Source organism: Streptomyces sp. NPDC048504 (assembly GCF_043200035.1).
In the GTDB taxonomy this organism is placed as follows: domain Bacteria; phylum Actinomycetota; class Actinomycetes; order Streptomycetales; family Streptomycetaceae; genus Streptomyces.
Genome location: NZ_JBICXA010000011.1, coordinates 79,361 through 136,139 on the forward strand (window position 1 = coordinate 79,361; position 56,779 = coordinate 136,139).

General features: G+C 70.9%; 46 protein-coding genes (1 of these 46 only partly in view). 12 read left to right on the plus strand and 34 right to left on the minus strand.

The window, feature by feature from the left end:
• Window positions 1–107: 107 nt before the first annotated feature.
• Complete coding sequence (locus ACGFY9_RS26580) at window positions 108–263, minus strand: hypothetical protein (protein WP_393758118.1); 156 nt, start codon at window positions 261–263, stop codon at window positions 108–110.
• Window positions 264–516: 253 nt separating this feature from the next.
• Here ACGFY9_RS26580 and ACGFY9_RS26585 point away from each other — a divergent pair, with 253 nt between their 5' ends.
• From ACGFY9_RS26585 to ACGFY9_RS26600, 4 genes are all read left to right on the plus strand, one after another.
• Window positions 517–1,302, plus strand: coding sequence for an IclR family transcriptional regulator (locus ACGFY9_RS26585; RefSeq protein WP_393758120.1), 786 nt, complete (start codon window positions 517–519; stop codon window positions 1,300–1,302).
• A 133-nt stretch (window positions 1,303–1,435) separates the two neighbouring features.
• A complete protein-coding gene (locus ACGFY9_RS26590; protein WP_393758122.1) occupies window positions 1,436–3,517 on the plus strand; it encodes an FAD-dependent oxidoreductase in 2,082 nt (693 codons plus the stop codon).
• A 50-nt stretch (window positions 3,518–3,567) separates the two neighbouring features.
• Window positions 3,568–4,821: an aromatic ring-hydroxylating dioxygenase subunit alpha gene (locus ACGFY9_RS26595; protein ID WP_393758124.1), complete on the plus strand. Its 1,254-nt coding sequence runs from the start codon at window positions 3,568–3,570 to the stop codon at window positions 4,819–4,821.
• Entirely contained in the window at window positions 4,818–5,852 is a 1,035-nt protein-coding gene (locus ACGFY9_RS26600) for a 2Fe-2S iron-sulfur cluster-binding protein (protein ID WP_393758126.1), read from the plus strand. The genes ACGFY9_RS26595 and ACGFY9_RS26600 overlap by 4 nt, the downstream gene beginning before the upstream one ends.
• A 60-nt stretch (window positions 5,853–5,912) precedes the next feature.
• On the opposite strand, the gene ACGFY9_RS26605 is transcribed toward ACGFY9_RS26600, so the two are convergent.
• The 8 genes from ACGFY9_RS26605 to ACGFY9_RS26640 form a co-directional block, all read right to left on the minus strand.
• Entirely contained in the window at window positions 5,913–6,422 is a 510-nt protein-coding gene (locus tag ACGFY9_RS26605; protein ID WP_393758128.1) for an O-acetyl-ADP-ribose deacetylase, read from the minus strand.
• Window positions 6,419–7,828: a phytoene desaturase family protein gene (locus ACGFY9_RS26610; RefSeq protein WP_393758130.1), complete on the minus strand. Its 1,410-nt coding sequence runs from the start codon at window positions 7,826–7,828 to the stop codon at window positions 6,419–6,421. The genes ACGFY9_RS26605 and ACGFY9_RS26610 overlap by 4 nt, the downstream gene beginning before the upstream one ends.
• A 109-nt stretch (window positions 7,829–7,937) precedes the next feature.
• Window positions 7,938–8,780, minus strand: a complete 843-nt coding sequence (locus tag ACGFY9_RS26615) for an inositol monophosphatase family protein (RefSeq protein ID WP_393758131.1) — start codon at window positions 8,778–8,780, stop codon at window positions 7,938–7,940.
• A gap of 118 nt (window positions 8,781–8,898) precedes the next feature.
• Entirely contained in the window at window positions 8,899–10,698 is a 1,800-nt protein-coding gene (locus ACGFY9_RS26620) for a gamma-glutamyltransferase family protein (protein ID WP_393758133.1), read from the minus strand.
• A gap of 35 nt (window positions 10,699–10,733) precedes the next feature.
• Window positions 10,734–12,740, minus strand: coding sequence for a LamG-like jellyroll fold domain-containing protein (locus tag ACGFY9_RS26625; protein ID WP_393758135.1), 2,007 nt, complete (start codon window positions 12,738–12,740; stop codon window positions 10,734–10,736).
• A gap of 366 nt (window positions 12,741–13,106) precedes the next feature.
• Window positions 13,107–13,934 (minus strand): class I SAM-dependent methyltransferase, encoded by an 828-nt coding sequence (locus tag ACGFY9_RS26630; protein WP_393758137.1) that lies wholly within the window; start codon window positions 13,932–13,934, stop codon window positions 13,107–13,109.
• On the minus strand, window positions 13,931–14,638 hold the full coding sequence (locus ACGFY9_RS26635) for a response regulator (RefSeq protein ID WP_393758139.1): 708 nt from the start codon (window positions 14,636–14,638) through the stop codon (window positions 13,931–13,933). The genes ACGFY9_RS26630 and ACGFY9_RS26635 overlap by 4 nt, the downstream gene beginning before the upstream one ends.
• Window positions 14,635–15,750, minus strand: coding sequence for a sensor histidine kinase (locus tag ACGFY9_RS26640; protein WP_393758141.1), 1,116 nt, complete (start codon window positions 15,748–15,750; stop codon window positions 14,635–14,637). Before ACGFY9_RS26640 ends, ACGFY9_RS26635 begins: the two co-directional genes overlap by 4 nt.
• A 165-nt stretch (window positions 15,751–15,915) precedes the next feature.
• Here ACGFY9_RS26640 and ACGFY9_RS26645 point away from each other — a divergent pair, with 165 nt between their 5' ends.
• Window positions 15,916–16,911 carry a carboxymuconolactone decarboxylase family protein gene (locus ACGFY9_RS26645; protein WP_393758142.1) on the plus strand — a complete coding sequence of 332 codons (996 nt, stop codon included), beginning with the start codon at window positions 15,916–15,918 and terminating at the stop codon, window positions 16,909–16,911.
• 187 nt (window positions 16,912–17,098) lie between these two features.
• On the plus strand, window positions 17,099–17,770 hold the full coding sequence (locus ACGFY9_RS26650; RefSeq protein ID WP_393758144.1) for a hypothetical protein: 672 nt from the start codon (window positions 17,099–17,101) through the stop codon (window positions 17,768–17,770).
• 29 nt (window positions 17,771–17,799) lie between these two features.
• Here ACGFY9_RS26650 and ACGFY9_RS26655 read toward each other — a convergent pair whose 3' ends face one another.
• The 9 genes from ACGFY9_RS26655 to ACGFY9_RS26695 all read right to left on the minus strand — a co-directional run bounded on the left by ACGFY9_RS26655 (window position 17,800) and on the right by ACGFY9_RS26695 (window position 29,373).
• A complete protein-coding gene (locus tag ACGFY9_RS26655; protein WP_393758146.1) occupies window positions 17,800–19,356 on the minus strand; it encodes an NCS1 family nucleobase:cation symporter-1 in 1,557 nt (518 codons plus the stop codon).
• 284 nt (window positions 19,357–19,640) lie between these two features.
• On the minus strand, window positions 19,641–20,660 hold the full coding sequence (locus ACGFY9_RS26660; RefSeq protein ID WP_393758147.1) for a TIGR03842 family LLM class F420-dependent oxidoreductase: 1,020 nt from the start codon (window positions 20,658–20,660) through the stop codon (window positions 19,641–19,643).
• A gap of 11 nt (window positions 20,661–20,671) precedes the next feature.
• Entirely contained in the window at window positions 20,672–22,075 is a 1,404-nt protein-coding gene (hydA, locus tag ACGFY9_RS26665) for a dihydropyrimidinase (protein ID WP_393758149.1), read from the minus strand.
• 160 nt (window positions 22,076–22,235) lie between these two features.
• Window positions 22,236–23,078, minus strand: a complete 843-nt coding sequence (locus ACGFY9_RS26670) for a nitrilase-related carbon-nitrogen hydrolase (RefSeq protein WP_019071248.1) — start codon at window positions 23,076–23,078, stop codon at window positions 22,236–22,238.
• Window positions 23,079–23,233: 155 nt separating this feature from the next.
• Window positions 23,234–24,814: a PucR family transcriptional regulator gene (locus ACGFY9_RS26675; protein ID WP_393758152.1), complete on the minus strand. Its 1,581-nt coding sequence runs from the start codon at window positions 24,812–24,814 to the stop codon at window positions 23,234–23,236.
• A gap of 28 nt (window positions 24,815–24,842) precedes the next feature.
• Window positions 24,843–26,129 (minus strand): aspartate aminotransferase family protein, encoded by a 1,287-nt coding sequence (locus tag ACGFY9_RS26680; RefSeq protein WP_393758153.1) that lies wholly within the window; start codon window positions 26,127–26,129, stop codon window positions 24,843–24,845.
• The gene (locus tag ACGFY9_RS26685) at window positions 26,126–26,968 is read right to left on the minus strand and encodes a nitrilase-related carbon-nitrogen hydrolase (protein ID WP_393758155.1); all 843 of its coding nucleotides are present in this window, start codon (window positions 26,966–26,968) and stop codon (window positions 26,126–26,128) included. Before ACGFY9_RS26685 ends, ACGFY9_RS26680 begins: the two co-directional genes overlap by 4 nt.
• Window positions 26,969–27,268: 300 nt before the next feature.
• Window positions 27,269–28,873: a hypothetical protein gene (locus tag ACGFY9_RS26690; protein WP_393758157.1), complete on the minus strand. Its 1,605-nt coding sequence runs from the start codon at window positions 28,871–28,873 to the stop codon at window positions 27,269–27,271.
• Between the two features lie 248 nt (window positions 28,874–29,121).
• Window positions 29,122–29,373, minus strand: a complete 252-nt coding sequence (locus ACGFY9_RS26695; RefSeq protein ID WP_393758158.1) for a helix-turn-helix domain-containing protein — start codon at window positions 29,371–29,373, stop codon at window positions 29,122–29,124.
• A 32-nt stretch (window positions 29,374–29,405) separates the two neighbouring features.
• Here ACGFY9_RS26695 and map point away from each other — a divergent pair, with 32 nt between their 5' ends.
• Complete coding sequence (gene map / locus ACGFY9_RS26700) at window positions 29,406–30,176, plus strand: type I methionyl aminopeptidase (RefSeq protein ID WP_393758160.1); 771 nt, start codon at window positions 29,406–29,408, stop codon at window positions 30,174–30,176.
• A gap of 130 nt (window positions 30,177–30,306) precedes the next feature.
• On the plus strand, window positions 30,307–32,853 hold the full coding sequence (locus ACGFY9_RS26705; protein WP_393758162.1) for an ATP-dependent Clp protease ATP-binding subunit: 2,547 nt from the start codon (window positions 30,307–30,309) through the stop codon (window positions 32,851–32,853).
• An 87-nt stretch (window positions 32,854–32,940) separates the two neighbouring features.
• On the opposite strand, the gene ggt is transcribed toward ACGFY9_RS26705, so the two are convergent.
• Window positions 32,941–34,740: a gamma-glutamyltransferase gene (gene ggt / locus ACGFY9_RS26710; protein ID WP_393758164.1), complete on the minus strand. Its 1,800-nt coding sequence runs from the start codon at window positions 34,738–34,740 to the stop codon at window positions 32,941–32,943.
• A gap of 142 nt (window positions 34,741–34,882) precedes the next feature.
• Between ggt and ACGFY9_RS26715 the strand changes: the two genes are divergently transcribed.
• Window positions 34,883–35,638: a hypothetical protein gene (locus ACGFY9_RS26715; RefSeq protein ID WP_393758166.1), complete on the plus strand. Its 756-nt coding sequence runs from the start codon at window positions 34,883–34,885 to the stop codon at window positions 35,636–35,638.
• 116 nt (window positions 35,639–35,754) lie between these two features.
• Window positions 35,755–37,323, plus strand: a complete 1,569-nt coding sequence (locus tag ACGFY9_RS26720) for an alpha/beta fold hydrolase (RefSeq protein ID WP_393758168.1) — start codon at window positions 35,755–35,757, stop codon at window positions 37,321–37,323.
• Between the two features lie 37 nt (window positions 37,324–37,360).
• Here ACGFY9_RS26720 and ACGFY9_RS26725 read toward each other — a convergent pair whose 3' ends face one another.
• From ACGFY9_RS26725 to ACGFY9_RS26745, 5 genes are all read right to left on the minus strand, one after another.
• Window positions 37,361–38,218 carry an amino acid ABC transporter permease gene (locus ACGFY9_RS26725; protein ID WP_369190832.1) on the minus strand — a complete coding sequence of 286 codons (858 nt, stop codon included), beginning with the start codon at window positions 38,216–38,218 and terminating at the stop codon, window positions 37,361–37,363.
• A complete protein-coding gene (locus ACGFY9_RS26730) occupies window positions 38,215–38,859 on the minus strand; it encodes an amino acid ABC transporter permease (protein WP_393758170.1) in 645 nt (214 codons plus the stop codon). Before ACGFY9_RS26730 ends, ACGFY9_RS26725 begins: the two co-directional genes overlap by 4 nt.
• A gap of 11 nt (window positions 38,860–38,870) precedes the next feature.
• Window positions 38,871–39,776 (minus strand): glutamate ABC transporter substrate-binding protein, encoded by a 906-nt coding sequence (locus ACGFY9_RS26735; RefSeq protein WP_393758172.1) that lies wholly within the window; start codon window positions 39,774–39,776, stop codon window positions 38,871–38,873.
• A gap of 17 nt (window positions 39,777–39,793) precedes the next feature.
• Window positions 39,794–40,537 carry an amino acid ABC transporter ATP-binding protein gene (locus tag ACGFY9_RS26740; RefSeq protein ID WP_393758174.1) on the minus strand — a complete coding sequence of 248 codons (744 nt, stop codon included), beginning with the start codon at window positions 40,535–40,537 and terminating at the stop codon, window positions 39,794–39,796.
• A gap of 113 nt (window positions 40,538–40,650) precedes the next feature.
• Complete coding sequence (locus ACGFY9_RS26745) at window positions 40,651–41,058, minus strand: DUF6278 family protein (RefSeq protein WP_318019694.1); 408 nt, start codon at window positions 41,056–41,058, stop codon at window positions 40,651–40,653.
• A gap of 147 nt (window positions 41,059–41,205) precedes the next feature.
• Here ACGFY9_RS26745 and ACGFY9_RS26750 point away from each other — a divergent pair, with 147 nt between their 5' ends.
• The gene (locus tag ACGFY9_RS26750; protein WP_393758176.1) at window positions 41,206–42,471 is read left to right on the plus strand and encodes a lipase; all 1,266 of its coding nucleotides are present in this window, start codon (window positions 41,206–41,208) and stop codon (window positions 42,469–42,471) included.
• Between the two features lie 19 nt (window positions 42,472–42,490).
• On the opposite strand, the gene ACGFY9_RS26755 is transcribed toward ACGFY9_RS26750, so the two are convergent.
• From ACGFY9_RS26755 to ACGFY9_RS26790, 8 genes are all read right to left on the minus strand, one after another.
• Complete coding sequence (locus ACGFY9_RS26755) at window positions 42,491–43,270, minus strand: exodeoxyribonuclease III (protein ID WP_393758178.1); 780 nt, start codon at window positions 43,268–43,270, stop codon at window positions 42,491–42,493.
• A 30-nt stretch (window positions 43,271–43,300) separates the two neighbouring features.
• The gene (locus ACGFY9_RS26760; RefSeq protein ID WP_393758180.1) at window positions 43,301–43,936 is read right to left on the minus strand and encodes an MBL fold metallo-hydrolase; all 636 of its coding nucleotides are present in this window, start codon (window positions 43,934–43,936) and stop codon (window positions 43,301–43,303) included.
• 82 nt (window positions 43,937–44,018) lie between these two features.
• Window positions 44,019–45,308 (minus strand): 4-carboxymuconolactone decarboxylase, encoded by a 1,290-nt coding sequence (gene pcaC / locus ACGFY9_RS26765; protein WP_393758495.1) that lies wholly within the window; start codon window positions 45,306–45,308, stop codon window positions 44,019–44,021.
• Between the two features lie 213 nt (window positions 45,309–45,521).
• Window positions 45,522–47,138, minus strand: a complete 1,617-nt coding sequence (locus ACGFY9_RS26770; protein WP_393758182.1) for an SWIM zinc finger family protein — start codon at window positions 47,136–47,138, stop codon at window positions 45,522–45,524.
• A gap of 1,421 nt (window positions 47,139–48,559) precedes the next feature.
• On the minus strand, window positions 48,560–51,394 hold the full coding sequence (locus ACGFY9_RS26775) for a DEAD/DEAH box helicase (protein ID WP_393758184.1): 2,835 nt from the start codon (window positions 51,392–51,394) through the stop codon (window positions 48,560–48,562).
• 101 nt (window positions 51,395–51,495) lie between these two features.
• The gene (locus ACGFY9_RS26780) at window positions 51,496–52,077 is read right to left on the minus strand and encodes a sugar kinase (RefSeq protein ID WP_393758186.1); all 582 of its coding nucleotides are present in this window, start codon (window positions 52,075–52,077) and stop codon (window positions 51,496–51,498) included.
• On the minus strand, window positions 52,074–53,222 hold the full coding sequence (locus ACGFY9_RS26785; protein WP_393758188.1) for an ROK family glucokinase: 1,149 nt from the start codon (window positions 53,220–53,222) through the stop codon (window positions 52,074–52,076). Before ACGFY9_RS26785 ends, ACGFY9_RS26780 begins: the two co-directional genes overlap by 4 nt.
• A 220-nt stretch (window positions 53,223–53,442) precedes the next feature.
• Window positions 53,443–54,180, minus strand: a complete 738-nt coding sequence (locus ACGFY9_RS26790; protein ID WP_393758497.1) for a GntR family transcriptional regulator — start codon at window positions 54,178–54,180, stop codon at window positions 53,443–53,445.
• A 130-nt stretch (window positions 54,181–54,310) separates the two neighbouring features.
• On the opposite strand from ACGFY9_RS26790, the gene ACGFY9_RS26795 reads away from it, so the two are divergent.
• Window positions 54,311–55,327 (plus strand): Gfo/Idh/MocA family oxidoreductase, encoded by a 1,017-nt coding sequence (locus ACGFY9_RS26795; RefSeq protein ID WP_366493803.1) that lies wholly within the window; start codon window positions 54,311–54,313, stop codon window positions 55,325–55,327.
• A gap of 51 nt (window positions 55,328–55,378) precedes the next feature.
• On the opposite strand, the gene ACGFY9_RS26800 is transcribed toward ACGFY9_RS26795, so the two are convergent.
• Entirely contained in the window at window positions 55,379–55,777 is a 399-nt protein-coding gene (locus ACGFY9_RS26800; protein ID WP_393758499.1) for a PaaI family thioesterase, read from the minus strand.
• 182 nt (window positions 55,778–55,959) lie between these two features.
• Window positions 55,960–56,779, minus strand: the 3' portion of a protein-coding gene (locus tag ACGFY9_RS26805) for a cytochrome P450 (RefSeq protein ID WP_393758190.1). Its footprint extends 365 nt past the window's final position; 820 of the gene's 1,185 nt are visible here — the last part of the coding sequence; its start codon lies beyond the right edge, outside the window; its stop codon occupies window positions 55,960–55,962.

A 56,779-nucleotide genomic window follows, 5' to 3' on the forward strand; every position in this document is an offset into this window, starting at 1 on the left:
CGCGGGGGGGGGGGGGCGCCGGGGGGGCGGCGGCGGGGGGGGGGGGCCCCCCCCCGCCCCGCCCCCCCCCCCCCCCCGGCCCCCCCCCCCCCCCCCCCACCACTCGGTCAGGAGGGCAACAGCACCTTCACGGCTTCGTAGACGGCTGTCGCCGATCCGGCCAGTGAAGCCACCGTCCGGCCGAGGAGGGAGACCGTGTCGGCGGCACCCCGGATGCCGTCGCGCTGTTCCTCCGGGTTGCCGAGCCCCCGCTCGGTCGTCACGGCGGCACGCTCGCCCGCGTCCCGGTCTTCCTGCGACCCGGTCGCCCTTGAGGTCCTCACGGAACTGCTGGAGGGCCTTGCGGACGTCATAGGCCGCCGAACGCCTGGCACGCCCGCTCGTCGAAGAGGACGAACGGAGCCCACGACGTGAACGGGTGCTCGGGCAGGTCAGCACGAGAAGGCGCGTCATGGGGCCTGGAACCAGCCGCACGGGGCTCGCGGCCGGTCTCTGCCGCTCGATTACCCTTCCGCCATGACCAGCAACGGAAGCCGCCCGCGCGATCACTCGGTGCAGTCCGTCGACCGGGCGGTGTCGATCCTCCAGGTGCTGGCCACACGGGGCCCCAGCGGCGTGACCGAGATCGCCGAGGAGCTGGGGGTCCACAAGTCGACCGTGTTCCGGCTGCTGGCGACGCTGGAGTCACGGGGTCTGGTGGAGCAGGACACCGAGCGTGGGCGCTACCGCATCGGGTACACGATGGTCGAACTCGCGGCCGGGGCGAGCAAGGTGAACGACCTGTCCCTGCTGAGCCGTCCCGTCTGCCAGGAACTGGCCGCGGCCGTCGGTGACACCGTGAACGTGGCGATCCACGACGGGCACGACGTGATCAGCATCGACCAGGCGATCGGCGCGGCGGCGATCACGAGCATCGACTGGGTCGGCAGGCGCACCCCGATGCACGCCACCGGCGCGGGCAAGCTCTTCATGGCACACATGTCCCCGGACCGGGTCGCAGAGATCCTCGCGCGCGGGGTGGAGAAGTACACCCCGTACACCATCGTCGACCCGGCGCCCCTCGCGGCCGCGCTGGAGACGATCCGCGAGCGCGGCTACGCGACCACCAGCGAGGAGCACGAGATCGGGCTGGCCGTGATCGCCGCCCCGGTCCGAGCCCTGGACGGCAGCGTCATCGCGGCCGTGACCTTGTCCGGGCCGACCTTCCGCATCAACGAGGACACCGTTCCCGGTCTCGCGGAACAGGTGCTGGCGGCCGCCGCGAAGATCTCCTGGCGCCGGGGGTACGTGAAACGCGGATGAGCGCCGCGCGCACGGCGAGTTAACACGGCGGGCTCTTGACGGGTGGGGATTTCCAGCTCCACCATTTGTTTCGTATCGCGGAGCTGTTTCGCATAGCGAAACCATCCGCTCGGAGCTCTCCTGAGGAGCTGCTGTGCCCTCACCCGCCGCCGTGCCCGCACGCGTCCTGGACCCCCTGCTCCAGCCCTTCCGGCTCAAGCACCTCACCCTGCGCAACCGCGTGGTCAGCACCTCCCACGAACCGGCGTTCGGCGAGGACGGCCTGCCCAAGGACCGCTACCGGGCCTACCACGTGGAGAAGGCGCGGGGCGGGGTCGGCCTCACGATGATCGGCGGCTCGGCGGTGGTCTCGCCCGACAGCCCGCCCGCGTTCGGCAACCTGCTCCTGTACCGCGACGACATCGTGCCGTGGCTGCGCCGACTCGCCGACGACGTGCACGAGGCCGGGGCCGCGGTGATGTGCCAGGTCACCCATCTGGGCCGCCGTACCAGCAACTTCACCGGCGACTGGCTCCCGGTGGTGTCCGCCTCGGCGCTGCGCGAACCCGCGCACCGCGCCTTCCCGAAGGCCGCCGAGTCCTGGGACCTGGACCGGATCGTCGCCGACTACGCGGCCGCGGCGGTCCGTTGCAAGGAGGGCGGCCTCGACGGCATCGAACTGGAGGCGTACGGCCACCTGTTGGACAGCTTCCTGTCCCCCGCGACCAACCACCGCGACGACGAGTGGGGCGGCAGCCTGGCCAACCGCATGGCGTTTCCGCGCCGGGTGATCCGTGCCGTCCGCGAGGCCGTCGGCCCGGACTTCGTCGTCGGCATCCGGATGTCGCTCGACGAGGCACGCCCCGGCGGCCTCGCCGGTCTGACCTTCGAGGAAGCGCTCACCGCCGCCGAGCAATATGCCGCCGACGGCATCGACTTCCTCAGCGTCATCCACGGCTCCATCGAGAGCGACGCGTCCCTGACGAAGGCCATCCCGTCCATCGGCACCCCCCTCGGGCCGTACCTGGACTTCACCGGCGAGATCAAGCGACGCCTCTCCGTCCCGGTGATGCACGCGGCCCGCATCGCCGACGTCGCCACCGCGCGGCACGCCCTGCGCGAGGGACTGCTCGACCTGGTCGGCATGACCCGCGCGCAGATCGCCGATCCACACCTGGTCGCCAAGGTGACGGCCGGCCAGGAGGACCGCATCAGGCCCTGCGTCGGGGCGAGTTACTGCCTCGACGCGATCTACGACTCCGGCGACACCAAGTGCATCCACAACCCCGCGGTCGGCCGTGAACTCCAGGTACCGCACCTCGTCCGCGCCACAATCGGCCGCCGCAGGAAGGCAGTTGTGGTCGGCGGGGGCCCGGCCGGCCTGGAAGCGGCGCGCGTGCTCGGCGAACGCGGCCATGACGTCGTCCTGTTCGAGGCGGGCGACCGGCCCGGCGGCCAGATCAGGCTCGCCGCGTCGAACCCGCGCCGGGCCGACCTGATCCAGATCGTCGACTGGCGCCTCGCCGAGTGCAAACACCTCGGCGTCGACCTGCGCCTGGGCACGTACGCCGGGGCCGACGACGTCCTCGCCGAACGCCCCGACCTCGTGATCGTCGCCACCGGAGGCCTGCCCAACCGCAGCTTCCTCACCGCGGGCGAGGACCTGGTCTCCGACACCTGGGACGTGATGACGGGCTCGCTGCGCCGGCCGCACGGCGAGATCCTCGTCTACGACGACCACGGCGGTTACCCGGCGATGGACGCCGTGGAGGTCCTCGCCGCGTCACCCGGCGTCCGGATCGAGTACGTCACCCCCGAGCGCACCCTCGCCCCCGACGTCGGCAGCATGAACTCCCCTGCCTACCTACGGGCGTTCACGGAACACGACGTCACCACCACGCTCGCCCGGCGGCTCCGCTCCGTACGCCGGACCGGTGACGGGCGGCTCACCGCGACCCTCTACAGCGAGTACACCGAGACGGAGACCGAGCGGACCGTGGACCACGTGATCGTGGAGCACGGGACCCTGCCGAACGACGAGCTGTACGTCGGACTCCTCCCCGGCTCGACCAACCTCGGCGAGGTCGACCACCGCGCTCTGCTGGCGTACGAGGAGCAGTCGGTGGTCCGCAACGAGGCGGGCGACTACCAGCTGTTCCGCATCGGCGACGCCGTGGCCGCCCGCACGGTCCACGCCGCGGTCTACGACGCGCTGCGGCTGTGTCTGCCGGTCTGAGCGCCACCCCCGTCCGCACGTCAACTCCCCCGTCGTACCGGAGAGATGAGATGAAGCAAGCGACCCCAGACGTCGGCGACCTCGTTGCCCGACGTCCCGCCGGTCAGAGCCTCGAAGCCCCGTTCTACGTGAGCGAGGAGTTCTTCGACCTCGACATCGAGGCCGTCTTCGCCCGGAGTTGGCTGTTCGTGGCCGCCGAGGCGGAGCTCCCCGAGCCCGGCGACTACGTGACGGTCACCATCGGGTCGTACTCGGTCATCGTCGTGCGCGACGACGACGAGGACGTACGGGCCTTCCACAACGTCTGCCGCCACCGCGGCGCGCGCATCCTCAACGAGGAGCGGGGCTCGGTGGGCAACATCGTCTGCGGGTACCACCGTTGGACATATGGCATGGACGGCAGACTGCTGCACGCCGAGTCCCAGGCACCCGGCTTCGACCCGTCGTGCTTCGGGCTGCGGACCGTGCACGCGCGCACGGTGGCCGGGCTGGTCTTCATCTGCCTGGCCGACGAACCGCCCGCCGACTTCGACGAGGTCGCCGCCCGCATCGAGCCGTATCTCGCACCGCACGACCTGGCCAAGGCGAAGGTCGCCACGCAGATCGACCTGGTCGAGAACGGCAACTGGAAGCTGACCATGGAGAACAACCGGGAGTGCTACCACTGCGTGGGCCACCCCGAACTCCAGGCCTGCTACTTCCCCATCTACGGCTACCAGGAGCAGGACATCCCGCCCGCGCTGCGCCCCGCCTACGAGCGCTTCCTGCTGGCCGACGCCGAGGCCCGGAAGACCTACGACTCCCTGGGCCTGCCCTACGCCGAGATCGAGGAACTGGACACCCGCACCACCGGTTTCCGCATCCAGCGCGAACCCCTCGACCTGGCCGGGGAGTCCTACACCCCGGACGGCACGGCCGCGTGCAAACGGCTGCTGGCGGACTTCCCGACGGCCCGCCTGGGCCGCCTGTCGATGCATCTCCAGCCCAACTCCTGGTTCCATTTCATGGCCGACCACGCGATCACGTTCTCCACGATCCCGCTCGGCCCGGACCGCACCCTCGTCCGCACCACCTGGCTCGTACACGCCGACGCCGTGGAGGGGATCGACTACGACCTCGACACGATGACGAAGGTGTGGAAGGCCACCAACGACCAGGACGCGGTGCTCGTGGCCCGCGCCCACCAGGGCATCAGCAACCCGGCCTATCTGCCGGGCCCGTACGGCCCGACGGAGGAGCAGGTCGAGGCGTTCGTGAACTGGTACGTGACCAGACTCAAGGGGCACCTGGAGCTCCAGCCATGAGCGAGACCGAAGAGCTGCTGGTGTGCCGTCAGGTGCACCCGCTCACACACGACGTCACCACGTTCGTGTTCGAGTACGCCGAACCCCGGCTGTTCCGGCACGACCCGGGCCAGTTCCTGACGCTCACCCTCGACATCGAGGGCCGACCGGTCCAGCGCTGCTACACGATCTCCTCGTCGCCCACCCGCCCGTTCCTGCTCTCGATCACGGTGAAGCGCATACCGGGCGGGCTGGTGTCGAACTGGCTGCACGACCAGCTCCGGCCCGGCGACACCGTGCGGGCGCACGGACCGCTCGGCGAGTTCAGCACGGCCCGGCATCCGGCGCCCAAGTACCTGTTCCTGTCCGGGGGCGTGGGGGTGACGCCGCCGATGTCGATGACCAGGACGCTGTACGACCTGGCCGACCCCGCCGACGTGGTGTTCGTGCACAGCGCGCGCACCCCGGCGGACATCGTCTTCCGCCACGAACTCGACCTCATCGCCGCGACCGCGCCCAACATCCGCGTGGTCCACATCTGCGAGGAGGACCGCCCGTACGCCCCCTGGGGCGGCTACCGCGGCCGCCTCACGATCGAGACACTCCGGCAGGTCGCGCCGGACTTCCAGGAACGGGAGGTCTTCACCTGCGGTCCCGCCCCCTACATGGCCGCCGTACGGAAGATGCTGGCGGACGCGGGCCTCGACATGGACCGCTACCACGAGGAGAGCTTCACCTTCGAGACACCGGCCACGCAGGCCGAGGCCTCGCCGACCACCGCCACGGATACCGGTTTCAAGGTCGAGTTCACCCGCAGCGGCCGCACACTCGACTGCGACCCCGACACCTCGCTCCTCGCCGCCGCGTCCCGGGCCGGCCTCAGCCTGCCCGCCTCGTGCGCGCAGGGCATGTGCGGCACCTGCAAGACGACCCTGCTCTCCGGCTCCGTCGACATGCAGCACAACGGAGGCATCCGGCCACGCGAGATCACCCAGAACAAGATCCTGCTGTGCTGCTCGAAGCCGCTGGAGGATGTCGTGATCGACGCGTGAGGACGATCACAACTACCCAGGTTCCTCAGGCTAGTTGGGCTGACGGGCCACGACCGTCGGTCAGCGCACCTGCCGCCCGAACGCCTCGTACGCCGCCTCGTCGAAGAGCACGAACGTGACCTCCTCGACCGACGTCTCCGCCGCCCGCACCGTCTCTACGGCGATCCGCGCCGCGTCGTCCATCGGCCAGCCGAAGATCCCGGCCGAGACGGCGGGGAACGCGACCGTACGGGCGCCGAGTTCGTCGGCGACGCGCAGGGACTCGCGGTAGCAGGAGGTCAGCAGTACCGAGCGGTCCTCCTCGCGGGAGTACACCGGTCCCACGGTGTGGATCACCCACCGCGCGTCCAGTTCGCCCGCCGTCGTCGCGACCGCCTTGCCCGTCGCGAGGCCCTTGCCGTAGTGGGAGGCGCGGAGTTTTCGGCAGTCCGCCAGGATCGCGGGGCCGCCCCGGCGGTGGATCGCGCCGTCGACTCCTCCGCCGCCCAGGAGGGAGGAGTTGGCCGCGTTGACGATCGCGTCGGCGCTCTGGCGGGTGATGTCGCCCTGGACGAGAGTGATGGTGGTCATGACTGCCTCAGTCGTCGCCAGACGGCCTTCGCCGCGTTGTGTCCCGACATGCCGTGCACGCCGGGGCCGGGCGGGGTCGCCGAGGAACAGATGAAGATCGCCGGGTGCGGGGTGCCGTACGGGGAGAGGGAAAGCTTGGGGCGCAGCAGGATCTGCAGGCCGGAGACCGCGCCCGTGCCGATGTCGCCGCCCACGTAGTTGGCGTTGCGGGCGGCGAGTTCGGGCGGGCCCGCGGTCGCCCGGGCGAGGACGCGGTCGCGGAACCCCGGGGCGAAGCGCTCCAGTTGGCGTTCCAGGGCGTCCGTGAGGTCGCCGGTCCAGCCGCTGGGGACATGGCCATAGGCCCAGAAGACCTGTTTGCCGGCCGGGGCGCGGGTGGGGTCGACGATGCTGGGCTGCACGGTGATCAGGAACGGCCGGTCGGGGGCGCGGTTCTCGCGGGACGCGGCGCGCAGGGCGGTGCCGATCTCCGTGCTGTCGGCGCCGATCTGGACCGTGCCGGCGGTGCGCGCTTCCTTGGCGGTCCAGGGCACCGGGCCGTCCAGGGCGTAGTCGACCTTGAACACCCCCGCGCCGTAACGGTAGTTGGCGTAGTAGTCGCCGAAGCCCGCGATCTTCGCCAGGGCGGTGGGCGAGGTGTCGAAGACGTAGGAGCGGGCCGGCGGGAGGTCGTCGAGGCGCTTGACCTCGTAGTCGGTGTGGATCTCGCCGCCGAGGTCCTTCAGGTAGGCGGCCAAGGCGTCCGAGATGGACTGGGAGCCGCCGCGGGCCACCGGCCAGCCACGCGCGTGTGCCGCCAGGGCGAAGACCAGACCGATCGCGCCGGTCGCGAAGCCGCTGAGCGGGGCCATGACATGGCCGACCAGTCCGGCGAACAGGGCCTTTGCGCGCTCGTCCCGGAAGCGGCTGGTCAGCCAGGTCGACGGGGGCAGGCCGGCCAGTCCGAAGCGGGCGAGGGTGACCGGGTCGCGCGGCAGCGCGGTGCGCGGCAGGGACATGAAGTCGCGGACCAGGGTGTCCCACTTGGGGAGGAAGGGCTCGACCAGCCTGCGGTACGCGCCCGCGTCGCGCGGTCCGAACGAGGCGGCCGTCTCCGCGACCGACCGCGACAGCACGGCCGCGCTGCCGTCGGTGAAGGGATGCGCCATGGGCAGCTCGGGGTGCAGCCACTCCAGGCCGTAGCGCTCCAGCGGCAGGGCGCGGAACGCCGGGGAGTTGATGCCGAGCGGATGCGCCGCCGAGCACGGGTCGTGCCGGAAACCGGGGAGGGTCAGTTCCTCGGTGCGCGCGCCTCCGCCCACGGTGTCCCAGGCCTCGAACACGGCCACGGAGAAGCCGCGCCGGGCCAGCTCCACGGCGGCCGTCAGTCCGTTCGGCCCCGCACCCACCACGACCGCATCGAGCATCGACGGCACCTTGGGACCCCTTCGTCAGCCTATGGCCACTCGGGTTCAGGATATGCCGCAGGACTGACAACCCCGGGGCCAGCCCGTCCAGTGTGCGGAACCCGTGACCCTACGCCGCCCTCAGCAGCTCCATCACGCGCTGCGCGGTCGCCGCGTCCCGGGCCGCCGTGAACGGCAACGCGTTACCGCCCGTGATGCGGAACGGCTCGCCGGTGAGAGTGAGGTGGGCGCCGCCCGCCTCCTCGACGAGGAGCAGGCCCGCCGCATGATCCCAGGCCGCCTCCCAACTGAAGGCAACGGCATCCAACTCGCCCCGGGCGATGGCGAGATACTCCAGTCCGGCCGAGCCGCACGGGCGCGTGCGCACACCGTCCGCCCACAGGCCGAGCAGGGCGCGCTTCTGGGCGTCCGTCGTGTAGTCCGGGTGGGAGGTGGCGACTTCCAGGTCCCGGGCGGGGTCCGGGGCGCCGGAGCGCAGCCGTACGCCGTCGAGGAAGGCACCGCCGCCCCTGACGGCCGTGGCCATCTGGTCGCGGGCGGCCGCGTAGGTCCAGGAGGCGAGCAGCTCCCCGTGCCGGGCGAGCGCGACCAGGGTGCAGAAGCCGGTCTCGCCGCGCACGAACTGCCGTGTCCCGTCGACCGGGTCGACGATCCAGACCGGGGCATCGCCCTGTATCGCCTCGTACGTCTCCGGGTCGGCGTGCACCGCTTCCTCGCCGACGACGACGGAGCCGGGCAGGAGGGAGCCGAGGACCTTCGTCAGATACCGCTCGGCATTGCGGTCGGCGTCCGTGACCAGGTCGTGCGGGCCGCTCTTCTGGTCGACCTCGTGCGCCGCGAGCTGCCGGAAGCGGGGCATGATCTCGGTGGCGGCCGCCTGGCGGATGGCCTCTTCGACGTCGGTGGTGTGCTGTACGAGAAACTCGTCGATGGTTTCGGTGTCTTCGATCATGCCTCCATGAGAGCACGCGTCACTGACAATCCCCACCCGCCCGGTGCACACCGGGTGGAATCACCATGAACACCCGGAGCTGGAGATCACCGGGCGCCGGTCCCCTCCCGCGGGCGGCTCAGCGCCCCACGGCGTAGCCCTGCATGCCCCGCGGGTTCGCCGCCGCCGACAGGATCCCGGCCTCTGGGTCCCGGGCGACCGCGCACAGCCGCCCCTCGGACCAGGCTTCGCCGACGGTCACGTCATGTCCGCGCCGCCGCAGCTCCTCCACGACCGCCTCGTCCATGCGGGACTCGACCGTCACGCTCCCCGGTCGCATGCCGCGCGGGTAGAAGGAGCCGGGGAAGCTGTCGTTGTGCCAGTTCGGGGCGTCGATCGCACCCTGGAGGTCGAGTCCGCCGCGCGCCCTCGCGCGCGTGGCGACCGCCAGGAAGAAATGCAGCTGCCACTGGTCCTGCTGGTCCCCGCCGGGCGTGCCGAACGCCAGCACCGGCACTCCGTCCCGCAGGGCGATCGACGGGGTGAGCGTGGTGCGCGGACGGCGGCCCGGGGCAAGGGAGTTGGGCAGGCCGGGCTCCAGCCAGGCCATCTGGAGCCGGGTGCCGAGGGGGAAGCCCAGCTCGGGCACCACCGGGTTGGACTGCAGCCAGCCGCCGCTGGGCGTGGCCGCGATCATGTTGCCCCAGCGGTCGACGACGTCGAGGTGGCAGGTGTCGCCCCGGGTCCCGCCGTCGGCACTCACCCGCGCGACGGTCGGCTCCCCCGCCCCCATCGGGTCGAACCCGGACTCCTTGGGAGCCACCACGCGCGCGTGCTCGCAGAGTCGCGGCGCGCGCCCTCCAGGACTCCCCGGCCGCAGCTCGTACGACGCCTTCTCGCCGATCAGCTCCCGCCGCGCCGCGTTGTAGTCGGCCGACAGCAGATCCCCAAGCGGTACGGCGTCCTCGCCCGCGTCCCCGTACCAGGCCTCCCGGTCGGCCATCGCGAGCTTGCAGCCCTCGATCAGCAGATGGACGTAGTCGGCGGACTCGTAGGCGGGCAACTCGGCAGGGAGCAGCGCGAGTTGCTGGAGGAAGGCCGGGCCCTGGCTCCAGGGGCCTGCCTTGCAGAGCGTCCAGCCGTTCCAGTCGTACGTCGCCGGTGCCTCGTAGGACGCGGACCAGGAGGCCAGGTCGGCGGCTGTCAGCGTGCCGGTGTGGCGTTCGCCGCTGGTGTCCATGGTGGGCCGCGCGGACTGCTGTACGAGGGCCTCGGCGATGAACCCGGACCGCCACACTTCCCGCGCCGCCTCGATCTGGGACTCCCGGTCCCCCGCCCCGGCGACCTCGGCGAGGAGCCGCTTCCAGGTGGCGGCGAGGGCGGGGTTGCGGAACAGCTCGCCGGGCCGGGGTGCCTTCCCCTCGGGCAGGTACACGTCCGCCGACGAGGTCCACTCCGTCTCGAACAGCTCCCGTACGGCCTCGACGGTCGCCCCGACGTTCTCCACGCACGCGTGGCCGTCCTCGGCGTACCCGATGGCGTACTTCAGGACGTCGGCCAGGGACTTCGTGCCGTAGTCCCTGAGGAGGAGCATCCAGGCGTCGAAGGTGCCCGGGACCGCCGCCGCCAAGGGTCCCGTACCGGGTACGAGATCCAGACCGAGCCCCCTGTAGTGCTCGATCGTCGCTCCGGCCGGGGCGACGCCCTGGCCGCACAGCACCCGCACCTCCCCGCCCGCAGGGGCGAGGAGGATGGGCACCTCACCGGCGGGTCCGTTGAGATGCGGCTCCACGACGTGCAGGACGAACGCCCCGGCGACGGCGGCGTCGTACGCGTTGCCGCCGTCCTCCAGGACGGCCATCGCCGACTGCGAGGCCAGCCAGTGGGTGGAGGACACCATGCCGAAGGTGCCCTGGAGGGTGGGGCGGGTGGTGAACATACGGAAAATCTACCGACCCGGGGAGCCGGCGGAACCTAGGCGTTCATGAACTGCCCAGGCCGCAGCGCCCGGTTGCTGATCCGGACATCGCCGATGGTGCCGTGGAAGACCTGGCTGACCGCGCCCGCCCACTGGTAACCGCCCAGCAGGAACGGCATGTTGAGGGTGGTCAGGCCGACGGCCGTGCTGGTCGGGTTGCGGCCCTCCTCGCAGCCGTTGACGTAGAGCTTGCTGACGCGGCCGTCGTTGGCGACGGCGACGTGCCACCACTCCTCCTGCTGGAGGAGGTGGCTCCAGGCGGTCGTGGCGCCGTTCTGGTTGAGCGGGTAGGCGTTCCACTGCAGCTCGATGGAGCTGGACAGGCTGATGGTCAGGACGGGTTCGTCGGCGGTGGCGGAGGGGCCGTTCTTGCCCGCCTGGGCCGCCGTGCCCGCGCGGCTGAGCATCGAGGACCAGCCGTTGCGGCCGCCGTCCCAGTCGGCCGGGACCTTGAAGAAGACCTCGAAGGTGAAGCCGCGGTCGAAGGTCTCGCGGTTGAGCGGTGCCTGGTCGACGGTCTGGAGATACGCGCCGCTGACCGGGTTGCCCTGGCCCGCGAACACCAGCCCCGCGTGGGCGGGTTGGTCCGGGTGGTGGTCGCCGGTCCAGGTGAGCGCGTGCGCCGTGGTGCCGGGGACGGTCTTCAGGACGAGGTCGTTGCCGTGGCCCGCCTGGTCCTTGACGACCGTGCCGGAGGCGACATCGCTGCCCGCCGTACCGCCCTCGTCGAACCGCCAGTACGCCAGCGTGCCCGGCAGCAACATCCGGCGCGGGGGGCGGGACTTGCGCGGCGGCACCGGCGCGAACCCGGCGAAGCGCTTCTCGAAGTCGATCTCCATCGAGAAGTAGTCGACCTTCGACGTGAGTTCGAGTTCCTTCGCCGCGAGGGCGTTCAACTCGCCCCGCTCCGCCAGCTCGCGGATCCACGGCGAGAAGGTCGCGACGTCGATCATGCCCCGGTCGAGGTCGAAGCGGTAGGAGCGGATCATGCCCGCGCCGCCGTAGTAGCGGTCCTGGTAGTTGGTGATGTGCAGGTGGACGTCGTTCCCCGCGCTGTTCTTCAGCACCGTGCTGCCGGGCGGCCAGTAGTGGCCGTTGAGGGTGAGGAAGATCTGGTCGTTGTCCTTGATCAGGCCGTCCCACAACTGCTGTCCGTAGTCGGAGAGTTCGGCGACGCCGTCCTCGTCCGAGCCGACGATCTCGTGCGTGGTGACGATCACCGGAAGCGTCGGGTTCGCGGCGATGACGGCATTCGCCCACGCGAAGCCCTTCGCCGAGAGCCGCCAGTCGAGCGACAGCAGCATCCAACTCCGGCCGCCCGCGCGGTAGATGTGCGCGGTGTTGTAGCCGTCGGGGCTGGAGGAGTGGTACCCGGGCGTCTTCCTGGCCCGTGCCGGGCTGAAGGTGTCCAGGTAAGGGGTGGCGCCGCGCTGGTCGTCGTTGCGGACGTCGTGGTTGCCGGCCAGCACGCCGTACGAGGCGCCCGCGCGGTCCAGCATGTCGAACACCTTGGTGACCGCCGCGTACTCCCCGGCGAGCCCGTTCTGCGTCACGTCACCGAGGTGCGCCAGGAACACGATGTTCTCGTCGTTGCCGCCCGCGCGCCCCGCCGGATCGAGGACGTAGCGGAACGACGCCTCCATCGGCACCGGGTGGATGCGGTCCTGGTCGAACATGTACTGCGTGTCGGGCATCACGACGACGGTGAACCGGGGGTTGTCCGGATCCGGGTCCCACTTCCCGCGCGGCGCGGGTGACATCGTTGTCCGACCGTACGGATCGTCGTCCCTGCCACCGCCGTTCGCGTATGCAGGAGCCGCGCCGAGCAGCCCCGCGGCGGCCGTTCCCGCACCGAGCGCACCGGCCCGGTGCAGGAACGTACGGCGGCTCGACGCGGCGACGCCGTCGCCGTCGAGGTCCGCGGTGCGGGGGCAGTCGCAGCCCGCAGCGTGCTGGTCGTCGTGGTCGTGGAGGCCTCTGTCACCCGCGGGCGAGCTGTCCATGTCCGCTCCAATGCCGAGTAGAAGAACGGCGTCACGCTACGGACGGCTGCGGTACGGCGGGCTTGCGCGCCGGGTACCGGTGGCCGAACGCTCCCCCAACACCACTCGCCCCACTAGGGCCTGTCCGGCGGATCAGGTCGCAGGAGACCGACGGCATCTGATCAGCGCCGGTGAGCGGGGCCTGGTGCGTGCAGCTGCAAGGCGGAGGAGGGCGGCAACGCGATGGGGGTCCCCCGCGCGAGGTCGTTCGAGCGTGGGGGAGTTGGCAACCGACGACAACGCGGCTGGGGGTCCCCCCACGCCTTTAAGGCAGTGGGGGAGTGCGTGCCAGGCCCCGCGTCTGCGGCATGATCCGCCGGACAGGTCCTAGTCCCGGCGCCTGCCCGCCGTGAGCAGATGGCCGCTGGTGCCGAGCAGCGTGGGCTCGGACTCGATGTGGCGGGTGGCCGTCAGGACGGCCTCGCGGCGGTACGGGTCGTCCAGCCAGGCCTCGATGCCGCCCATCAGCCAGGCGACGCCTTCGAGGCCGTACTGGCCCTCGACGGTGAGTGCCACGTCCGTGAACTCCTCGGGGGCTTCGTGCGGTTGGGCGAAGTAGGCGGTCGTGAAGTGGCCGCCGTCCTCGGAGTCGTGGCGTCCCTCCTCCATCTCGCGGTCGATCCGCGCGCGGTGCGGCTCGGTGAAGTACAACTCCTGCCTGAGCATGTCGTGCAGTCCCGCGAACCGGTTGATTGTCGCCGCGACGACCTGCCCACCCGGCCGCACCACCCGACGCGCCTCGCTCAACGCCCTTACGCGGTCGGCCCGTTCGGGCAGGTGGTACAGCGGTCCGAGCAGCAACACCACGTCGTACGACGCGTCTTGGGCGGGCAGTGCCCTGGCGTCCCCGGCGCGGGCGGTGACCCCCGGCAGCCGGCCCGCCTGCTCCACGTGCAGTGGTACGGGGTCGACGAGTTCGACCTCGTACCCGTCCCCCGCGAGCCACTCGGCATGGACGCCGCTGCCTCCGCCGACGTCCAGGAGCTTCGCGGGGGCCGTCGGCAGCAGTCGCCGCAGCACGTCCTGGGTGCGCCAGAACTCCAGCCGGTCGGAGCCCTGTCTGAGGCGGCCGTCCTCCTTGCCCTGGGCGTAGTAGGCGAGGATCTCCTCGCGAACACGGACGGCGGGGTCCTGCGCGCGTGTCGTCTCGGTCATCGCCCCAGGGTGTGATCCGGCGGGTCCGGCTCGCAACGGGATTCCGGCGTGCGGGCCGTCACCAAGCCCGACTCGTAGGCGAACACGACGAGTTGGGCCCGGTCCCGTGCCCCGAGTTTGGTCATCGCCCGGCTGATGTGGGTCTTCGCCGTGAACGGGCTGATCACCATGTGGGCGGCGATCTCCTCGTTGGTGAGGCCGCGGGCGGCGAGCGCGGTGACCTCGCGTTCCCGGCGCGTGAGGTGTTCCAGGCCGGAGGGGGTGGAGCGGTCCGGCGGCCGGGAGACGAACTCGCCGATGAGCGTGCGGGTGACGGCCGGGGACAGGAGTGCCTCGCCGCCGGCCACGATCTCGATCGCCTGGAGCAGGTCCGCCGGGTCGGTGTCCTTGAGGAGGAAGCCGCTGGCACCCGCGCGCAGCGCCTCGAAGACGTACTCGTCCAGACCGTAGTTGGTGAGGATGACTACCCGTACCGCAGAGAGGGCGGGGTCCGCTGCGATGCGGCGGGTCGCCTCGATGCCCGTCATCACCGGCATCTGCACGTCGATCAGCGCGATGTCCGGCAGTTGGGCGCGGACGAGGGCCACGCCCTGCTCGCCGTTCGCCGCCTCACCCACCACCTCGATGCCCTCCTCGGCGTCGAGCAGGGCGCGGAAGCCCGCGCGCATCAGCGCCTGGTCGTCGACGACCGCGACCCGGATCATCCCGTCTCCCCCAACGGCAGTTCGGCCCGTACCGAGAAGCCGCCCTCCGCGCGCGGGGCGGTGTGCAGGGTGCCCCCGAGGGCAGCGACGCGTTCCCGCATGCCGGTGAGACCGATGCCCGGCTTCGGCGGGCAGTCGGGGTCGGCCGCTCCGTCGTCCTCCACCCGTATCGTCAAGTCCTCCTCGCCGTAGTCGAGTTGGACGTTGACCTTCGCCGGGCCCGCGTGCCGGGCGGCGTTGGTGAGGGCCTCCTGGACGATGCGGTACACCGCGCGGTCGACCGTCGCGGCGAGGGGGCGTTCCTCGCCGGTCACCGCGAGTTCGACGGCGAGACCCGCCGCGCAGGCCCGCTCGACGAGCAGCGCGGGGGTGCCGGTGGGCTCCTCGGTGGTGCGCAGGATCTCCAGGGTGGCCCGCAGTTCGCGCATCGCCTCTCCGCCCGCCTCCTGGATGGCGAGCAGCGCGGGTGGCACCTCCTCGCCGCGCTTGCGGGCGAGGTGGACGGCGACTCCCGCCTGGAGCTTGACGATCGAGATGCTGTGGGTGAGGGAGTCGTGCAACTCCCTTGCTATGCGCAGACGTTCCTCGCCCGCGCGCCGCAACGCGGCCTCCTCGCGGGTACGTTCGGCCTCCAGGGCGCGCTGTTCCGTCTGGCGCAGATACGCCCGCCAGTTGCGGTCGGCGAGGCCGGTGATCACCGCGCACAGGAACCAGCCGGCCAGCAGCGCGGTCCGCTCGACCACCTGCTGGGTCGTCGGCCCGGTCGTGAAGTACGCCACCAGGAACGCCCCGCCGCCCGCCGCCGCCGTACCGCGGTGTCCCGCGCGGGCCGCCGTGTGCATGGCGGCGAAGACGGGCAGACCGGCGACCGGCCCCGGGTGGGCGTGCAAGACGTAGGCCGCCTCCGCCGCCGCGGTCACCGCGAGGACCGCCCGCGGAGCCGTCTGGTAGAAGGCCAGGGCCGCCGACGCGAGGGCCATCAGCACGTAGTCGAGGGCGGTCGTGTCCGCGTCGAAGGCCGCGACGGCCACGACAAGGGCACCGATCACGACCGCGAGGGACGCGTCGGCGAAGCGCCTGCGTGGGGTCACATCGACCGGGAACCCGCTCATGTCCGCACACTAGACCGCCGCGCCGACACGGGCGTCAGCCCTGTGGACAACTCCTGGACTACTCCCCACGCAGTAGTCCGCGACGCCCCGGACCTCCCCGTCGTAGCCCCAACTGCCTTCGCCCGTACGACGACCCGGACCACCCCGGCCGCGCACGCTGCTGCCATGCCCACACCCTTCCGGCACACCCGGCCCCCGTCGCCGAAGTCGGCCACAGGCCGCACCTCCGAGGTCTTCGAGCAGATCGCCGTCGACTTCGGGATCGAACGGCCCCCGACCTTCGTGGTCCTGTCCTCCGCGCCCGAACTCCTCGCGCCCGCCTGGGCGTTGATGCGGGAGTCGCTGATCGCGGGCGCCGGCAGCCGCACCGGCAAGGAGCTGGCCGCCCTCGGTGTCTCGCTCGCCAACAAGTGCCCGTTCTGCGCGGACGCGCACACCGTCCTGCTGCACGCCACCGGCGACCACGCCCTCGCCGAGCACCTGGCCCGGGGCGGCACCCCGCAGAACGAGGACCACGCGCGCGTGCTCGACTGGGGCCGCCGGACGCGGATCCCGGGCGCGGCCCTGACGCCGTACCCGTTCCCGCGCGAGCAGGCGCCCGCCTACCTGGGGAGCGCCCTCGCCTTCCACTTCATCAACCGCATCGTGTCGGCCCTGCTCACCGAACAGCTCCTCCCGGGCAACGCCCAGCGGTTCCGGGCGGTACGGAGCCTCGCGGGGCGTTCCGTCGCCCGCACCGTGCGCCGGACCGCCGTACCAGGAGCGGCACTCCCCCTGCTCGACGCCCCGGGACCCGGCCCGGACTGGGCGGCCGGAACCCCCGTGGGCCCGGCCTACGACGCGCTCCGTACGGCCGCGCACACGGGCGCCGAGCTGCTCGACGCCGACGACCGGACGCTCGTACGGGAGACGCTGTGGGCCTGGGACGGTTCGCATCCGCCGGTCGTGCTACGAGGCTTTCCGAACCGGCGGGAGCGGCCCGCGGCACGCCTCGCGGTGCTGGCCGCGCTCGCGCCGTACCGGATCACGGACGAGGATGTGGCGGCCTGGCGCGGGGCGCGGCACAGTGACGCGAGTCTCGTGCGGCTCGTGGCGTACGGCGCGTTCGCGGCCGTCGAACGGATCGAGACGACGATGCGCGTGCCGGTCACCCGCCCCTGAGGCGCACACAAGAGACAGACATGGGGACGGACATTTAGGTACACACGGCCCGTCGGCAGTGAGGCACTGTCACCGCACAGGCACGGAGCGAGTTCACACTTCCGCCTCACAGGCAGTCATGTGACACTGGCCGTCCCCGTCCGCAGTGCGGACCCGCTCCGCACCCGTCCCCCACGAGAAGTGCGACTTGCGTTCTCTTCCTCTGCCGCTCGCTCTCACCGCGCGTCTGTCGCCGGTCGTCGTGCTCGCCGCGATGGGCTGGGCCCTGACGTCCGGTCCGTTCGCCGCGACGACGACCGCCGACCACAAGTCGACGCCCGAGTCCGGCGCTTCGCCCGATGCCTCGGCCCCGTCGGCGACGACCGCGGCCAAGGCGTACGCCACCTCCCCCGCCCCGTGCGGAAGTGTGGCGGTGGCGACGATCAAGTCGCTGGTGCCGGGCGCGAAGACGGCCGGCAAGGAGATCCCGTCGACGGACACGAAGGTGCGCCGCACCTGCTCGTGGAACGCGCTCAAGGGGTACGACTACCGCTGGCTCGACGTGTCGTACGAGATCACGGAATCGGACGCGGCGGCACAGAAGTCGTACACCGAGACAACTACGGAGAAGAGCGGCGGCGGGGCCGTTCCCGGGCTCGGCGACCAGGCCTACTCCATCGTGAACCTCACCACAGAGGACAAGCAGCAGACGCGTGAGGGCACCGTCGTCGTCCGCGCCGGCAACGCGCTGGTGACCATCACGTACAACGGCAGCGACTTCGAGAACAAGAAGGCGCCGAGTACGGACGTCATCAACAAGGGTGCGATCAAGGCCGCCAAGGAGGCGGTGACCGCGCTGGAGGGCGGCAAGGCCAGCTAGCCTCGACCGCCCCCCAAGCCGTGGAGTCCTTACGCCTCGACGGTCTCCGGCGCCGCGTCCGCCACCGGTGCCGTCTGCTTCCCGGTCAGCAACGTGAGCACTACGTAGAGCACCATCGACGTGCCCAGGCCAACGGCCCAGCCGTAGTCGGCGAGCGAGGACAGGGCCGGGATGGGCCGCCCGTCGATCAGCGGGTGGAAGTCGGCGCCGCCGACGGCGAGTACGCCACCCACCACGAAGGCGACGACGGCCCGCCAGTTCCAGCCGCCGTCGTACCAGTAGCGGCCGCCCTTGCGGTACAGGTCGGCGAGGTCGAGCTTGCCGCGGCGCAGGATCCAGTAGTCGGCGATGAGGATGCCGGCCACCGTGCCGAGCAGACCGCCGACCAGACCGAGCCAGGTGAAGATGTAGCCCTGCGGGTCGGAGTACAGCTTCCACGGGAAGATCAGCACCGCGAGGACGCTGGTCACGAGGGCGCCGGTGCGGAAACTGATCTTCCGGGGCGCGATGTTGGAGAAGTCGAAGGCGGGCGAGACCAGGTTGGCCGCGATGTTCACGGACAGGGTCGCCACCAGGACGGTCACCAGCGCGTAGAGCAGACCGACCACGTTGTCCGTCTTGGCCGCCAGCTGCACCGGGTCCCAGATCGCCGTGCCGTAGACGGCCTGCGAACCGGAAGTGACGAGCACCGACAGGAACGCGAACAGGGTCATGGTGGTCGGCAGACCGAGCGCCTGGCCCCACGTCTGGGCCTTCTGGCTCTTGCCGTAGCGGGTGAAGTCCGGGATGTTCAGGGACAGCGTGGACCAGAAGCCGATCATGCCCATGAGCGAGGGCCAGAACAGCTTCCAGAAGCTGCCGCCCCAGCCCAGCTTGGACGGCTGGTCGAAGAGCGGGCCGAAGCCGCCGGCCTTGCTGCTCATCCACCACAGCATCACGAAGGCGCCGACGAGGACGAAGGGCGCCGCCCAGTTCTCGAAGCGGCGGATCGTGTCCATACCCCGGTAGATGATGGCGACTTGGAGCACCCAGAACAGCGCGAACGACAGCCACATCGTCCAGGCGTACCCGCCGATGTGCGAGGCGTTGGCCCAACTGTCGCCGATCAGCTTGCCGGCGAGGAAGTAGATCGCCTCACCGCCGATCCAGGTCTGGATGCCGAACCAGCCACAGGCCACCAACGCCCGTACGACAGCGGGGAGGTTGGCCCCGCGCACGCCGAACGAGGCACGCGCGAAGACCGGGAAGGGGATGCCGTACTTCGGTCCCGCGTGCCCGGTGAGCAGCATCGGCACGAGCACGATCAGGTTGGCCAGGGCGATGGTGAACACCGCCTGCTTCCAGTCCATCCCGACGGCGATGAGGCCCGAAGCGAGGGTCCAGGAAGCCGTGTTGTGGGCCATGCCGACCCACAGCGCGGAGAAGTTGTACGTGGTCCAGGTGCGCTTCTCGACGGGAACCGGCAGCAGGTCGTCGTTGGCGTACGGCCCGCTGGGCAGCGGAGACCCCGGGGCGAGCTCCACCCGCCCGTCGGAGAGGGTGACTTGAGCGGTCGGCGGTATGGCCGTGGGAGCGATGTCGGTCATGGGCAGGCCAATCGATGAGATGGGTCCGGAGAGGCCGTGCGGGGCCGGCGGGGTCGGGGAAGGTCGGGTGCGTTCCCGCGTCGTTCGGTGCGTGCTCTCGGCGTGCCGGGCGAAGGTCCTCGTAGCGGAGCTACTTGGGCCTTCACCCGGTGCGCCGAGAGTGCGTGCCGGGCGGCGCGGGGGCGTACTCGACCTTCCCCGGCCCCGCCACCCCCTCCCCGGGACGGCGGGGAGGGGGAGAACTGGAGTGGGGGGACGGGGAGTTGAGCGGAGCGTTGCGTGACTCAGGCGTTGACGGCCGGGATGATCTTCGACCCGTAGGCGTCGATCGTCGCTTCCTGCGCGTCGTGCATGTCGTAGACGGCGAACTGGTCGACGCCCAGCTCGCGCAGGGCGTTGAGCTTCTCGATCTGCTTCTCGGCCGATCCGATGACGCAGAACCGGTCGACGATCTCGTCGGGCACGAAGGCCGTGTCGGGGTTGTCGGCACGGCCGTGGTGCGAATAGTCGTACCCCTCACGGGCCTTGATGTAGTCCGTGAGTTCCTCGGGTACGGCGGCGGAGTGCGCGCCGTACTTGGAGACGAGGTCGGCGACGTGGTTGCCGACCATGCCGCCGAACCAGCGGCACTGGTCGCGCGCGTGGGCGAGCGCCTCGGGCGAGTCGTCCTCCGTGACGTAGGCCGGGGCGGCCACACAGATCTTGACCTCGGACGGGTCACGCCCGGCGGCGACGGCCGCGTCCTTGACCGCCTTCACCATGTACTCGGTCAGGTAGAGGTCCGACAGCTGGAGGATGAAGCCGTCGGCCTCCTCGCCGGTCATCTTCAGGGCCTTGGGGCCGTACGCGGCCATCCAGACCGGGAGTTGGGCGTCCTCCTTGGCCCAGGGGAACTTGATGACCGTGCCGCCGAGGTCCGCCTCCTGGCCGGAGCCGAGCGCCCTGATGACCTTCATGGCCTCGCTGATCCGGGCGAGCGTGTTCGGGGTGCGGCCGGCGACGCGCATCGCGGAGTCGCCGCGGCCGATGCCACAGACCGTGCGGTTGCCGAACATGTCGTTCAGGGTGGCGAAGGTGGAGGCGGTGACCTCCCAGGTGCGGGTGCCCGGGTTGGTGACCATCGGGCCGACCGTCAACTTCGTGGTGTTGGCCAGGATCTGACTGTAGATCACGAACGGCTCCTGCCACAGCACGGCGGAGTCGAAGGTCCAGCCGTAGGTGAAGCCGTTGCGCTCGGCGCGCTTCATCAGGCTGATGACCCGCGAGGCCGGCGGGTCGGTCTGCAGGACGAGTCCGAAGTCCATGTGCGCCACTCCTAGTTGAGGTACTGAGAGGTCGAACGCGGGGTGTAGACGCCGTGGCCCGCGTGCCCGGTGTACTCCCGCTCGGTGATGACGAGTTCGCCGCGCGAGAGGACGGTCTCGACGCGGCCGGTGAGGCGCTTGCCCTCGTACGCCGAGTAGTCGACGTTCATGTGGTGCGTCTCGGCGGAGACGGTCTGCTCGGCGTGCGGGTCGTAGATGACGACGTCGGCGTCGGCGCCCGGCGCGATGGTGCCCTTCTTCGGGTAGAGGCCGAACATCCGCGCCGGGGAGGCGCAGGCGATCTCGATCCAGCGGCGGCGGCTGATGTGTCCGTCGACGACGCCCTGGTGGAGCAGGTCCATGCGGTTCTCGACGCCCGGCATGCCGTTGGGGATCTTCGAGAAGTCGCCCCGGCCCAGCTCCTTCTGGCCCACGAAGCAGAAGGGGCAGTGGTCGGTGGAGACGACCTGGAGGTCGTTGGTGCGCAGGCCCTGCCACAGCTTGGCCTGGTGCTCCTTGGGCCGAAGGGGCGTGCTGCACACGTACTTCGCGCCCTCGAAGTCGGGTTCGGCGAGGTTGTCCGTCGACAGGAACAGGTACTGCGGACAGGTCTCGCCGAAGACGGGGAGCCCCTCGTCGCGCGCCTTGGCCAGCTCGGCGACCGCCTCCATCGCGGAGACGTGCACGACGTAGAGCGGGGCGCCCGCGACCTGGGCGAGCTTGATGGCGCGGTGGGTGGCCTCGGCTTCGAGGAGGGCCTTGCGGACCTCGCCGTGGTAGCGGGGGTCCCTCTCACCGCGGGCCAGCGCCTGCTCGACGAGGACGTCGATCGCGATGCCGTTCTCGGCGTGCATCATGATCAACCCGCCGTTGTCGGCGGCGCGTTGCATGGCGCGCAGGATCTGGCCGTCGTCGCTGTAGAAGACGCCCGGGTAGGCCATGAACTGCTTGAAGGAGGTGACGCCCTCCTGCACCAGCAGGTCCATCTCCTTGAGGGTGTCCTCGTTGACGTCGGAGACGATCATGTGGAAGCCGTAGTCGATGGCGCAGTTGCCCTCGGCCTTGGCGTGCCAGGCGTCGAGGCCCTCGCGGAGGGCTCCGCCGACGCTCTGGATGGCGAAGTCGACGATGGTCGTCGTACCGCCCCAGGCGGCGGCCCGGGTGCCGGTCTCGAAGGTGTCGGCGGCCTTGGTGCCGCCGAACGGCATCTCCATGTGGGTGTGGGCGTCGACCCCGCCCGGGATGACGTACTTCCCGGTGGCGTCGATGACCCGCTCGGCGGTCCAGCCCTCGGCGATGGATGTGCCGGAGGTGGCGAGGGCGGCGATACGGCCGTCCTCGATCAGGACGTCGGCGTGGAGTTCGTCGGACGCGGTGATGACTAGGCCGCCGCGGATGACGGTACGGGTGCTCATTTTGACTCCGCTGGGTTGTCGTCGGGTGCGGGTCGTCGGGTTGTCGGGTGCGGGTCGGTGGGGGCTGGGCGCGCCCCGCGGCGAAGCCGCTAATGGACACTGCCCCGCGCCCCTTTGGGAGGGGCTGCGCCCTCCCAAAGGGGCGCGGAAACGGTACGAGTTACGGGGCGGTCAGCGGGCCGTACGCGTCCGGGCGGCGGTCGCGGTAGAACTGCCAGCGGTCGCGGACCTCGCGCAGCTTGGCCAAGTCCAGGTCGCGGACGACCAGTTCGGGCTCCTTGTCGCTGGCCACCTCGCCGACGAACTGGGCCTCCGGGTCGACGAAGTAGGTCGTGCCGTAGAAGTCGTTGTCGCCCAGCTCTTCGACACCGACCCGGTTGATGGCGCCGACGAAGTACTCGTTGGCGGCGGCGGCAGCGGGCTGCTCCAGCTGCCACAGGTAGGCGGACAGGCCGCGCGAGGTCGCCGACGGGTTGAAGACGATCTCCGCACCGGCGAGGCCCAGCGCACGCCAGCCCTCCGGGAAGTGCCGGTCGTAGCAGATGTAGACGCCGATCTTGCCGACCTTGGTGTCGAAGATCGGCCAGCCGCTGTTGCCCGGACGGAAGTAGAACTTCTCCCAGAATCCGGGTACTTGGGGGATGTGGTGCTTGCGGTACTTGCCCAGGTACGAGCCGTCCGCGTCGATCACGGCGGCCGTGTTGTAGAGGACGCCGGGCTGCTCCTCCTCGTACATCGGCAGGACCAGGACGATGCCGTGCTCCTTGGCCAGCGCCTGGAAGCGCTTGACGATCGGGCCGTCCGGGATCGCCTCGGCGTACTCGTAGAACGCCTTGTCCTGGACCTGGCAGAAGTACGGCCCGTAGAACAGCTCCTGGAAGCACAGGACTTGAGCACCCTGCGCGGCCGCGTCGCGGACCGCCTGCTCGTGTACCTGGATCATGGACTCCTTGTCGCCCGTCCAGGCTGTCTGGAAGAGAGCGGCACGAATCACTGTGCTCATCGGGACCTCCGGTCGCTAGGTGTGCGAGGAGCCTAGGAAGTCCTGAAGTCGTCTTTGAGTTGCACGGTGTCACGTCTGCGGACGCACGGCGTTCCACGGTGTCACCCTGTCGTGGCCGCATGTTTCACCGCCGTTTTCGCAGGTATTCCCATGTTTCACCCCTGTTGCGCGTCGTGCGCGAGGAGCGCGATGTGCACCGAGGCGGCCTGCTCGAAGTCGTCGAGGTCGACCCCGAGCCGCCCCTCTATGGCCTCCAGCCGGCGGTACAGCGCCGGCCGCGACACATGGTGGAGCTGCGCGGTGCGCGACTTGTTGCGGCCGGTGGCCAGATAAGTCCGCAGTACGGCGAGGAGGTCCTCGTCGGCCGCGCACAGCAGCCCGTCCAACTCCCGCTCGGCGAACGACTGCACCTGTGGGTCGTCCCGCAACAGCCGGATCAGGCCGCGCAGATGGACGTCCTTGAGGCGTACGACGGCGGGGAGTTCGAGGGCGTCGCTGGAGTCGGCCACGGCGTCGGCGACGTGCTGTGCCTCGCGCAGACCGGCGGGAACGTCGTCCCAGACGGTGCGCTGCCCGGCGGCGGCCACGACCGCCTTCAACGCCCCTGACTCGGTGCGCAGTCGGCTCGCGAAGTGCGCGGCGAGGGCGTCCGCGTCCTGGTCCCGGGGCAGGCTGAGCAGCACGGCGGTGACTCCGTCGGCCAGTTCGGCGACGAGTCCGGGGAGCCCCAGCAGCCGTAGCACCCGGTCGAGTTGGGCCGTGTCGCCGTCGCGTACGACCATCGGGACGAAGGTGCGCCGGTTGACCGGGAGTCCGGCCGCACGGGCGCGGGGCAGGAGCTGTCGTGCGGGTACGACACCGCTCGCGAGGTCGGTGAGCAGGCTCTGCGCGGACTGTTCCTCCCAGGTGTGGGCGGAGCCGCCGAGCATGCGGTGCAGGACGAGGGCTTCGGCGGCGCGGTCGGCGAGGAGGCGTCCGGTGGCGGTGTCGCCGCGGTAGCCGCACAGCATGATCTGACCCCAGCGCTCCCCTCGCCCGCCCAACTCGGCGCGGATCCAGCCGTCGCCCTCGCTGCCGCCGGCCTGCCGGGAGATCCGCTCCCAGTCGCGCAGCACGTCGTCCACCGCCGACCGCTCCCCCGCCGTGGCGAGGACGCGGTGGGCGAGGTTGGTGACGACGACCGGGCAGGCGCTGTGCGAGGCGACCTCGTCGAGCAGGCTCTGCAGCGGGGCGCCGCCGGTGATGAGCCCGGTGAGCGCGGTCCGTACCGCCTCGGAGAGGCTGACGGCGGCGAACTTCCGTCGTACCAGCCGGGATTGGACCTCTTCCGTCAACTCGGCGAAGGGGAACGGCCGGTGGAGCACCACCATGGGCAGCCCGCACCGCTCGGCCGCCCGGCGCATCACGTCCGGCGGGGCGGGAAAGGCACGTCCCAGGCCGAGTACGACGGCGGATGCCTCCGCGCGGTGCAGGGACTGGATGTACTCGGCCTGGGCCGCCTCGTCACCGGCGAGGAGCACGCCGGTGGTGAGGACCATCTCGCCGCCGGTGAGCATCACGCCGACGTCGGCGGCCTCGGCGACGTGCACCCAGCGCACGGGCCGGTCGAGTTGGCTCGCGCCGGCCACCACCTCGGGTTCCCCGGCGAGGACCCGTTCCAGGCCGAGGACCTGGCGCACCGACAGGGCGGGCTCCAGGGGGTCCAGGGTTCCGAGGGTTCCCAAGGTGGCGGTCATGACGGTCTTCCCTTGTTCAGCGTGTGCGCTACTGCGTGCTCCTCAGAGCCCGTTCGAGGATCGCGGCGCCCTCCTCGGCCTCCGCGACGGTCAGGGACAGCGGTGGGGCGATGCGCAGGGCGCTGGTGTTGTGTCCGCCGCCCTTGCCGATCAACAGGCCGCCCTCGCGGGCCGCTTCGAGCACGGCGGACGCCGCGTCCGGGTCGGCCTCGTCGGTGCCGGGCCTGACCAGTTCGATGCCGATCATCAGTCCGCGCCCGCGTACTTCCCGTACGCCGGGATGCTGTGCGGCGACGGCCCGCAGCCGCTCGATGAGGAGGCCGCCGACGCGCCGGGCGTTGCCCTGGAGGTCGTGCTCCAGCAGATAGGTGAGGTTGGCGAGGCCGGCCGCCATGGTGATCTGGGTGCCGCCGAAGGTCGAAATGCTGTTGGAGTCGAGGCAGTTCATGATCTCGGCGCGGGCGACGACACCGCCGATGGACATGCCGTTGCCGATGCCCTTGGCGAAGGTGAGGATGTCCGGCGGACCGTTCTCCGCGTGGGCCTGCCAGCCCCAGAAGTTGTCGCCGGTGCGGCCCCAGCCGGTCTGCACCTCGTCGGCGATCCACAACACCCCGCGCTCGGCGAGGACTTCGCGGAAGGCCGCGTACAGACCGTCGGGCGGGGAGGTGAACCCGCCGACGCCCTGGACGGGTTCGGCGATCAGCGCGGCGGGCGGCCGGACGTGACCGAGCAGATCCTTCAGGTCCTCGACACAGGCCGCGATGAACTCGGCGTCGTTCAGGTCGGCGTAGGGACCGCGCGTCCGGACACCCCCGTGGACGTACAGCGTCTGGAGCGGGGACAGCGAGGTCGGGGACCAGCCGCGGTTGCCAGTGATGCCGACCGAGCTGAAGGAACGGCCGTGGTAGCTGTTGCGCATGGCCAGGATCTGATTGCTCTTGCGGTACGACGTCGCCAGCATCAGGGCGGTGTCGTTGGCCTCGGTGCCCGAGGTGGTGAAGAAGACGCGGGCGTCCGGGATGCCCGACAACTGGGCGACGCGCTCGGCGAGTTCGACCATCGGCCGGTTGAGGTAGAGCGTGGAGGAGTGGATGATCCGTCCGGCCTGCTCGCTCACCGCCTTGGTGACCTCGGGGAGCGCGTGCGCGGTCATGGTGGTGAGGATGCCGCCGAAGAAGTCGAGGTACTTGTTGCCCTCGGCGTCCCAGACGTGCCGGCCCTCGCCGTGCGTGATCTCCAACGGGTCTTGGTAGTACAGGGCGAGCCAGTCGGGGAGCACGTCCCGGTGGCGTCCCAGCAGGTCCTTGGTCACGGCTGCACCAACCCTTCGTAGGCGTCGGGACGCCGGTCGCGGTAGAACGCCCACTGCTGGCGGACTTCCTCGATCAACCCGAAGTCCAGGTCGCGCACGAGGAGTTCCTCGTCCTTGTCGCCGGCGACATCGCCGACGAACTGGCCCCGCGGGTTGACGAAGTACGACGTCCCGTAAAAGTCGTTGTCCCCGTACTCCTCCTGCCCCACACGGTTGATCGCGGCGATGAAGTACTCGTTGGCGACGGCGGCGGCCGGCTGCTCCAGCTGCCAGAGGTAGGCGGAGAGGCCGCGCGAGGTGGCGGACGGGTTGTAGACCAACTGGGCGCCGTTGAGACCGAGTTGACGCCAGCCCTCCGGGAAGTGGCGGTCGTAGCAGATGTAGACGCCGACCTTGCCGACGGCGGTGTCGAAGACGGGCCAGCCCGCGTTCCCCGGCCTGAAGTAGTACTTCTCCCAGAAGCCCTTGACCTGCGGGATGTGGTGCTTGCGGTACTTGCCGAGGAAGGTGCCGTCGGCGTCGATCACGGCCGCGGTGTTGTAGTAGAAGCCGTCCTGCTCGATCTCGAAGACCGGGACGACGATCACCATGCCGGTCTCGCGCGCGAGCTGTTGCATACGACGCACGGTCGGCCCGTCGGGCACCGGCTCCGCCCAGCTGTAGTGCTCGGGTTCCTGGACCTGGCAGAAATAGGGGGCGTTGAACACCTCCTGGAACCCGATGATCTGGGCGCCCTGGCGGGCCGCCTCGCGGGCGTGTTCCTCGTGTTTCGCCACCATGGACTCGGTGTCGCCGGTCCAGGTGGCCTGGACCAGAGCGGCGCGTACGACGTTGGCCATGAGCTGCTCCTTCGACGGGACGCCAGAGCCTCTACGCCCGTAGACAAGGCCGTAGAGGGATGAACGTAAGCCTCCGGAGGAGCCTTGCCAAGACCATCGCCGTTAACCCGCGGAGTCGATCGTGTTTCACCCCTCCGGTGGGTGAGCCGCTCCGCCGGGTAGCCGGGTCCGGCGCCCCGTAAGGGGCGCGGGGCTGTACCGATATGCGGCTCCGCCGCGTGGGCGCGCCCAGCCCCCACCGGCGCGCAGCCAAAAACGACGTACCCAACCACGCACCCAACCGCTGACCCAGCGGAGCGCTCACGCGCTGAAGCCCGCCACCCGCAAGGCATGCACCAGATCCCAGTGACACTCGTCCGAGGCCCCCTGCGCGGCCTCCAGCAGCAGCGGAACCAGCTGCTGCGGGTCGGCCGCGACGCTGCGGGCCGCCTCCTCGGGGGTGCGGACCCGGACGTAGGCGTCGAGAAGCGCGTGGATCTCACGGCGGCGCCCCTCCGCGGCCAGCGCGAGCACGGCCTCGCCTATCTCGCCCGCGGGGCGGGCCACGCCCTGCCGCAGGATCTGCTCACCGTCCGCCGTACGGCCCGCCGCGACGAGCGCGTCCGCCGCGCCGACCAGCCGGTCGGCAGGCAGCGACGCGGCCTCCCACAGCAGCGTCGCCCAGTCCGCGCCGAGCCCGGCGCGCTGCAGCTCGGCCGCGAGCAGCGGGAAGCGCGCGGCGGGCCAGTACGCGGCCTCCACGAGCAGCGCGTGCGCCTCGCCGCTACGGCCCTCGCGCCGCAGCCCCACGAGCCGCCGCACGGCCTCCACGGTGCTCTGCCGCGCCTCCGCGTCCAACGGCTCCCGCTTCGGCTGCGCCCGCTCGACCGGCCGGGCGGCCCCGGCGAAACGGGCTCCGCGCGGAGTCCGGCGAGCGGCGGGCGCGGGAGCGGGAAGTTCCGGTACGACGGCGGCGGGGTCCGGGGCCGGGACGGCGGTGTCGTCCTCGGCCAGGCCGGCGAAGCGGGCGCTTCCTCGGCGGCGCTTGCGCTGCTTGGGCGCGGGGGCGGCGGCCTCGGCGTCGGGCTGGTCGGGGGTCTCGGCCGCGGGGGCGGTCGCGTCAGGGCTCGCGAGGTCGTCCCATGTGGGGGCCGGATCGCCGTAGCCGGGGTTCGCGCGCTCGAACTCCTCGTAGCCGCGGCGGGCGTCCGGGGTCCGGCCGTCGACACCATCGGAGCTGCCGTATCCGCCCTGCGTACCAGCACCCGGCACCTGCTCGGCGTCGCGCTGGCGGGGCAGTCGGTGCGCGGCCTGGTTGCGGTCGTACGTGGCGCTGTTCTGGTCCTGGAACGTGTCGTCGACGCGGAACACGTTGCCGTGCCGGTCGCGGTGGACGGCCTGACCGCCCTGGAAGTGGACGCGGTTGTCCAACTGCTCGATGCGGGCGCGGAGTTCGGTGCAGCGGGCGGTGGCACGATCGTGGTCGTCGCGGGCCCAGGCGAGGTCGAGGCGGAGGGCGTCGGCTGCTTCCTGAGTGGTGGCGGTGTTGAGCAACCGCCCCAGCTTCGCCTGCGTCTCGGCCGCGTACTTCTGCTCACGGAGCATCACGTCGAGCCGGTCGCTGAGCGCGTCCCGGCTGCCGGGCCGGGCATCGAACGCGGCGAGGGCGGCGGCGTGCAGGGCGCGGGCGCGCTCCTTCTCCTGGCTCGCGACACCGTGGCCGTACTCCGCGGCGAGGTCCTGGAGAAGCGCCTCCACGACGTCCCAGGGCGGTACTTCACGCCCACTCAGACAAGCCTGCATGCCATCGGGATCGCGCTGCCAGAACACCCCGCACCAGCCGCCGCCCTGGTCCAGGCGCGCCAGCAGTCCGTCAAGATAGTTCGCGAACTCCCGCACCTGTCCGGGGAGTTGATCCACAGCCATGCCCCAACTCCCGCCAGACCGGAATGCTCCGATCCGTAGAAAACACCATTTGTGTTACGACGCGGCTACGGAAGCTTTTCGAGCCGGGCGCAGAGGTCTCGGAGCCTACGCCTCCCTACTGTGCGCCCGCCGGGTTGATGGGCGATCTGGCAACTCCCGGGCGGGAAAGGGGAGCACCACAGGGCGGCACGCGCCGGCCGTTCCGGCACGCGTCCTCCGCCAAGGCGCGGTCGGTCACGCTCTCCGCTTCAGGCCGCCAACGGCGCGCACCTCACCACGAGTTCGTCCATGGACAGCCCGAGCGCCTCGGCAAGGGCCGAGACGGTGAAGAAGGCCGGCGTGGGAGCCCGGCCCGTCTCAATCTTGCGGAGGGTCTCCGCCGAGATGCCCGCGTTCGCCGCCACGTCCGTCATGCTGCGGCCACCGCGGGCCTCGCGGAGCAGCCGGCCGAGCCGTTCGCCGCGTTCGCGCTCTTCGGGGGTGAGAGGGGTGCGTACCATGCCGTCATTCTAATACCGGTATAGTAATTGGCATGGTGGAACTGAAGACGGACACGTCTATCGATGCGATGTACGAGGCGGGCCAGGTCGTGGCCCGCGCCCTCACGGCCGTGCGGGAGGCCGCCGACGTGGGCGTATCCCTCCTGGAACTGGACGAGTTGGCGCACGACGTGCTGCGCGCGGCCGGCGCGAGTTCGCCCTTCCTCGGCTACCGCCCCGCCTTCGCGCCCACCGCGTTCCCCGCGGTCATCTGCGCCTCCGTGAACGACGCGATCGTGCACGGCATCCCGGACGGCTACCGACTGCGCGACGGCGACCTGGTCTCGATCGACTTCGGCGCCAAACTGGGCGGCTGGGCCGGCGACTCGGCGATCAGCTTCATCGTCGGCGAGCCGCGCCCCGCCGACGTCCGCCTGATCGACACCGCCGAGCGCGCCCTCGCGGCTGGCATCGAGGCGGCCGTGGTCGGCAACCGCATCGGCGACATCGCGCACGCGATCGGCACGGTCTGCCGCTCGGCCGGCTACGGCATCATGGAGGACTTCGGCGGCCACGGCATCGGCCGCCAGATGCACGAGGACCCCGGAGTCCCGAACGAGGGCCGCCCCGGCCGCGGCCTCCCCCTCCGCCACGGCATGGTCATCGCGATCGAGCCGATGCTGATCGCGAGCGGCCGCGACGACTACCACGCGGCAAAGGACGGCTGGACCCTCAAGACAAACGACGGCTCAAGAGCGGCCCACGTGGAACACACGGTGGCGATCACGGAGGCGGGACCCCGAGTCCTTACTGAGCGACGCTAAGCAGCCCCACCTTCTTTTAGGGGCGCGGGGAACTGCGCGACCAGCCACAACGCACTCGCACCCGAAAATCAAAGCGCAATCCCCCAAACCTGCACATGCCCCACGCAGTGGCCCGTGCCATGGTGGATTGATGACCAGCGGCTACACAGACCCCGAAAACGACCCCTTCGGCGACTTCCTGGCCCGGTTCTTCGGCGGAGCCACAGGCGGAGCCACCAACGGAGCCGCCCACTCCGGCCCACGGCACGTAGACATAGGCCGCCTACTCAGCCAACCCGCCAGAGACCTCGTCCGCGGCGCCGCCCAGTACGCCGCGGAACACGGCAGCCACGACCTCGACACCCAGCACCTCCTCCGCGCCGCCCTCTCCGCGGAGCCCACCCGCGGCCTCCTCACCCGCGCCGGCGCAGACCCGGACTCCCTCGCCGCGGAGATCGACGAGCGCTCAGGACCCGCCCACCCCTCGGAAGGCACCTCCCTCTCCCTCACCCCGGCCGTAAAACGCGCCCTCCTGGACGCCCACGACCTGGCCAGAGCGGGCGGCACCGGATACATCGGCCCCGAACACGTCCTCGGCGCACTCGCCGCGAACCCGGACTCCGCCGCCGGACACATCCTGAACGCGGCCCGCTACGCCCCCACGGGCTTGCCGCCCGACGCACCCGACGGTACCCAGACCCGCACCGACCAGCCCCGTCCCACCGGCACCCCCACGCTCGACAAGTACAGCCGCGACCTCACCGACCTGGCCCGCCACGGCCGTATCGACCCGGTGATCGGCCGTGACGAGGAGATCGAGCAGACCATCGAGGTGCTGTCCCGGCGCGGCAAGAACAACCCGGTGCTGATCGGCGACGCGGGCGTCGGCAAGACCGCGATCGTGGAGGGCCTCGCGCAGCGCATCACGGACGGCGATGTGCCGGACGTGCTGGTAGGGCGACGGGTGGTCGCCCTCGACCTCACGGGCGTGGTCGCGGGCACCCGTTTCCGGGGCGACTTCGAGGAGCGGCTGACGAACATCGTGGGCGAGATCCGCGCCCACTCGGACGAACTGATCGTGTTCATCGACGAGTTGCACACCGTGGTCGGCGCGGGCGGTGGCGGCGAGGGCGGTTCGATGGACGCCGGCAACATCCTCAAACCGGCCCTGGCGCGCGGCGAGTTGCACATCGTCGGTGCTACGACGCTGGAGGAGTACCGCCGGATCGAGAAGGACGCGGCGCTGGCCCGCAGGTTCCAGCCGATCCTGGTGCCCGAACCGTCCGTCCCGGACGCGATCGAGATCCTGCGCGGCCTGCGCGACCGCTACGAGGCGCACCACCAAGTCCGGTACACCGACGAGGCGTTGGTGGCCGCCGTAGAACTGTCCGACCGCTATCTCACCGACCGCCGACTCCCCGACAAGGCGATCGACCTCATCGATCAGGCGGGCGCTCGGGTACGGCTGCGGGCGCGCACGAAGGGCACGGACGTACGGGCCCTGGAGCGCGAGATGGAACAGCTCGCCCGGGACAAGGACCAGGCGGCCGCCGACGAGGACTACGAGAAGGCGACGCAACTCCGGGACCGGATAGCCGAGTTGAAGGTGCGGCTGGCCGAGGCCGGCGGTGAGGACCAGGGCGACGAAGGACAGAACCTGGAGGTCACCGGTGAGGCGATCGCCGAGGTCGTGTCGCGGCAGACCGGTATCCCGGTGAGCAGTCTCACGGCGGAGGAGAAGGACCGGCTGCTCGGCCTGGAGGAGCATCTGCACCAGCGGATCGTCGGCCAGGAGGAGGCGGTCCGGGTCGTGTCGGACGCGGTGCTGCGCTCCCGTGCCGGGCTGGCGAGCCCGGACCGGCCGATCGGCAGCTTCCTCTTCCTGGGACCGACCGGCGTCGGCAAGACGGAACTTGCCCGCGCACTCGCCGAGGCCCTGTTCGGCAGCGAGGACCGGATGGTCCGCCTGGACATGAGCGAGTACCAGGAACGGCACACGGTCAGCCGGCTGGTCGGCGCCCCGCCCGGCTACGTCGGCCACGAGGAGGCCGGTCAGCTCACCGAGGTCGTGCGCCGCCACCCGTACTCGCTGCTCCTGCTCGACGAGGTCGAGAAGGCGCACCCGGACGTGTTCAACATCCTGCTCCAGGTCCTGGACGACGGCCGGTTGACCGACGCGCAGGGCCGCACGGTCGACTTCACCAACACGGTGATCGTGATGACGAGCAACCTCGGCTCCGAGGCGATCACCCGGCGCGGTGCCGGTATCGGCTTCGGGCCCGGCGGCGCCGACGCGGACGAGGAGGCCCGGCGCGAGCAGATCCTGCGCCCGCTGCGCGAACACTTCCGCCCCGAGTTCCTCAACCGCATCGACGAGATCGTCGTCTTCCGCCAGCTCACCGCCGAGCAACTCCGGCTGATCACCGGCCTGTTGCTGGAACACACCCGCCGTCTCCTGCACGCGCAGGGCATCACGGTGGAGTTCACGGACCCGGCGGTCAACTGGCTCGCGGAACACGGCTACCAGCCGGAGTACGGCGCCCGACCTCTGCGGCGGACCATCCAGCGGGAGGTCGACAACCAGCTGTCGCGGCTGCTTCTGGACGGCACGGTCACGGAGGGCGGTCAAGTGACGGTGGATGTGGAAGGCGATCGCTTGGTGTTCAACAGGCAGAACCAAACAAGCGCTCCCGTCTGAGGCGCCCCTTCAGGGGCGCGGGGCGGTATCGATTTGCGGCTTCGCCGCGTGGGCGCGACCAGCCCCCACGCCCCCGCAGACCGCGAACTACGGAGCCGGATCCACCACCTGCGCGGACCCACCACCCCGCCGCACCGTCTCCGCCGCTGCCAGCCACTTCCCACCCGGCAGCCGTTGCACGCCGGTCGCCGCGCCGATCTCCGGATTCAGCGTGAAGGAGTGCCCGATGGCCTGCAACTGGGTCTTCAAGTCGCTGTTGTAGAGCGCCGGTTCGAGTTCCGTGTTGGCCGCGTTGCGCTGGCTGGCGCGAGGCGCGGCGATCGCGTCCACGAGAGGCAGCCCGCGGTCGAGGAACTCCGTGAGGGTCTGCAGCACGGTCGTGATGATGGTCGCGCCGCCGGGTGAACCGAGCGCCACGACCGGCTTGTTGTGCTTGTCGAGGACGATCGTCGGCGAGATCGACGAACGCGGGCGCTTGCCCGGGCCGGGCAGGTTCGGGTCGTGGACGGCCGGGTTGGCCGGGGTGAAGGAGAAGTCGGTCAGCTCGTTGTTGAGCAGGAATCCGCGGCCGGGCACGGTCATCGCGCTGCCGCCCGTCTGCTCGATGGTGAGCGTGTAGGAGACGACGTTGCCCCACTTGTCGGCGACGGTGAGGTGGGTGGTGTTCTCGCCCTCGTACGTCGTCGGCGCGGCCGTTCCGGCGGCGGTGCAGGCCGTCGGGTCGCGCGGGTCGGCAGGCGCCAGCGGGCTGGTCAGCACCGCGTCGTCCTTGATGAGGCAGGCGCGCGAGTCGGCGAACTTCTGCGAGAGGAGTTCCTTCGTCGGTACGTCCTCGAAGGCGGGGTCGCCGACCCAGCGCCCCCGGTCCGCGAACGCGATCCGGCTGGCCTCGATGTAGTGGTGCAGGTACTGGACCTCGCCGGCCTTCGAAAGGTCCGTCTTCTCAAGGATGTTGAGGGCCTCGCCGACGGTCGTGCCGCCGGAGGAGGAGGGCGCGATCGAGTAGACACCGAGTCCACGGTAGGACGTCTTCGTGGGCGCCTGGAGCTTGGCGCGGTACACGGCGAGGTCCTTGGCGGACAGCTTGCCGGGACGGGCGTTCCAGCCCGAACTCGCGTCCACCTTCGGGGTGTTCACCGTGGCGAGGATGTCCTTGCCGAGGGCGCCGCGATAGATGTCACCGATCCCCTTCTTGCCCAACTCCTTGTAGGTGGCGGCGAGTTCGGGATTCTTGAAGGTCGATCCGACGACCGGCAACACGCCGCCCGGCAGGAACAGCTTGGCGGTGTCGGGGAAGTAGCGGAAGCGGGTCTCGTTGGCCGCCGTCTGACTGCGGAAGGTGTCGTCCACCGTGAAGCCGTCGCTCGCGATCCGTTCGGCGGGCTTGAGCACCGTACCGAGCTTCTCGCTGCCCCACTGGTCGAGTGCCGTCTGCCAGGTGGCGGGCGTGCCCGGGGTGCCGACGCTGAGGCCGCTGCTGACGGCGTCGGCGAAGGCGAGGGCCTTGCCGTTCTCCACGAAGAGGTTGGAGTCGGCGGTCAGCGGCGCGGTCTCGCGGCCGTCGATGGTGTGCACCGTACGGGACTTGGCGTCGTAGTAGACGAAGTAGCCGCCTCCGCCGATGCCGGAGGAGTAGGGCTCGGTGACGCCGAGCGCGGCGGCGGTGGCTACGGCCGCGTCGACCGCGTTGCCGCCCTTCTTCAGGACCTCGATGCCGGCGGCGGTGGCGTCCGCGTCGACGCTCGCCACGGCACCGCCGTAGCCGACGGCGACCGGAACCTTCGTCGGTGTGCCGCTCGTTGCTGCCGGTGGGGCCGCGGCCCCGACCGACACGACGGCGGCCGAGACCGCCAGGACCGACAGTTTCCGTGCCACAGGGCGACGCATCCGTACCTCCAGTCAGGACCGTCCGCGCAGCGTAGCCACATTGCCATGACCTCAACAGACCACCTCGCGCCACTGTCACACGAGTGCCACACGTCGAACACCGGTACGTACCAGCCATGCTGGGCCGCTAACATGCGCGCCCATGAATGACGACGTGCGCAACATCGTTCTGGGCGTCGCCGCCGCCGGCATCAGCGCCGCGCTCGGCTGGCTCGCCCGCACCTATCTGTGGCGGCGCAAACTCCGGCGCAAGCAGGCGTTCTTCGGGCTGCCCGACAACTCCGAGTCGCTGCTCGTGGTGAACCGCGAGGCGGGCGGCGCCGAACTCTCGGTGATGCGGCACGACGTGTTCGCGCTGCTCGAACTCGCCGCCCTGATCAAGGACTGCAACGCGCACGCCCAGGTCGTCGCGCACGACGCGGCCCAGCAGAGCTTCGGCGAACGCACCGAGTTCTGCGTGGGCGGCCCCGCCTCCAACCGCCGTATGGCCGCGCATCTGGCGTCCCTGCTCCCCGGCATCCGCGTCAACGTCGACCCGGAACCGGGCCCGGACCGGGGCGCGTTCCAAATAGGCAGTGAGCGCTACCGGCTTGAGCCCGGTAAGGGCGAGTACGTCCTCCTCGCCCGTCTCACCGCCGGTCAGCTGGGCGGCGCGCGGCCGGTGTTCCTCTTCTGCGGCCAGCGCGCGATCACCAACCAGGCGGCGTCCCGCTATCTCGCACGCAACCATGAGAAGTTGGCCCGCAAACACGGCGGCAACACGTTCGTCCTGCTGCTGAAGGTGGTCAACTCGCAGGCGTACGGCCCGGATGTGGTGGAGCTGGTCGCGGACGTGACGCGGGCCGCGGAGACCCCGCTGCCCGCACCCGCTCCACGCAGTTCACACCGCGCCACCTGAGTTCGCACACACGTCAACAATCTTTACTGGCACGTAACTTACCGGCGGGTTACCTGAGGTAGGGAGTCCCGGTTACCGTCGGGTCACTTTGCATTGACACGTGTGAGGAGTGACCCGTGCGAACCCATCGCCAGGCCCTGCGTACGACCGCCGTGGGCGCCGTCTCCGCGACCCTGATCGCTGGAGGTGTCCTCGGGTTCGCCCCCGCGGCCCAGGCCGCCACGAACGGCGTCCGCTTCGTCGACATCACCGGCGACGGCGGTACGACGCTCGCGGCGAACGTCGTCACGCCCGCGGGCGCGGACGGCTCGCACGACTACCCGCTCCTCGTCCTGCCCACGAGCTGGGGATTCCCCCAGGTCCAGTACCTCGCCCAGGCCCAGAAGCTCGCCGACTCCGGCTATGTCGTCGTGAGTTACAACGTCCGCGGGTTCTGGCAGTCCGGCGGCGGAATAGAGGTGGCGGGCCCGAAGGACGTGGCCGACGCGTCCAAGGTCATCGACTGGGCGCTCGCCAACACCCCGTCCGACGCGGGGCACATCGGCATGGCGGGCGTGTCGTACGGTGCCGGCATCAGTCTCCTCGCTGCCGCACACGACAAGCGGATCAAGGCAGTTGCCTCACTCAGCGGCTGGGCGGACCTGATCGACTCGATCTACTCGGGCCGTACCGAACACTGCCAGGCGACCGCCCTGCTGGACGGCGTCGGCCTCGTCACCGGCCGCCCGAGCGCGGAGACGAGCCAGGTCTTCAAGGACTTCTTCGCCTCCGACCTGTCCAAGGAACAGGAGTTGATCGACTGGGGCAAGGAGCGTTCCGCCGCGACGTACGTCGACCAGATCAACAAGAACGGCGCGGCGATCATGCTCGCCAACGCCTGGGGCGACACGATCTTCCCGCCCAATCAAATCGCGGACTTCTACGGGAAGTTGAGCGTCCCCAAGCGCCTTGAGCTGCGCCCCGGCGACCACGCCACCGCCGAGCTGACCGGCCTGTTCGGGCTGCCCAACGACGTGTGGACGGACACCGAGCGGTGGTTCGACCACTACCTCAAGGGCGAGGACAACGGGATCAACCACGAGGACCCCGTGGAGCTCAAGTCCCGTTCCACCGGCGGCTACGAGGGCTACCCGGACTGGAAGTCGGTCGGCGCGACCCGCAAGAAGCTCGACCTCGCCGGCACGACCACCATCCACACCAACGTCGACTCGGGCGCCGACGGCGGGATCGTCTTCCTGTCGAGCATCCTCGACCAGGTCGCCCAGGTGCCCCCGGTCGCGTATGTCCCGCTGCTCCCGCGCCGTTGGGCCGCTGTGTGGCAGTCGGGGAAGTACGCGAGCGCCCAACAGGTGCGCGGCACCGTCAAGTTGCACACCACGGTCACGGACACCAAGGAGAGCGGCACCCTCGTCGCCTACCTCTACGACGTGGGCCCGCTCGGCCTCGGCAAGCTGGTCAGCAACGCGCCGTACACCTGGCACGGACAGCAGCCCGGCCAGCCGTTCGGTGTGGACCTGGAGTTGTTCTCCACGGCCTACGACGTCCCGGCAGGGCATCATCTCGCCCTGGTCGTCGACACGGTCGACCCGCTCTACATCGAGCACAACCCGACCGGCGCGCAGCTGACCTTCTCCTCGCCCGCGAACGACCCGTCGTACGTGTCGATCCCGCTGCGCGAGCAGTGATCTCCGGCTGCTGCCGGACGGGCAGGTGCCCTCTCTACTACTGCACCCGCGGCAGCAGCGTCCCTGGTTCCGCCGGGGCAACGTCCACGGCCCCGGTCTTGGGACTGCGCTGCTCCCTGCGGGACACCCAACCGGCGAACCAGGAGAGCAGCATGCACATCCCGATGTAGATCGGCGAGATCACCATCACCACCGGGATGAACGGCAAATCGTAGTCGAGGTTCGACGCGATCAGCTTCCCGGCATGGAGAAACTCCTCATAGGTGATCAGATAGCCCAGCGAGGTGTCCTTCAGCGCGACCACCAACTGGCTGATGATGGCGGGCAGCATGGCCCGTACGGCCTGCGGTACGAGGACGTACGACATGACGTGGACCTTGCGCATGCCGAGCGCGAACGCGGCCTCCCGCTGGCCGCGTTCGACGCTGTTGACGCCGGAGCGGAAGACCTCGGCGAGCACCGAGCCGTTGTAGAGCGTCAGGCCCGCGACGAGTGCGGGCAGGGGCTGCACCTTGAGCGCCACGAAAATGAAGAAGATCATCACGAGGACGGGCATGGCGCGGAAGAACTCCACGACGACCGTGGACAGCCAGCGCACGGGACGATGGTCCGAGAGGCGTCCCACGGCGAGCAGGGTGCCAAGTGCCAGCGAGAGCACGGCCGCCAGCCCGAAGGCCTTGAGCGTGTTGCCGAGGCCGCGCAGCAGCAGTTCCTGAATTCCCTTGTACTCGAAGGGCATCCACTTCGTGTACGTGAACTGGTCGGTGTCGAACAGGAGATAGAGGATCCAGCCGAGCAGCGCGAGGATGACGACCGTGGACGCGATGCCGTAAAGGCGGTGCCGTTTGCGGGTCTTGGGGCCGGGGACGTCGTAGAGGGCGTTGGCGGTGGTCATCGGGCGACTCCCCACTTCCTCTCCAGCGCGTTGAACAGCGCGCTGATGGCGAGGGTGATGATCAGGTAGCCGACGGCGATCCAGACGAACGTCCAGACGATGTTGTAGCCGAGTTCGCTCAACGTCCGGTAGGTGCCGAGGAGTTCGGTGACGCTGAACGCGCCGGCGATCGCCGAGTTCTTGGCGAGGGCGATGAGCGTGGAGCCGACCGGCGGGATCACCGAGCGGAACGCCTGCGGCAGGACGACCAGGCTCAGGCTCTGCCCGAAGGACATCCCGAGGCTGCGGGCCGCCTCCCCCTGGCCCCTGGGCACGGTGTTGATGCCGGAGCGCAGTGCCTCGCAGATGAACGCCGAGGTGTAGCAGCCGAGCGCGAGGACCGCGAACACCTTGAAGGGCAGCACGAGTCCGAAGCGCGGCAGGCCGAGCAGCACCGCGAAGAACAGCAGGGTCAGCGGGGTGTTGCGCAGCACGGTCACCCACACCGTGCCGAAGACCCGCAGCGAGCCGACCGGGGCGACCCGGAAGGACGCCATGAGGAAGCCGAGGACGAGCGCCAACACCGAGGCGTAGACGGTCAGTTCGACGGTGCCGAGGAAGCCGTCGCCGAAGGTCGAGAAGTTGTCGGTCAGTACGTTCACATCGGCCTCGCTCAGCTCGCCGGGTAGCGGTCGATCGCGGGCGGGGTGGGCGCGGGCACTCCGGACAGGCCGAGAGTCGCCTCGTACGCCTTCTTCCAGTCGCCGTTCTTCTCACGGGCCTCCAACGCGTCGTCGAGGGCGAACCGCAGGGCGTTGTCGCCGTGCGGGACTCCGATGCCGTACGGCTCCTTCGAGAAGGGCTTGCCGACGACCTTCAGTTGATCGGGGACCTTCGCCGCGTAGCCGATGAGGATCGCGTCGTCGGTGGTGACGGCGTCGACCTGATAGGTGAGCAGGTTGTCGACGCAGACGGAGTACGTGTCGTAGGCGACGAGTTGGGCCTTCGGATAGTCGTCCTTGATGCGCTGGTACGGCGTTGAGCCGGCCGCCGAGCAGACGCGTTTGCCGGCGAGGTCCTGCGGGCCGTGGATGTCGTCCTCGTCGGAGCGGACGAGGAGCGACTGGCCGGCCATGTAGTAGGGGCCGGCGAAGCCGACGAGTTTCTTGCGCATGTCGTTGATGGTGTAGGTGCCGACGTAGTAGTCGATCTGGCCGTTCTGCAGGGCGGTTTCGCGGTTGGCGGAGGCGATCGTCCTGAACTGGATCGTCTTCGGGGCGAAGCCGAGGGAGGCCGACATCATCTTGGCGATCTCGATGTCGAAGCCGGAGTAGCTGCCTGTCGCCGGGTCCTTCTCGCCGAGGTAGGGCTGGTCCTCCTTGGCGCCGACGGTGAAGTAGCCGCGCTTCTTCGCCCGCTTCCAGGTCTTGGAGTCGGGGAGCTGAAAGCCTTGTGCCACTTGGTAGTTGGGGAGTTTCTCGGCGGCCGGGCCCTTGACGGGCGGGCTGCCCTCCTTGCCGCAGGCGGCCGCGAACAGCGCGAGGATCAGCACCAGGAGCACACGGGTCGTACGGAACATGGATCGCACTCCCCCGCTCAGTGCTTGAGGATCTTGGACAGGAAGTCCTTGGCCCGGTCGCTGCGCGGGTTGGTGAAGAACTCCTCGGGGGTGCGGTCCTCGACGATGCGGCCGTCGGCCATGAACACGACGCGGTTGGCGGCGGAGCGGGCGAAGCCCATCTCGTGGGTGACGACGACCATCGTCATGCCGTCGTGGGCGAGTTGGCGCATGACCTCAAGGACTTCGTTGATCATCTCCGGGTCGAGGGCCGAGGTCGGCTCGTCGAAGAGGAGCGCCTTGGGTTCCATGGCGAGGGCGCGGGCGATGGCCACGCGCTGCTGCTGGCCGCCGGAGAGCTGCGCGGGGAACTTGGGCGCCTGGGAGGCGAGTCCCACGCGGTCCAGGAGCTCCAACGACCGCTTGTCGGCGTCCTCGCGCCCCCGCTTGCGGACTTTGACCTGGGCCAGCGAGACGTTCTGCAGGACCGTCTTGTGGGCGAACAGGTTGAAGGACTGGAAGACCATGCCGACCTCGGCGCGGAGCTTCGCGAGGGCCTTGCCCTCCTCGGGCAGCGGCTGCCCGTCGAGCTCGATCGTCCCGGACTCGATGGTCTCCAGCCGGTTGATCGCCCGGCACAGCGTCGACTTTCCCGACCCCGAAGGGCCGATGACCACGACCACCTCCCCCTTGCCGACGGTGAGGTTGATGTCCTGCAGGACATGCAGCTCCCCGTAGTACTTGTTGACGTCACGCAGTTCGATCAACGGATCGACGGCCATGCCCAGCCCTACTCACTCTCAGCTGTGTCGTGGTCGCCGCAAACTATCGACACAAGAGTGGAGTTAAGGCACGACACGCACTTTTCGGGCATTAGCCGTATTTAAGGCCGCCGCTACTCTTCCGCGACCTCGGCGTACAGCTGCGAGAGTTCGGGCACACCGCTGGCGGCCCACTCATGACCGGAGGCCACGACGTCGAACTCGCGCCCGGAGTCGAGCCGTACGACAGGCTGGCCGTTCGGCCAGATCGCCCAGGCGGCGCCCGGCACCGTGCGCACGATCACCGTCCCCAGATACAGCCCGGCGTCGTTGCCGAGCCAGGACAAGGTCTCCTCGTCGTCCCGCCAGCGGGGCACCAGTTGGTCGAGCGCTTCCAACGAGCCCACGGAGTCGTCGAGTTGGACGCCCTCCCGGGCCGCGTGGGAGCGCAGCAGTTCGCACTCGGACAGCGGTTCGGCGATGCCCTCGGGGTCGTGCGCGGCGCGCTTCTCGCCCCGGTTGCCCAGGAAAGGGATGTTCATACTCCCAGCGTGACATTCGCACCGCCGTACGCACCACAGGGCGTCGCGAGTGGCGTGTCAGCCTCCGGCCCGGGAGGGGGAAAGCCCGTCTGCCGAGGGCGGGTTGGCCGGATGGTGGGCGCGATGTCCGCTTCGTACGGTCGCAGTATGAATCGGACAGGCAAATTGATGGTGCTGTCGTCGGTGACCGTCGCCCTGGTGGTGAGCGGTTCGGTGTCCGCGGGTGCCGTGGGGGCGGGGGCCGTTCCGGCCGCGTCCGTGCACGGGGCGCCCGATACGGCGCGGGGGCGGCTGGTGTCGGTGGTGCATCTACGGACGCTGTCCGCGCCGCAGGTGGCCGCCGAGTTGCGGGGCGACGAGGACGGGGCGTGGGACGCGGGGACCGTGCGCTACGGCGTCGACACCTACCGGGTGGTGTACCGCACGGTGGATCCGAAGGGCCGGCCCACCACCGCCAGCGGGCTGCTGGCCTTCCCGCGCAATGGTGAACGGCGGCTGCGCACCGTCTCGTTCACGCACGGCACCGAACTCTTCAAGGACGACGTCGCCTCGGTGTCGTCCGACGTGTGGAGCCGGGCGCCCGCCCTGACCTACGCGTCGGCGGGCTTCGCCGTCGTCCTCCCGGACTACCTCGGTCTGGGCCTCGGCCCCGGTCGGCCGCAGTGGATGGACGTGCCCTCCGAGACGACCTCCGCGCTGGACCTGCTGCGGGCCGCGGACTCCTACGCGCCCACGATCGGGCGGCAGTTGGGGCGGGACGTGCTCATCACCGGCTTCTCGCAAGGGGCTTCGGCGGCGCTCGGACTGGCGCGGGCCCTGGAGGAGGGGGCCGATCCCCGCTTCCGGGCCGCGGCGCTGGCACCGGTCAGCGGTGCGTACGCCTTCCGGGACGTGGCGTTGCCCGCCCTGCTGGACGGGCGCGCGGACCCGAAGGACGGCGTCATCTACACCGCGCTGTCCCTCGTCTCCTTCAACCGGCTCCATCACGTCTACGACAACCCCGGCGAGGTCTTCCGGGCGCCGTACTCCCGCACGATCGAGGGCCTGTTGGACGGTACGCACACCGGGCAGGAGGTCATGGCCCGGACACCGGACACCGTGGATGAGCTGCTCACGGCGCACGGGCGGGCGCTGCTCGCGCACCCGACGGGCGGGCTGGCCGCCGCGCTGCGGGTCACCGACGGGGTGTGCACGGGCTGGACGCCGCAGGCTCCGGTGCGGCTGTACTACGCCGAGGGCGACGAGCAGGCCGTGAACGGGAACAGCGAGCACTGCCAGGCGTCGTTCCGGGCCCGGGGTGTCGAGGCGCCACTGGTCGACCTCGGCACTCCGGACTACGGCGGCTCCCGCCACCTTGGCTCCCAGCGGGCGGCGACGGCGGCCGTGGTGCGATGGTTCGCCTCGCTGAGTTGACCGGCCCGGTCTCCTCGGGTCAGACGTCCAGGTCCACGACCACCGGGGCGTGGTCCGAGGCGCCCTTGCCCTTGCGCTCCTCGCGGTCGACGTAGGAGTCGGTGACGGCCTTCGCGAACGGTTCGTTGCCGTAGACCAGGTCGATGCGCATGCCGCGGTTCTTCGGGAAGGCGAGCTGGCGGTAGTCCCAATACGTGTACGGGTGGTCGTACTTGAGGGGGCGCGGGACCACGTCGGACAGGCCCGCGTCGCGCAGGGCGGTCAGGGCGGCGCGCTCGGCGGGGGTGACGTGGGTGAGGCCCTCGAAGGCGGCCACGTCGAAGACGTCGTCGTCCGTCGGTGCCACGTTGTAGTCGCCGAGCACCGCGAACGGGCGGCTGCCCTGCGCGTCGCCGGCGACGGCCGCCTTGAGTGCCTCGAACCACTGGAGCTTGTACGCGTAGTGGGGGTGGTCCACCTCGCGGCCGTTCGGCACGTACACCGACCAGACGCGAACCGGGCCGCAGGTCGCCGCGACGGCGCGGGGCTCCTGGACGCCGTCGTAACCGGGGTCCCCTGGAAGGCCCTTGACCACCTCGTCGAGCCCGACCCGGGAGAGCACCGCCACGCCGTTCCACCGGCCGGTCGCGTTGACCGCCGCCTCGTAGCCCGCCTCGCGCAGCGCGTCGAACGGGAACTGCGCCTCGGCCAGCTTGGCCTCCTGGAGGCACAGCACGTCGGTGCCGCTGCTCTCCAGCCAGGCCAGGAGCCTCGGCAGACGGGCGGTGATCGAGTTCACGTTCCAGGTCGCGATACGCATGCCCCACAACCTACCGGGCGGGTCTGACACTCACAGGTCCGCCGCCTCGCCGGGCGCCAGCCGCAGGTGCTCCGCGCCGCCGAGCGCGCCGATCTGCATGTCGTAGATCGGGCGGGCGAGGTCGGTGAGCAGGGCGTCGTGGATGTCGTAGGCGCGCTGCGGCTTGACCTCGCGGACGTAGTCGATGACCTCGGAGATCTTGCTCCAGGGGGCCATGACCGGGAGCATCAGCGTCTCGACGGTGTGGTCGGGGACGGTGAGGGCGTCGCCCGGGTGGAAGACGCGGCCGCCGTCGACGAGGAAGCCGATGTTGGTGATGCGCGGGATGTCCGGGTGGATCACGGCGTGCAGTTCGCCGTGCACCTGGACGTCGAAGCCCGCCGCCGTGAAGGTGTCGCCGTGGCCGACCGTGTGCACGCGGCCCGGGAACGCGGCGGAGAGCTGGTCCGCGACCGACTTCAGCGTCCAGATCTCGGCGGCCGGGTTGGCCTCCAGACCGGCTCGCAGCCGGTCCTCGTTGAAGTGGTCGAGGTGCTCGTGGGTGACCAGGATCGCGTCCGCGCCGACGGCGGCGTCCTCCTCGTTGAAAGTGCCCGGGTCGATGACGAGCGACCGGCCGTCCTTCTCCAGACGGATGCAGGCGTGCGAATTCTTCGTCAGCTTCATGGGTCCATCCTGCCGCGCCGGAACGGTGGACGGGCGGGTGAGGCTGGTGCTTTCGGTGCCCGTCTGAAGATCGCTCCGTGAGTCACTCGGTGGGGGTCGTCTCCTCGCGGATGACCTGCTGGGCGACTTTGAACGCGCTGTTCGCCGCCGGTACCCCGCAGTACACGGCGGCCTGCATCAGTACTTCCTTGATCTCGGCCGGGGTGAGGCCGTTGCGCAGCGCCGCCCGGGTGTGGAAGGCCAGTTCGTCCAGGTGGCCGCCCGCGACCAGCGCGGTGAGGGTGACACAGCTGCGCGAGCGCCGGTCGAGGCCGGGCCGGTCCCAGATCTCGCCCCACGCGTAACGGGTGATGAAGTCCTGGAAGTCCCCGGAGAACTCGTCGGCCTGCGCCAGCGCCCGGTCGACATGCGCGTCGCCGAGCACCTCGCGGCGGACCTTGATCCCGGCGTCGTAGGGGTCCGGACGGCCCATGACCTGCGGCGGTACGGCGGGCGGCGGCGCGATCTCGGCGATCGGCGCGAGCTGCGGCGGCGGGGCGAGGACCGGTTTGACCGGGGTCGCCGCGATGGCGAACTGCCCGGTGGAGTGCTCGTAGGCGGGCTGCCAGGCGGTGGAGAAGTGCCGGACGAGGAGATCCGTGACGGCGGCGGGCTGCTCGACGGGGACCAGGTGCGAGGCGCCGGGTACGACGGCGAGACGGGCGTCCGGGATGCCGGCGACCAGCGTGCGGGCCTCGGCGGGGCCGGTGACCTGGTCGTCGGAGCCGACGAGGACGAGGGTCGGCACACCGATGCGGGCGAGTTCGGACCGTACGTCGAACGCGGCCAGCGCCTCGCACGCGGCGATGTAGCAGCCGGGGTCGGTGGTGCGCACCATCTGGACGGCCCACTCGGTGATCGCGGGCTGCGACGCGGCGAACCCGCTGGTGAACCAGCGGTCCGGCGAGGTGCGGGCGATGGGGTCGAGCCCGTTCGTACGGACGATCACGCCGCGCTGGCGGAACTCGTCCGCCGTGCCGAAGCGGGGCGAGGCGGCGATCAGCGCCAGCGAGGCCACGCGCTCCGGGTGGCGCAGGACCAGTTCGAGGCCGACGGCGCCGCCGAGCGCGCAGCCCGCGTAGCCGAAGCTCTGCACGCCGAGGGCGTCGAGCGTGGCCAGCAGCCGGTCGGCCAGGTCGGAGACCGAGCCGGTCGGGTGCGCGGGCGAGCCGCCGTGGCCCGGCAGGTCGTACCGGAAGACCCGCCACTGCTTCATCAGCTCGGGCACCTGGCGATCCCACATGTGCCACGTCGTCCCGAGCGACGGGCCCAGGATGAGGACGGGCGCGTCTTCGGGGCCGTCGAAGCGGTACTGGAGGGCAGGGGTCTTCATGTCGCTCACCGCTCCAACGTAACCGCCGTTTCTTACGGTCCGGCTGTGGGGGCCCCGGTCTCCCCACTCGGCTCCCACACATCAGTGGGGAACCCTCACATCGCCTTCACGGGACAGGGGCGAGAGCGGGAGAGTCGCGGACCGGTGGGAGAGGGGGGACCGGTGGGGCTGTGTCGAAGGCCACTCCGGGGTACTCGACTGCTGCCCGACGGCTCAGAGTTCGCTCGGTGCGCCCAGGCCCGTGAGTGCGCCGACCGGGTCCAGGTCGGGGGTGCCTCTGGGCCACCAGTCCTCGTCGCCCGGTTCTGATTCGTAGGCGTACCACAGGCCGTCGCGGCCCAGGCGGAGTTGGACGTGGCCGTGGGGGTGAGTGAGGTGGTTGTGCCGGGGGCGGAAGGCCGGGAGGTCGGCGGCGAGGAGGAGGGGGCGGGCCCGGTCGAAGCGGCCGGCCGGCGGATCCCAGGGCTCTTCGAGCACCGCGAGCCCTTCGACGCCGCCCTGCCGCCAGGCGGCGACCGCGCGCGCCAGCTCGCCCGTGCTGCGTCCGGTGGCCTTGGCGAGGGAGGCGTAGAGGGAACGGGTGGTGACGGTCAGCCCCGAACCGGGGCGGGCCGCGGCGAGCCGTACCGCGTCCTGCCACAGGGTCAGGCCGCCCACCGGGTCCCGGCCTGTGCTGAGCAGCGCGTGCGCGCGGGCGGCGGCGTCGGTCGCCAGCTGGTCGAGCGCGAAGGGGTCCGGGCCACCGGGCGCGGCCGGGTACACGGGAGGCTGCTCGGGGTGCGGGGGCATGGGCAACGGGGGTGGGAGCGGAGGAAGTCGGCGCTCCCCCTGCTCCGCGAGGACGTCCGTGGCTCTTACGCCGGGGAGGGGCGCCGGTTCCTGCTCCTGGGCGGCGCGGGCCGCACGGGCCGCGTTGCGGCGGGACAGGGCGTCGAGGAGCGGGCGTTCGCCCCGGCCGCGGAGCAGGAGCAGGACGAAGGGGTCGGCGTCGAGGAGGCGGGCTGTCTGGTAGCAGAGGGCGGCGGCGTGCTTGCAGGGGTGACCGGAGTCGGGGCAACTGCACTGCGGGGCGAGGTCGCCGGGCCCCGGCAGCAACGGAACTCCGCACTCGGCAAGGGACTTGGGCATCTCCTTGTCGAGCAGCGCGGCGATGTGCCCGGGCCGATCGGCGGCGGCGTCCAGGAACCGATCCCAGTCGGCGTCGTCCAGCGTCCGCAACCGCACCTGCACGCGGTACGGCCGCGCGCGGCTGCCCTGCACGTACCCGAGCACGAGCCCCGGCGTCACGGTGATCGCGTCGACGTGCCCCTTCTCCGCGTAACTCCGCCCCCGCTGCAGCCGCTTGGGATCCAGGGCACCTTCTTCCAACGCGGTGACCCATGCGTTACCCCACCAGGTGTCGGCGAAGCGGGTGTTGGCGGCTCCGCCGCCGTCTCCGTCTTCGTCTCTGTCGGAGGGGCGGGGTGAGAAGGCGGGGAAGGTGCGGCGGAGGTCGCTGTCGCGGGAGGGGGAGGCCATGGTGGTGGGAGTTCGGGGGGTTGCGGGGGTGGGGTCGGAGGCGGAGGTCGGGTCGGGGGCGATGAGCGACGAGGGTGATGGGGGTTCGGTCCGGTCGGGTGTGCGGACAGAGGTCTCCGATGCGTGGTCGGACGTCGGGGTGAAGGCCTCGGAGTGTGAACTCTCCGGTGTCGAACGGTCGTTGTCCGGTGCGGTCTCGTCGGCGGGCTGAGTCTCACTTGCCGGCAGCTCCACATCCGCCGGCAACCGAAAGGCTCCGGCAAGGAAGTCCCGTAGGTCACGGGCTCCGGCCTCACCGGCACGTCCACGCACACCACTTCGCCCCTCGGCCCTGGAACCGCCGCTCGCCCGGGACACCGGCCGAGGTACCGACTGCGCTCCCCCGGCTCCTACGTCCTCACGAGCCTTCCGCGCCGCACCACGTGCCGCCCGCAACGCCTCGCGTGCGGCATCCGCGGGCCGCGTCGAACCGCGGTCCGCGACGGTCGCCGGTTCCTGAACGGTCTCTGAGCCCTGAAGGGTGGTCGAGTTCGGAAGGCCGCCCGACTCGTCCCCCGTTGCGTCCCTGGACCGCCCTGCTTCACCTTCACCGGTTTCGCCAACTCCCGCGTCCGGAACGGCCGCCCCGCACCGCACCGGGTCCCGCAGTGGGTCCGCTGTTCCTTCTCCGGCACTACTTCCCGGAAAACTCGCTCCCGCGTCCTGGGCCGCACCGTCACCCGGCGCGTGGGCATCTTCCCCCGAGGCGCCGACGGCGCGCCGCTCAGCGACGGCCCGTCGCAGCGCCGCGCGTGCCACGTCCCCCGGCCGGGCCTGGGGCTCGGACGCCTTGTCGACGGCCGTACGGTCCGCGCCCGGTGCGTGAGGAGACGCAGGTGTGCGAGAGGACTCCGGGGGCCCGGCGACTTCCGCGTCCACCCCTTGGCCCCCACGCCCACGGGCCGCCTGCAACGCGCGCCGTACTACGTCCGCGGGGCGCTCCTCCCCAGCCAAGTCCCGCTGCGCGTCCGGCATTTCATCCGCAGGGCCCTGCGATGCCTCCGCTGCCGGGTGCCGCTGCGACTCAGCTGCTTCGCCCGACAGGCCCCACAGCCTCTCCCCCGCCAAGTGCCGCTCCACCTCCGGCATTTCATCCGCCGGGCCCTGCAATGCCTCCGGCCCCCGCAGCACCTCCGCCGTTCCTCCCGCCAGGCCGTGCGACACCTCCGCTCCCGGGTGCGGCCGCGCCTGCGCTGTTTCGCCCGACAGACGCCACGGCCTCTCCACACCCAAGTGCCGCTCCGCCTCCGGCGTTTCATCCGCCGACACTTCGGACGCCTGGGCCCGTGTCCCCTTCACCGCCAGGCCCCGCAGAACCTCGGCCATGTCTTCCGCCAGGCCCCGCGGCCCCTCCACCGCGTCGTCCGCCGAGCCCGGCAGCACGTCAGCCGTTCCTCCCGCCGACGCTTCGACCGCCCCCTGCTCGTCCTCCACCAGCGCCGTCACCTCGGCCATCTGGCGATGCACCCCGGCCGTTTCGCCCGCCGCGCCCTGCACCCCATCCGCCGCTTCACCCGCCAAGCCCCGCGACACCTCCGCCGTGCCGCCCGCCGCACCCGGCGACACCCCCGCCACTCCCCCCATCGACGCCTCGTCCTCCACGCGCGCCGTCACCTCAGCCGCCTCCACCTCAGCCGCCCGACGAGCCTCTTCGGCACCGTGAACCGCCCCCGCGCCCCGTCCCACACCGCCCGTCACCCCGGCCTCCGCAACGACACCAGGTCGGACAAGTCCCGGTCCGACAGCTCGGTCAATGACGACTCGCCGGAGCCGAGGATCGCGTCTGCCAGCGCCCGCTTGGATTCGAGCATGTCGGCGATGCGGTCCTCGACCGTGCCCTCGGTGATGAGGCGGTGGACCTGGACGGGCTGGGTCTGGCCGATGCGGTAGGCGCGGTCGGTGGCCTGTTCCTCGACGGCGGGGTTCCACCAGCGGTCGAAGTGGACGACGTGGCCCGCGCGGGTGAGGTTGAGGCCGGTGCCCGCCGCCTTCAGGGAGAGGACCAGGACCGGGGTCGCGCCCGCCTGGAAGCGGTCCACCATGCGCTCCCGCTCCGGGACCGGTGTGCCGCCGTGGAGCAGCTCGACCGGGATCGCACGGGCCGACAGGTGGGCGGTGATGAGGCGGGCCATGCCGACGTACTGCGTGAAGACGATCGCGGAGCCGTCCTCGGACAGGAGCGTGTCCAACAGCTCGTCCAGCAGGGCGAGTTTGCCGGAGCGGGCGGTGAGGCGGTCTCCGGTGGCCTGTGCTGCCGCGTGGTCCTCCTTCAGGTACAGCGCCGGGTGGTCGCAGATCTGTTTGAGGGAGGTGAGGAGCTTCAGGACGAGGCCGCGGCGGGCGATGCCCTCCGTCGTCTCGATGGCCAGCATCGACTCCCGTACCACCGCCTCGTACAGCGAGGCCTGTTCGCGGGTGAGCGGGACCGGGTGGTCCGTCTCCGTCTTGGGCGGCAGTTCGGGGACGATGCCCGGGTCGGACTTCTTGCGGCGCAGGAGGAACGGGCGGACCAGGCGGGCCAGCCGGGTCACCGCCTCCTCGTCCTCGCCGTTCTCCACCGCGCGCGCGTGCCGGGCGCGGAAGGATTTCAGGGGGCCGAGGAGTCCGGGGGTCGTCCAGTCCAGCAGGGCCCAGAGTTCGGAGAGGTTGTTCTCCACCGGGGTGCCGGTCAGCGCCACGCGCGCGGGGGTCGGGATCGTGCGCAGGGCCTTCGCGGTCGCCGAGTACGGGTTCTTGACGTGCTGTGCCTCGTCCGCGACGACCATGCCCCACGGCTGTTGGGCCAAGGCGGGCGCGGCCGAGCGCATCGTGCCGTATGTCGTGAGGACGAAGCCGCCGGTGAGGTCTTCCAGGGTGCGGTCCGCGCCGTGGAAGCGGCGGACGGGGACTCCGGGGGCGAAGCGGGTGATCTCCCGCTGCCAGTTGCCCAGGAGTGAGGCCGGGCAGACCACCAGGGTGGGGGCGCGGTGGGCTCGGCGCAGGTGCAGGGCGATGAGGGTGATCGTCTTGCCGAGGCCCATGTCGTCGGCGAGGCAGCCGCCCAGGCCGAGGGAGGTCATGAGGTCGAGCCAGGCCAGGCCCCGGAGTTGGTAGTCCCGGAGGGTGGCGTCCAGACCCTGGGGTGGCTCGGCGGGGTGGATGCCTGCCGTCAGGCGGTCGCGCAGGGTCGCCAACGCGCCGACCGGGACCGCCTCCACCGTCTCGCCGTCGACCTCCGCGGTGCCGGTGAGCGCGACGGACAGCGCGTCCACCGGGTCGAGCAGGCCCAGTTCGCGTTTGCGGGCCTTGCGGACGAGGGCCGGGTCGACCAGCACCCACTGGTCCCGCAGCCGTACGACCGGGCGGTGGGCCTCGGCCAGCATGTCCATCTCGGCCTCGGTGAGCGGGTCGCCGCCGAGCGCCAACTGCCAGCGGAACTGGAGCAGTTCCTCGCTCTCGAAGAAGCCCGTGCCGTCGGTCGCGGAGCCCGGCGCCGACCGCACCACGGCCGCCGCCGTCAGGTCCTGTGCCAGGTCCCGGGGCCAGTGGACGGCGACCCCGGCCGCCGCGAGCCGCGTGGCCGCCATGCCTAGCAGCTCGCCCAGCTCCTCCTCGGACAGGGCCAGTACGTCGGGCACGTCCAGCTCGGAGAGGCGGTCCAGCGGGGGCCAGACGCGCGCGGCCCGGCGTACGGCCAGCGCGGCGTCCACGCGTGCGCGGGGGCCGAAGGCGGTGTCGGCCGTGCCCGCCCACAGGGCCGCCGCGTCGACCACGAGGGTCGGGTCGGCGAGGCTGTGCACCTGGACGATCGCCGCGCCCGCGCTGCGCACCCGTCCGCCGTCGTCGAACAGGTCGTACGCCGACAGGTCCAGGCGGAGCGAGATCCGCACGCCCGCGTCCATGCCCGCGGCGACCTCCGCGGCCCAGTCCTGGGCGTCGCGCAGCCGCTGCGGCGGGCGCGCGGCGAAGGGCATCCCGGAGGTGTACGGCGCGGCCGGGGTGCGGGGCAGGGTGTCCGCGACCGCGTCCAGGAAGGACCGCATCAGCGCTTCCGGCTCGGGCAGCCGCAGCGGGCCGGGGCCGGGCAGCGGAACCGCGTGGCCCTCGTACGGAAGGGCCGCCGCCACCGCGCGGACGTGCGCGATGTCCTCCGGCTCCAGCGGGCCCGCGCGCCACGCGTCGTGGCCTGCGGCGGTGAGGCCGGGGAGCAGCCGGCCGCGGGCGGCGAGCCGTAGCGCGTGCAGGGCGGCGGCGCCCCAGCAGGCCGTGGCGGGATGGGCGGCCGGGTCGCGGCGGGCGCGTACGAGCAGCGGCAGGGCCGCCTCGATCGACAGGGTCAGCGCTGGGGTGGGCCCGCGGCGGACTCCGGCGCCGCGTCGTCGTACGACGGTCAACTCGATCTGTTCCACGCCCTCTTCGGCTTCGGGGAGTGCGCGCTCGCCGTCGGGGTCCCAGAAGGCGACGCGGCCCTCGCGCGGGACGACGGGGGACGGCAGGAAGACCGCGGCCAGTCGTACGGAGATCTGCTCCGCCAGTGCCGTGTCCGTCATACGTCCTGTCACCTCCCGCCCGTCAGTCGTGTCAGCTGTCTTCGACTCTACGGGCGGGGTCTGACAATGGGCCCCGGCGACCGGCCGGGGCCAGCCACCTGCTAGGGAACCGTGCGGGAGACGACGTAGACCATGGGGAGCTTGGGGTCGGACAGGTTCACCACGATGTCCTGGGTGGGGGCCGGGTCCTTCTGTTTGTTGACGACGCCCCACCAGGGGCCGGTGCCGGTGAACTTCCAGCCGGTGATCTTCTGGTCGCGGGCGCTGATGGTGATGTCGTTCTTCTTCAGCGTCTTCCGGTCGACGTCTATGCCGGCGAGGAAGGTGTCCAGACCGGCGTCGGTGGTCTCGAACTGGACGTAGAGGCGGCTGGTCTTCCAGTTGTTGGTCTCGTAGAAGGCGACCTTCTCCGCCGGGTGCGGGACCGGTACCTGGTAGAGGCGGCGCTGGACCTTCGAGGGCCAGCCCACGGTGAGCCCGGTCGCCGAGTACTTGTACTCCTTGTCCTTGCCGCTGTTGCGGCTCTGGTTGGCGGAGATCGCCAGATAGACGGCCGGGACGCCGATGAGCAGCACGATGATGAGCAGGGTGATCGCCCGGCGGCGGGCCTTGTGGCGGGGGTCCTCGGGTGGTCGGGGCGGCTCGTCCCGGGGCATGGCCTGACGCGGCAGCGATGCGGTCATGCCGTGTCCTGGCTGCCGCGGCGGAACTCCGCGAACCGCTCGTAGCGTTCGTACCGCTCGACCCGGCGGCGCTTGGCGCGGCGGAAGCGGCGGGCGACCAGGCGGGCGAGGTCGGCGGCGCCGACCATGCCGGCCTCGGGGCCGAGCTGGGCGCGCACTATGCGGGCCTCGGGGCGGTAGCCGCGGCCGGTGAGCTGCCGCTTGAACGCGTCCCGCGCGGGGCCGATCAGCAGGTCGTCGGCGGCCGAGACACCGCCGCCGATCACGAAGCAGGACGGGTCGAGGGCGGCGGCGAGGTTGGCGATGCCGACGCCGAGCCACTGGCCGATGTCCTGGAGCAGCTCGATGCACATGGCGTCGCCCTCGCGGGCCAGCTCGGTGATCATCGGGCCGGTGATGTCACCGATCTGTCCCTTGACGTGCTCGATGATCCCGTAGGCCACCGGCGAGTCGGCGACGGCCAGCTCCTTGGCCTCCCTGACCAGCGCGTTGCCCGAGCTGTACTGCTCCCAGCAGCCGCGGTTGCCGCACGCGCAGCGGTGGCCGCCGGGCACGACCTGCATATGGCCGAACTCGCCGGCGACGCCGTACTTGCCGCGCTTGACCTGGCCGTCCTCCAGGATCGCGCCGCCGATGCCGGTGCCGAGCGTGATCATGACGAGGTGGTCCTCGCCACGCCCCGCGCCGAAGCGCCACTCGGCCCAGGCGGCGGTGTTCGCGTCGTTGTCCACCAGGACCGGCACGGAGAGCCTGCTCGTGATGCGGTCCCTGAGAGGCTCGTTCCGCCACGACAGGTGGGGCGCGAACAGGACCCGGTTGCGCTCGGCGTCGACCCAGCCGGCCGCGCCGATGCCGACCGCGTGCACGTCGTGCCGGTCGGACAGGTCCAGGACCAGTTCGACGATGGTGTCCTCGACGACCTTGGGGCTCTTGGACTTGTCCGGGGTCTCCGTGCGGAGCTTCTCCAGGATGTTGCCGTCGGCGTCCACGACGCCCGCCATGACCTTGGTGCCGCCGATGTCGATGCCGACGGTGGGCACGCGGGGAGCCGTCAGGTGCGACCGTCGCTCACGGGTGCCGACGGTGCGGAGCGCGGGCGCGCGGCGGGAGCCTATGGGGGCGCTGAAATTGCCGTAGGTGCTCATCAAGGCCCGATTCTGCCTCACCGTGACTGTGGGTGCTGTGCGGGGGCGCAAAGGGGGGTGCGGATCGTTGCCGGGTGCAGGCGTTGTGGCTGGTCGCGCCCCGCGGCGGAGCCGCAGATCGACACAGCCCCGCGCCCCTGAAGAAGGGGCGTGATGGTGAGCGCCAACCAATTCGCATTGTCCGGACATTATGACGAACAACGCGGGCGAAGCCGTGCACTCAGGGACGTACCAAGAGCTGGAACTCGAACGAGTAACGCGTCGGCCGATAGGTATGGCTGCCGAATTCCACCGCGCGCCCGGTGTCGTCGAACGTGGTGCGCTGCATGGTGAGCAGGGGAGCACCCTCGGACTCGGCGAGGCGTTCGGCCTCCTCGGCCGTGGCGCCGCGGGCGCCGATGGACTGGCGGGCGCTGTGCAGGGTGATGCCGGCGGTGCGCATCATCCGGTACAGGCCGGTGGCCTCCAGCTGCGCGGTGTCGAGGTCGAGGAGGCCGAGCGGCAGGTGGTTGGACAGGTACGCCATCGGCTCGCCGTGCGCGAGGCGCAGCCGGTCGATGCGGTGCACGTCGCTGTCCTCGGCGACGCCGAGTGCCGCCGCGACCTCGGCGGAGGCCGGCACGACGGTGTTGACGAGGACCTTTGTGGCGGGGCGCTGCCCGGCCGCCTCCAGGTCGTCGAAGAGGCTGCTGAGTTCCAGCGGGCGTTTGACCTGGCTGTGCACGACCTGCGTGCCGACGCCCCGGCGGCGCACCAGGAGGCCCTTGTCGACCAGCGACTGGATGGCCTGGCGGACCGTGGGCCGGGACAGGCCGAGCCGGGCCGCCAGTTCGATCTCGTTGCCCAGCAGACTGCCGGGGGTCAGCGAGCCGTGTTCGATCGCGGCCTCCAGCTGCTGGGACAGCTGGAAGTACAACGGCACCGGGCTGCTCCGGTCCACGCTGAGTTCGAGCGGCACTGTCGGGTCCACATCTGGTTTCGGCACGGGCCCGAGCGTAGCTGTGTGAATGGTTGACGGGAAGTGATGTAGTTCGATTGTCCGGACATACGCATTGACAGCGCGCCTGGTCGGCCCTCAGTTTGTTCCCATGCGCATCGGAGTCATCGGTACGGGCCGCATCGGGACCATCCATGCCAGGACCCTCAGCCGTCATCGTGAGGTCGGTTCGCTGATCCTCACGGACGTGGACCCGGCACGGGCCCAGGAGCTGGCGAACCGGCTGGGGGAAACGGCGGCACCGAGTACGGAGGAGATCTTCAAGTGGGGCGTGGACGCCGTGGTGATCACTACGGCGACATCGGCGCACGCCGAATTAATCGGCAGGGCGGCGCGATCCGGGCTCCCGGTGTTCTGCGAGAAGCCCATCGCGCTTGATCTGCCGGGTTCGCTGCAGGCGATCGCCGAGGTCGAGACGGCGGGAACGATCCTTCAGATGGGGTTCCAGCGGCGGTTCGACGCGGGCTACACGGGCGCCCGGGAGGCGGTGCGCTCAGGGCGGCTGGGACGGCTGCACACGGTCCGCGCGACGACCTCCGACCAGACGCCTCCCCCGGCCGCCTATCTGCCGATCTCCGGCGGGCTCTACCGGGACACCCTCATCCACGACTTCGACATGCTGCGCTGGGTGACCGGGCACGAGGTCGTCGACGTGTACGCGACCGGTTCGGACGCCGGTCCCGCGATGTTCCGCGAGGCCGGTGACATCGACACGGCCGCGGCGGTCCTCACCCTGGACGACGGCACGCTCGCCACGACGACGGCCGCGCGCCTGAACGGGGCGGGCTACGACGTCCGGATGGAGCTGGCCGGAGAACTCGACCAGGTCGTCGTCGGCCTGGACGACCGCACACCGATCGCGTCCACCGAGCCGACCGGCCCCCCGGCCGCGACCAAGCCGTGGACCGGCTTCCTGGAGCGCTTCGGGCCCGCCTACGAGGCCGAGTTGATCGCCTTCGTGGAGGTCGTCGTCGGCCAGCGCACCAACCCGTGCGACGGCCGCGAGGCCCTGCAGGCGCTGCGAATCGCCGAGGCCTGCGAAGTGTCCAGACGCGAACACAGACCCGTCCGCCTCGCGGAGATCGCGGGCAGCTTCCCCTACAGCTGAGCCGACGTGCCGCAGACGGTGATACTCCTCAGCCGCTTCCGGAGGGGGCGCTCAGGACGTACGGACCGCCAGCACCGTCCCCTGGGCGACCGCGCAGAGGGACTCCGTGCCGTCGTCGGCGACCGTGAGGACGTCGCAGCGGACGACGGCCTGGCGGCGGCCGGCCTGGACGACCTCCGCGCGGGCGCGCAGGATGCGGCCGGCGGCCGGGCGGACGTACTCGATGGACAGACCGCCGGTGAGGACCGCCGGACCGAGTGCCGTGCCGCCGGCGAAGGTGAGCGCGTTGTCGGCGGCGTAGGCGAGGACTCCGCCGTGCACGAAGCCGTTCTGCTGGTGCAGGTCCTCCCTGATGTCGATCTCCAGCGTGGCGACGCCGTCCCCGAAGGCACTCAGCCGCGCGCCGATCAGCCTGCTGAAGGGCTGACTCTCCAGCGCCTTCCGAGCCATGCTCAGGTCGAACTCGGCGATCGCGGTCACGAGGGCGGGCCTCCTACGGGGTCCATGACTTCTACGGCGCCACGGCTGCCGCGACTTCAACGGCCGCTGCGGCTACTGCAGTTGGTGCTGAGGTTGCTGTTGCTACGGCCTTCAGGGCTCCGCCGTTGCCACGGCCGCCCCGTACAGCCGTTCTACCAGCGCACCGGCAGGGCGCGCATCCCGCGCATCAGCATGCCCGGGAGCCAGTCGCCGGGCGGCCCGTCCAGGGTGAGGGCGGGGGCGCGCTCCAGCAGGGTGCGTATCGCCGTGCGGGCTTCGAGGCGGGCCAAGGGGGCGCCGAGGCAGTAGTGGATGCCATGGCCGAAGGCGAGGTGGCCGCGGGTGTCGCGGCGGATGTCGAAGCGGTCCGGGGCGGGAAAACGGCCCGGGGCGCGGTCGGCGGCGTTCAGGCAGACCCTGACCGACTCGCCCTTCTCGATGAAGGTGCCGGCGACGTCCAGGGGCTCCGCGGCGAACCGGAACGTCGCGTTCTCCACCGGTCCCTCGTAGCGCAGCATCTCCTCGATCGCGCCGTCGAGCAGGGTCATGTCGGCGCGCAGGGCGGCGAGTTGGTCGGGGTGGGTGAGCAGAGCGTGGACGCCGCCGGTGAGGAGGTTGACGGTCGTCTCGTGGCCGGCGATGAGCAGGATGAAGGCCATGCCCCGCAGTTCCTGCGGGGAGAGCCGGTCGCCGTCCTCGGCGGTGGTGCGGATCAGGTCACTGAGGAGATCGCCGCTGTGACCGGCGCGGCGCTTGTCCTCGATCAGGTCGCGGAGGTACTGGGCGAGCCGCACGATCGCGTCGTACCCGCTGTCCGAGTCGGTGGGTGCGACCGCCTGCGTGGACAGCTCGCGGAATTCCGCGCGGTCCATCTCGGGCACACCGAGCAGCTCGCAGATCACTGTGATCGGCAGCGGGTAGGAGAATGACTCGACCAGGTCGGCGGCGCCGGCCGGCAGCATCGCGTCGAGC

Excerpts from the sequence above, each read along its gene's own strand:
- ACGFY9_RS26585 (WP_393758120.1), top strand. The coding sequence starts at position 517 with ATGACCAGCAACGGAAGCCGCCCGCGCGATCACTCGGTGCAGTCCGTC.
- ACGFY9_RS26595 (WP_393758124.1), top strand. The coding sequence starts at position 3,568 with ATGAAGCAAGCGACCCCAGACGTCGGCGACCTCGTTGCCCGACGTCCC.
- ACGFY9_RS26600 (WP_393758126.1), top strand. The coding sequence starts at position 4,818 with ATGAGCGAGACCGAAGAGCTGCTGGTGTGCCGTCAGGTGCACCCGCTC.
- ACGFY9_RS26605 (WP_393758128.1), bottom strand. The coding sequence starts at position 6,422 with ATGACCACCATCACTCTCGTCCAGGGCGACATCACCCGCCAGAGCGCC.
- ACGFY9_RS26610 (WP_393758130.1), bottom strand. The coding sequence starts at position 7,828 with ATGCTCGATGCGGTCGTGGTGGGTGCGGGGCCGAACGGACTGACGGCC.
- ACGFY9_RS26615 (WP_393758131.1), bottom strand. The coding sequence starts at position 8,780 with ATGATCGAAGACACCGAAACCATCGACGAGTTTCTCGTACAGCACACC.
- ACGFY9_RS26620 (WP_393758133.1), bottom strand. The coding sequence starts at position 10,698 with ATGTTCACCACCCGCCCCACCCTCCAGGGCACCTTCGGCATGGTGTCC.
- ACGFY9_RS26625 (WP_393758135.1), bottom strand. The coding sequence starts at position 12,740 with ATGGACAGCTCGCCCGCGGGTGACAGAGGCCTCCACGACCACGACGAC.
- ACGFY9_RS26630 (WP_393758137.1), bottom strand. The coding sequence starts at position 13,934 with ATGACCGAGACGACACGCGCGCAGGACCCCGCCGTCCGTGTTCGCGAG.
- ACGFY9_RS26635 (WP_393758139.1), bottom strand. The coding sequence starts at position 14,638 with ATGATCCGGGTCGCGGTCGTCGACGACCAGGCGCTGATGCGCGCGGGC.
- ACGFY9_RS26640 (WP_393758141.1), bottom strand. The coding sequence starts at position 15,750 with ATGAGCGGGTTCCCGGTCGATGTGACCCCACGCAGGCGCTTCGCCGAC.
- ACGFY9_RS26645 (WP_393758142.1), top strand. The coding sequence starts at position 15,916 with ATGCCCACACCCTTCCGGCACACCCGGCCCCCGTCGCCGAAGTCGGCC.
- ACGFY9_RS26655 (WP_393758146.1), bottom strand. The coding sequence starts at position 19,356 with ATGACCGACATCGCTCCCACGGCCATACCGCCGACCGCTCAAGTCACC.
- ACGFY9_RS26660 (WP_393758147.1), bottom strand. The coding sequence starts at position 20,660 with ATGGACTTCGGACTCGTCCTGCAGACCGACCCGCCGGCCTCGCGGGTC.
- hydA (WP_393758149.1), bottom strand. The coding sequence starts at position 22,075 with ATGAGCACCCGTACCGTCATCCGCGGCGGCCTAGTCATCACCGCGTCC.
- ACGFY9_RS26670 (WP_019071248.1), bottom strand. The coding sequence starts at position 23,078 with ATGAGCACAGTGATTCGTGCCGCTCTCTTCCAGACAGCCTGGACGGGC.
- ACGFY9_RS26675 (WP_393758152.1), bottom strand. The coding sequence starts at position 24,814 with ATGACCGCCACCTTGGGAACCCTCGGAACCCTGGACCCCCTGGAGCCC.
- ACGFY9_RS26685 (WP_393758155.1), bottom strand. The coding sequence starts at position 26,968 with ATGGCCAACGTCGTACGCGCCGCTCTGGTCCAGGCCACCTGGACCGGC.
- ACGFY9_RS26690 (WP_393758157.1), bottom strand. The coding sequence starts at position 28,873 with ATGGCTGTGGATCAACTCCCCGGACAGGTGCGGGAGTTCGCGAACTAT.
- ACGFY9_RS26695 (WP_393758158.1), bottom strand. The coding sequence starts at position 29,373 with ATGGTACGCACCCCTCTCACCCCCGAAGAGCGCGAACGCGGCGAACGG.
- map (WP_393758160.1), top strand. The coding sequence starts at position 29,406 with ATGGTGGAACTGAAGACGGACACGTCTATCGATGCGATGTACGAGGCG.
- ACGFY9_RS26705 (WP_393758162.1), top strand. The coding sequence starts at position 30,307 with ATGACCAGCGGCTACACAGACCCCGAAAACGACCCCTTCGGCGACTTC.
- ggt (WP_393758164.1), bottom strand. The coding sequence starts at position 34,740 with ATGCGTCGCCCTGTGGCACGGAAACTGTCGGTCCTGGCGGTCTCGGCC.
- ACGFY9_RS26715 (WP_393758166.1), top strand. The coding sequence starts at position 34,883 with ATGAATGACGACGTGCGCAACATCGTTCTGGGCGTCGCCGCCGCCGGC.
- ACGFY9_RS26725 (WP_369190832.1), bottom strand. The coding sequence starts at position 38,218 with ATGACCACCGCCAACGCCCTCTACGACGTCCCCGGCCCCAAGACCCGC.
- ACGFY9_RS26735 (WP_393758172.1), bottom strand. The coding sequence starts at position 39,776 with ATGTTCCGTACGACCCGTGTGCTCCTGGTGCTGATCCTCGCGCTGTTC.
- ACGFY9_RS26740 (WP_393758174.1), bottom strand. The coding sequence starts at position 40,537 with ATGGCCGTCGATCCGTTGATCGAACTGCGTGACGTCAACAAGTACTAC.
- ACGFY9_RS26745 (WP_318019694.1), bottom strand. The coding sequence starts at position 41,058 with ATGAACATCCCTTTCCTGGGCAACCGGGGCGAGAAGCGCGCCGCGCAC.
- ACGFY9_RS26750 (WP_393758176.1), top strand. The coding sequence starts at position 41,206 with ATGAATCGGACAGGCAAATTGATGGTGCTGTCGTCGGTGACCGTCGCC.
- ACGFY9_RS26755 (WP_393758178.1), bottom strand. The coding sequence starts at position 43,270 with ATGCGTATCGCGACCTGGAACGTGAACTCGATCACCGCCCGTCTGCCG.
- ACGFY9_RS26760 (WP_393758180.1), bottom strand. The coding sequence starts at position 43,936 with ATGAAGCTGACGAAGAATTCGCACGCCTGCATCCGTCTGGAGAAGGAC.
- pcaC (WP_393758495.1), bottom strand. The coding sequence starts at position 45,308 with ATGAAGACCCCTGCCCTCCAGTACCGCTTCGACGGCCCCGAAGACGCG.
- ACGFY9_RS26775 (WP_393758184.1), bottom strand. The coding sequence starts at position 51,394 with ATGACGGACACGGCACTGGCGGAGCAGATCTCCGTACGACTGGCCGCG.
- ACGFY9_RS26780 (WP_393758186.1), bottom strand. The coding sequence starts at position 52,077 with ATGACCGCATCGCTGCCGCGTCAGGCCATGCCCCGGGACGAGCCGCCC.
- ACGFY9_RS26785 (WP_393758188.1), bottom strand. The coding sequence starts at position 53,222 with ATGAGCACCTACGGCAATTTCAGCGCCCCCATAGGCTCCCGCCGCGCG.
- ACGFY9_RS26795 (WP_366493803.1), top strand. The coding sequence starts at position 54,311 with ATGCGCATCGGAGTCATCGGTACGGGCCGCATCGGGACCATCCATGCC.
- ACGFY9_RS26800 (WP_393758499.1), bottom strand. The coding sequence starts at position 55,777 with ATGGCTCGGAAGGCGCTGGAGAGTCAGCCCTTCAGCAGGCTGATCGGC.